The 57,123-nt window shown below is 55.3% G+C and carries 52 protein-coding genes, 1 other RNA gene and 1 pseudogene (1 of these 54 only partly in view); 30 read left to right on the top strand and 24 right to left on the bottom strand.

Annotated elements, in window-relative coordinates:
• From ACMWL8_RS10940 to ACMWL8_RS10905, 8 genes are all read right to left on the bottom strand, one after another.
• Positions 1-1,239: the 5' portion of an MFS transporter gene (locus ACMWL8_RS10940; RefSeq protein ID WP_045259898.1), read on the bottom strand. Its footprint begins 123 nt before the window's first position; 1,239 of the gene's 1,362 nt are visible here — the first part of the coding sequence; the start codon lies at positions 1,237-1,239; the stop codon falls past the left edge of the window.
• 148 nt (positions 1,240-1,387) lie between these two features.
• Complete coding sequence (gene cyoE, locus ACMWL8_RS10935) at positions 1,388-2,275, bottom strand: heme o synthase (protein ID WP_003859062.1); 888 nt, start codon at positions 2,273-2,275, stop codon at positions 1,388-1,390.
• An 11-nt stretch (positions 2,276-2,286) separates the two neighbouring features.
• Positions 2,287-2,613, bottom strand: coding sequence for a cytochrome o ubiquinol oxidase subunit IV (locus ACMWL8_RS10930; RefSeq protein ID WP_006176899.1), 327 nt, complete (start codon positions 2,611-2,613; stop codon positions 2,287-2,289).
• Positions 2,613-3,227 carry a cytochrome o ubiquinol oxidase subunit III gene (locus ACMWL8_RS10925; RefSeq protein ID WP_003859057.1) on the bottom strand — a complete coding sequence of 205 codons (615 nt, stop codon included), beginning with the start codon at positions 3,225-3,227 and terminating at the stop codon, positions 2,613-2,615. Before ACMWL8_RS10925 ends, ACMWL8_RS10930 begins: the two co-directional genes overlap by 1 nt.
• Entirely contained in the window at positions 3,217-5,208 is a 1,992-nt protein-coding gene (gene cyoB / locus ACMWL8_RS10920; protein WP_028012157.1) for a cytochrome o ubiquinol oxidase subunit I, read from the bottom strand. Before cyoB ends, ACMWL8_RS10925 begins: the two co-directional genes overlap by 11 nt.
• A 16-nt stretch (positions 5,209-5,224) precedes the next feature.
• On the bottom strand, positions 5,225-6,172 hold the full coding sequence (cyoA, locus tag ACMWL8_RS10915) for a cytochrome o ubiquinol oxidase subunit II (protein ID WP_008503322.1): 948 nt from the start codon (positions 6,170-6,172) through the stop codon (positions 5,225-5,227).
• A 477-nt stretch (positions 6,173-6,649) separates the two neighbouring features.
• Positions 6,650-8,125: a muropeptide MFS transporter AmpG gene (gene ampG / locus ACMWL8_RS10910; protein ID WP_045259899.1), complete on the bottom strand. Its 1,476-nt coding sequence runs from the start codon at positions 8,123-8,125 to the stop codon at positions 6,650-6,652.
• Between the two features lie 45 nt (positions 8,126-8,170).
• A complete protein-coding gene (locus ACMWL8_RS10905) occupies positions 8,171-8,749 on the bottom strand; it encodes a lipoprotein (protein WP_028012160.1) in 579 nt (192 codons plus the stop codon).
• A gap of 306 nt (positions 8,750-9,055) precedes the next feature.
• Between ACMWL8_RS10905 and bolA the strand changes: the two genes are divergently transcribed.
• From bolA to ACMWL8_RS10850, 11 genes are all read left to right on the top strand, one after another.
• Positions 9,056-9,373 (top strand): transcriptional regulator BolA, encoded by a 318-nt coding sequence (gene bolA / locus ACMWL8_RS10900; RefSeq protein ID WP_045259900.1) that lies wholly within the window; start codon positions 9,056-9,058, stop codon positions 9,371-9,373.
• A gap of 330 nt (positions 9,374-9,703) precedes the next feature.
• On the top strand, positions 9,704-11,002 hold the full coding sequence (gene tig / locus ACMWL8_RS10895) for a trigger factor (RefSeq protein WP_008503318.1): 1,299 nt from the start codon (positions 9,704-9,706) through the stop codon (positions 11,000-11,002).
• Positions 11,003-11,262: 260 nt separating this feature from the next.
• Positions 11,263-11,886, top strand: coding sequence for an ATP-dependent Clp endopeptidase proteolytic subunit ClpP (gene clpP, locus ACMWL8_RS10890; protein WP_014069126.1), 624 nt, complete (start codon positions 11,263-11,265; stop codon positions 11,884-11,886).
• Between the two features lie 125 nt (positions 11,887-12,011).
• Positions 12,012-13,286 carry an ATP-dependent protease ATP-binding subunit ClpX gene (clpX, locus tag ACMWL8_RS10885; RefSeq protein ID WP_028012161.1) on the top strand — a complete coding sequence of 425 codons (1,275 nt, stop codon included), beginning with the start codon at positions 12,012-12,014 and terminating at the stop codon, positions 13,284-13,286.
• A 183-nt stretch (positions 13,287-13,469) separates the two neighbouring features.
• Complete coding sequence (gene lon / locus ACMWL8_RS10880; protein ID WP_023334706.1) at positions 13,470-15,824, top strand: endopeptidase La; 2,355 nt, start codon at positions 13,470-13,472, stop codon at positions 15,822-15,824.
• A gap of 210 nt (positions 15,825-16,034) precedes the next feature.
• Complete coding sequence (gene hupB / locus ACMWL8_RS10875) at positions 16,035-16,307, top strand: nucleoid-associated protein HU-beta (protein WP_002444653.1); 273 nt, start codon at positions 16,035-16,037, stop codon at positions 16,305-16,307.
• A 212-nt stretch (positions 16,308-16,519) separates the two neighbouring features.
• Positions 16,520-18,391 (top strand): peptidylprolyl isomerase, encoded by a 1,872-nt coding sequence (ppiD, locus tag ACMWL8_RS10870; RefSeq protein WP_028012162.1) that lies wholly within the window; start codon positions 16,520-16,522, stop codon positions 18,389-18,391.
• Between the two features lie 148 nt (positions 18,392-18,539).
• Positions 18,540-18,920, top strand: coding sequence for a helix-hairpin-helix domain-containing protein (locus ACMWL8_RS10865; RefSeq protein ID WP_045259901.1), 381 nt, complete (start codon positions 18,540-18,542; stop codon positions 18,918-18,920).
• 97 nt (positions 18,921-19,017) lie between these two features.
• The gene (locus tag ACMWL8_RS10860) at positions 19,018-19,416 is read left to right on the top strand and encodes a YbgC/FadM family acyl-CoA thioesterase (protein WP_025756175.1); all 399 of its coding nucleotides are present in this window, start codon (positions 19,018-19,020) and stop codon (positions 19,414-19,416) included.
• A 47-nt stretch (positions 19,417-19,463) separates the two neighbouring features.
• Positions 19,464-19,817: a type II toxin-antitoxin system RelE/ParE family toxin gene (locus ACMWL8_RS10855; RefSeq protein ID WP_028012164.1), complete on the top strand. Its 354-nt coding sequence runs from the start codon at positions 19,464-19,466 to the stop codon at positions 19,815-19,817.
• Entirely contained in the window at positions 19,804-20,133 is a 330-nt protein-coding gene (locus ACMWL8_RS10850) for an addiction module antidote protein (RefSeq protein ID WP_028012165.1), read from the top strand. Before ACMWL8_RS10855 ends, ACMWL8_RS10850 begins: the two co-directional genes overlap by 14 nt.
• A 2-nt stretch (positions 20,134-20,135) precedes the next feature.
• On the opposite strand, the gene queC is transcribed toward ACMWL8_RS10850, so the two are convergent.
• Both queC and ACMWL8_RS10840 read right to left on the bottom strand, forming a co-directional pair.
• Complete coding sequence (gene queC, locus ACMWL8_RS10845) at positions 20,136-20,831, bottom strand: 7-cyano-7-deazaguanine synthase QueC (RefSeq protein WP_008503311.1); 696 nt, start codon at positions 20,829-20,831, stop codon at positions 20,136-20,138.
• 66 nt (positions 20,832-20,897) lie between these two features.
• Positions 20,898-22,598 carry an SgrR family transcriptional regulator gene (locus tag ACMWL8_RS10840; protein WP_045259902.1) on the bottom strand — a complete coding sequence of 567 codons (1,701 nt, stop codon included), beginning with the start codon at positions 22,596-22,598 and terminating at the stop codon, positions 20,898-20,900.
• Positions 22,599-22,699: 101 nt separating this feature from the next.
• Between ACMWL8_RS10840 and cof the strand changes: the two genes are divergently transcribed.
• Entirely contained in the window at positions 22,700-23,518 is an 819-nt protein-coding gene (cof, locus tag ACMWL8_RS10835) for an HMP-PP phosphatase (RefSeq protein WP_028012168.1), read from the top strand.
• Positions 23,519-23,559: 41 nt separating this feature from the next.
• Here cof and ACMWL8_RS10830 read toward each other — a convergent pair whose 3' ends face one another.
• Entirely contained in the window at positions 23,560-24,606 is a 1,047-nt protein-coding gene (locus ACMWL8_RS10830; RefSeq protein WP_045259903.1) for a PLP-dependent cysteine synthase family protein, read from the bottom strand.
• 115 nt (positions 24,607-24,721) lie between these two features.
• Here ACMWL8_RS10830 and ACMWL8_RS10825 point away from each other — a divergent pair, with 115 nt between their 5' ends.
• The 5 genes from ACMWL8_RS10825 to amtB all read left to right on the top strand — a co-directional run bounded on the left by ACMWL8_RS10825 (position 24,722) and on the right by amtB (position 30,638).
• A complete protein-coding gene (locus tag ACMWL8_RS10825; RefSeq protein WP_008503307.1) occupies positions 24,722-25,180 on the top strand; it encodes an Lrp/AsnC family transcriptional regulator in 459 nt (152 codons plus the stop codon).
• A 30-nt stretch (positions 25,181-25,210) separates the two neighbouring features.
• Complete coding sequence (locus tag ACMWL8_RS10820; protein WP_045259904.1) at positions 25,211-26,983, top strand: SmdA family multidrug ABC transporter permease/ATP-binding protein; 1,773 nt, start codon at positions 25,211-25,213, stop codon at positions 26,981-26,983.
• A complete protein-coding gene (locus ACMWL8_RS10815) occupies positions 26,976-28,757 on the top strand; it encodes a SmdB family multidrug efflux ABC transporter permease/ATP-binding protein (RefSeq protein WP_045259905.1) in 1,782 nt (593 codons plus the stop codon). The genes ACMWL8_RS10820 and ACMWL8_RS10815 overlap by 8 nt, the downstream gene beginning before the upstream one ends.
• A 220-nt stretch (positions 28,758-28,977) precedes the next feature.
• On the top strand, positions 28,978-29,316 hold the full coding sequence (gene glnK / locus ACMWL8_RS10810; protein WP_008503304.1) for a P-II family nitrogen regulator: 339 nt from the start codon (positions 28,978-28,980) through the stop codon (positions 29,314-29,316).
• Positions 29,317-29,351: 35 nt separating this feature from the next.
• Positions 29,352-30,638 carry an ammonium transporter AmtB gene (gene amtB, locus ACMWL8_RS10805; protein WP_045259906.1) on the top strand — a complete coding sequence of 429 codons (1,287 nt, stop codon included), beginning with the start codon at positions 29,352-29,354 and terminating at the stop codon, positions 30,636-30,638.
• Between the two features lie 94 nt (positions 30,639-30,732).
• On the opposite strand, the gene tesB is transcribed toward amtB, so the two are convergent.
• Entirely contained in the window at positions 30,733-31,593 is an 861-nt protein-coding gene (tesB, locus tag ACMWL8_RS10800; RefSeq protein ID WP_028012172.1) for an acyl-CoA thioesterase II, read from the bottom strand.
• 203 nt (positions 31,594-31,796) lie between these two features.
• Here tesB and ACMWL8_RS10795 point away from each other — a divergent pair, with 203 nt between their 5' ends.
• Positions 31,797-32,324: a YbaY family lipoprotein gene (locus tag ACMWL8_RS10795; protein WP_028012173.1), complete on the top strand. Its 528-nt coding sequence runs from the start codon at positions 31,797-31,799 to the stop codon at positions 32,322-32,324.
• A gap of 33 nt (positions 32,325-32,357) precedes the next feature.
• On the opposite strand, the pseudogene ACMWL8_RS10790 reads toward ACMWL8_RS10795, so the two are convergent.
• Positions 32,358-32,754, bottom strand: a pseudogene (locus ACMWL8_RS10790) (MGMT family protein).
• Positions 32,755-32,838: 84 nt separating this feature from the next.
• On the opposite strand from ACMWL8_RS10790, the gene ffs reads away from it, so the two are divergent.
• From ffs to ACMWL8_RS10775, 3 genes are all read left to right on the top strand, one after another.
• Positions 32,839-32,935, top strand: an RNA gene (gene ffs / locus ACMWL8_RS10785) — signal recognition particle sRNA small type.
• A 258-nt stretch (positions 32,936-33,193) separates the two neighbouring features.
• Entirely contained in the window at positions 33,194-33,445 is a 252-nt protein-coding gene (locus ACMWL8_RS10780; RefSeq protein ID WP_006176926.1) for a hypothetical protein, read from the top strand.
• Positions 33,442-33,657, top strand: coding sequence for a hypothetical protein (locus ACMWL8_RS10775; RefSeq protein ID WP_028012176.1), 216 nt, complete (start codon positions 33,442-33,444; stop codon positions 33,655-33,657). The genes ACMWL8_RS10780 and ACMWL8_RS10775 overlap by 4 nt, the downstream gene beginning before the upstream one ends.
• An 80-nt stretch (positions 33,658-33,737) precedes the next feature.
• On the opposite strand, the gene ACMWL8_RS10770 is transcribed toward ACMWL8_RS10775, so the two are convergent.
• Positions 33,738-35,159 (bottom strand): PLP-dependent aminotransferase family protein, encoded by a 1,422-nt coding sequence (locus ACMWL8_RS10770; RefSeq protein ID WP_045259908.1) that lies wholly within the window; start codon positions 35,157-35,159, stop codon positions 33,738-33,740.
• Between the two features lie 86 nt (positions 35,160-35,245).
• On the opposite strand from ACMWL8_RS10770, the gene ACMWL8_RS10765 reads away from it, so the two are divergent.
• From ACMWL8_RS10765 to ACMWL8_RS10755, 3 genes are all read left to right on the top strand, one after another.
• Positions 35,246-35,857, top strand: a complete 612-nt coding sequence (locus ACMWL8_RS10765) for a YczE/YyaS/YitT family protein (protein WP_028012178.1) — start codon at positions 35,246-35,248, stop codon at positions 35,855-35,857.
• Positions 35,858-35,933: 76 nt separating this feature from the next.
• Positions 35,934-37,004: a LacI family DNA-binding transcriptional regulator gene (locus tag ACMWL8_RS10760; RefSeq protein ID WP_028012179.1), complete on the top strand. Its 1,071-nt coding sequence runs from the start codon at positions 35,934-35,936 to the stop codon at positions 37,002-37,004.
• Between the two features lie 102 nt (positions 37,005-37,106).
• Positions 37,107-40,199, top strand: a complete 3,093-nt coding sequence (locus ACMWL8_RS10755) for a beta-galactosidase (RefSeq protein WP_414751585.1) — start codon at positions 37,107-37,109, stop codon at positions 40,197-40,199.
• Positions 40,200-40,232: 33 nt separating this feature from the next.
• On the opposite strand, the gene ACMWL8_RS10750 is transcribed toward ACMWL8_RS10755, so the two are convergent.
• The gene (locus ACMWL8_RS10750) at positions 40,233-41,057 is read right to left on the bottom strand and encodes a nickel/cobalt efflux protein RcnA (RefSeq protein WP_045259910.1); all 825 of its coding nucleotides are present in this window, start codon (positions 41,055-41,057) and stop codon (positions 40,233-40,235) included.
• Between the two features lie 133 nt (positions 41,058-41,190).
• Between ACMWL8_RS10750 and ACMWL8_RS10745 the strand changes: the two genes are divergently transcribed.
• Positions 41,191-41,463 carry a metal/formaldehyde-sensitive transcriptional repressor gene (locus ACMWL8_RS10745; protein ID WP_028012182.1) on the top strand — a complete coding sequence of 91 codons (273 nt, stop codon included), beginning with the start codon at positions 41,191-41,193 and terminating at the stop codon, positions 41,461-41,463.
• Here the strand turns inward: ACMWL8_RS10745 and ACMWL8_RS10740 are convergent.
• Entirely contained in the window at positions 41,456-43,021 is a 1,566-nt protein-coding gene (locus ACMWL8_RS10740) for an EAL domain-containing protein (protein ID WP_045259911.1), read from the bottom strand. The two genes, ACMWL8_RS10745 and ACMWL8_RS10740, sit on opposite strands and share 8 nt — an antisense overlap.
• A 219-nt stretch (positions 43,022-43,240) precedes the next feature.
• On the opposite strand from ACMWL8_RS10740, the gene ACMWL8_RS10735 reads away from it, so the two are divergent.
• The gene (locus tag ACMWL8_RS10735) at positions 43,241-43,501 is read left to right on the top strand and encodes a type B 50S ribosomal protein L31 (RefSeq protein WP_006176933.1); all 261 of its coding nucleotides are present in this window, start codon (positions 43,241-43,243) and stop codon (positions 43,499-43,501) included.
• 2 nt (positions 43,502-43,503) lie between these two features.
• Entirely contained in the window at positions 43,504-43,644 is a 141-nt protein-coding gene (ykgO, locus tag ACMWL8_RS10730; protein ID WP_003859006.1) for a type B 50S ribosomal protein L36, read from the top strand.
• On the opposite strand, the gene ACMWL8_RS10725 is transcribed toward ykgO, so the two are convergent.
• Entirely contained in the window at positions 43,641-44,351 is a 711-nt protein-coding gene (locus ACMWL8_RS10725; RefSeq protein ID WP_045259912.1) for a GNAT family N-acetyltransferase, read from the bottom strand. The two genes, ykgO and ACMWL8_RS10725, sit on opposite strands and share 4 nt — an antisense overlap.
• A 101-nt stretch (positions 44,352-44,452) precedes the next feature.
• On the opposite strand from ACMWL8_RS10725, the gene ACMWL8_RS10720 reads away from it, so the two are divergent.
• Positions 44,453-45,913, top strand: coding sequence for a PLP-dependent aminotransferase family protein (locus ACMWL8_RS10720; protein WP_045259913.1), 1,461 nt, complete (start codon positions 44,453-44,455; stop codon positions 45,911-45,913).
• On the opposite strand, the gene ACMWL8_RS10715 is transcribed toward ACMWL8_RS10720, so the two are convergent.
• From ACMWL8_RS10715 to acrA, 6 genes are all read right to left on the bottom strand, one after another.
• Positions 45,885-46,352 carry a YlaC family protein gene (locus ACMWL8_RS10715; RefSeq protein ID WP_045259914.1) on the bottom strand — a complete coding sequence of 156 codons (468 nt, stop codon included), beginning with the start codon at positions 46,350-46,352 and terminating at the stop codon, positions 45,885-45,887. The genes ACMWL8_RS10720 and ACMWL8_RS10715 overlap by 29 nt on opposite strands.
• Positions 46,353-46,468: 116 nt before the next feature.
• Positions 46,469-47,020: a maltose O-acetyltransferase gene (maa, locus tag ACMWL8_RS10710; protein WP_028012187.1), complete on the bottom strand. Its 552-nt coding sequence runs from the start codon at positions 47,018-47,020 to the stop codon at positions 46,469-46,471.
• 209 nt (positions 47,021-47,229) lie between these two features.
• Entirely contained in the window at positions 47,230-47,448 is a 219-nt protein-coding gene (locus tag ACMWL8_RS10705; protein WP_008499287.1) for an HHA domain-containing protein, read from the bottom strand.
• A 27-nt stretch (positions 47,449-47,475) separates the two neighbouring features.
• A complete protein-coding gene (tomB, locus tag ACMWL8_RS10700) occupies positions 47,476-47,850 on the bottom strand; it encodes an Hha toxicity modulator TomB (RefSeq protein WP_028012188.1) in 375 nt (124 codons plus the stop codon).
• A 509-nt stretch (positions 47,851-48,359) separates the two neighbouring features.
• Positions 48,360-51,506, bottom strand: a complete 3,147-nt coding sequence (gene acrB / locus ACMWL8_RS10695; protein ID WP_414751584.1) for a multidrug efflux RND transporter permease subunit AcrB — start codon at positions 51,504-51,506, stop codon at positions 48,360-48,362.
• A 22-nt stretch (positions 51,507-51,528) separates the two neighbouring features.
• The gene (gene acrA, locus ACMWL8_RS10690) at positions 51,529-52,722 is read right to left on the bottom strand and encodes a multidrug efflux RND transporter periplasmic adaptor subunit AcrA (RefSeq protein WP_028012190.1); all 1,194 of its coding nucleotides are present in this window, start codon (positions 52,720-52,722) and stop codon (positions 51,529-51,531) included.
• Positions 52,723-52,863: 141 nt separating this feature from the next.
• Between acrA and acrR the strand changes: the two genes are divergently transcribed.
• Positions 52,864-53,517 (top strand): multidrug efflux transporter transcriptional repressor AcrR, encoded by a 654-nt coding sequence (acrR, locus tag ACMWL8_RS10685; RefSeq protein ID WP_023310602.1) that lies wholly within the window; start codon positions 52,864-52,866, stop codon positions 53,515-53,517.
• A 112-nt stretch (positions 53,518-53,629) separates the two neighbouring features.
• Positions 53,630-56,977 (top strand): mechanosensitive channel MscK, encoded by a 3,348-nt coding sequence (mscK, locus tag ACMWL8_RS10680; protein ID WP_045259916.1) that lies wholly within the window; start codon positions 53,630-53,632, stop codon positions 56,975-56,977.
• Between the two features lie 78 nt (positions 56,978-57,055).
• Here the strand turns inward: mscK and ACMWL8_RS10675 are convergent.
• Positions 57,056-57,123, bottom strand: a 68-nt coding sequence (locus tag ACMWL8_RS10675) for a hypothetical protein (RefSeq protein WP_240516136.1), incomplete at its 5' end; no start/stop codon positions are given.

Here is a 57,123-nt window from a genome sequence, read left to right as displayed (position 1 = left end):
CTGCTTCAGCGCGTCGCTAATCTCCACGTCATCCGGGATTTCTACCCGCAGGCTGCTCACGTAGCGTGGCTCTTTCATGGTGCTGGCGACCAGCAGCCAGACTGTTGCCAGCAGCGCGCCCGCGAGAAACACGGTTTGTGAATCAAACAGGCCGTCGACCCAGCCGCCAAGCGAGCCGCCGATCGCCACGCCGAGGAACTGGCTGGTGGAGTAAATGCCCATTGCCGTGCCTTTGTAACCGGCGGGGGACTCTTTGCTGATCAGCGACGGCAGCAGCGCTTCCATCAGATTAAACGCCAGGAAGAAGAGCTGCACGCCTGCGATCAGCTCCCAGAAGTGCGGGCCGGCACCCCACAGCACGATCTCGGCAATCAGCAGTAACGCCACGCAGCCCACGAAGACGCGCTTCATTTTGCGCTTCACTTCGGCGTAGATGATGAACGGCACGACAGAGACAAACGAAATCAGCATCGTGACCAGATAAATTTTCCAGTGCTCGGCCGCCGGGAAACCTGCTGCGGCAAGCTGGCCGGGCAGGGCGACGAAGGTGGACATCAGCAGAATATGCAGGCACATAATGCCGAAGTTAAGCTTTAGCAGACGCGGCTCGGCGATGACTTTGCTAAAGCAGCCTTTAACCATCCCGGATTCACGGTTAAGGACGTGATTTTTACTGTCTGGCACAACCCACAGGGTGAGTGCGATCCCGATAGTCGCCAGCACCGCAATCATCCAGAACAGGGCGTGCAGACCCAGTTTGTGCGTAATGATGGGACCGAGCACCATCGCAATCGCAAACGTTACGCCAAAGCTCACGCCGATGAACGCCATCGCTTTGGTGCGGTTTTGCTCACGGGTTAAATCTGACAGCAGCGCCATCACCGCGGCGGCAATCGCACCGGAGCCCTGCAGGGCGCGGCCCAAAATAATGCCCCAGATGGAGTGGGAGAGGGCGGCAATAACGCTCCCGAGCACAAAGACCAGCAGCCCGCCGACAATCAGCGGCTTGCGGCCCACCCGATCAGAGAGCAGGCCAAAGGGGATCTGGAACACCGCCTGCGCCAGACCGTAAATGCCAATAGCAAGGCCAATCAGCGCTTCGCTGGCACCCTGTAACGCCATGCCGTACGTGGTCAGAACGGGCAGGACCATAAACATGCCAAGCATCCGCAGCGAGAAAACAGTCCCTAAACCCCAGGTCGCACGCAGCTCGCCCGGCGTCATTTTATAATCGTTCATTACCACCTCAATTTAAAAGCAGGCCATAGTGTAGTGCGGGGAAGGGGCGGGGTAAATAAAGGCTTATTTAACAAATATTACATGCGTAATTAATAGATTTCGTGAATAAAAAAGGGTGCCGAAGCACCCTTTTCATCATCACATAAACTTACCAGACGTAAGTCAGCAGGTTTTGCGAGTCCGGCACCATGAAGTCTACGGACATCATCACGGACAGGGAGGTGATGGCGACAATCGAGAACACAAACAGCTTGCGTGCCCAGACTTTGTCATCTTCCACCTTGTAGCCGCGCAGGGCCATGCCGAGCCACCAGACGCTCACCGCGGCCGCTACCACCAGATATTTATATCCGGCGTAACCGCCCAGAGAAAGCATCAGCGTTGCCACGGCAAAAGCGATGATGTAGAGCGTGATGTGGTTCTTGGCAACTGAAATGCCCTTCACGACCGGCAGAACCGGAATGTTCGCCGCCTGATAATCCTTGAAGCGGAAAATCGCGATGGCATAGGAGTGCGGCATCTGCCACAGGCTAAAGATAGCCAGCAGGATGAGCGCACCGCTGTCGAACTCGTTCGTGACGGCGCAGTAGCCAATCACCGGCGGCGCAGCGCCGGAGAGAGAACCAATCAGCGTGCCGTAGACGGAGTGACGCTTCATATACAGGCTGTAGACGCCTACATACACCACGAACCCCATCACCCCCAGCCAGCAGGCCAGCGGGTTAGCACCAAACCACAGCAGCATAAAGCCAGCAATACCCAGCAAGGTGGCGTACACCAGCGAGACGGAAGGGGCAATCAGGCCTTTAACCAGCACCCGATTCTTGGTCCTTTCCATCTTCTTGTCGATATCCATGTCGATGTAGTTGTTAAATACACAACCGGACGCAACCACCAGTGACACACCGACCAGCGTGTAAATAAAGAGGGTGTAATCAATGCTGCCTTTAGAGGCCAGCAGGAACCCTCCGATTACGGAGATCAGGTTGCCAAAGATGATGCCTGGTTTCGTGACTTGCAGGTATTGCTTAAACATACTCGCCGCTCTTAGTGAACCATCATGTTGTAGTTGAGGTTCCACATAATCCAGATGGAACCGACTACCAGGATAGCGATGATAATCACGGTAAAGATAAAGGCAGTCATATTCCAGCCTTCATCGGACTTGGTGTTCATGTGCAGGAAGCAAACCAGATGCACCAGAATCTGAATCACCGCGGTCACCAGGATTGCTCCCAGGATAACCGGCTTGGACGCAGAACCGCTCATCACCATCCAGAACGGGATCACCGTCAGGATGATCGACAGGATGAAACCTGTCATGTAGGTTTTTACGCTGCCGTGGGAAGCGCCATGATCGTTAGAATGACTCATTACATCGCCCCCATCAGATAGACAACAGAGAACACGCAGATCCATACCACGTCCAGGAAGTGCCAGAACAGGCTCAGGCACATGATACGGGTACGGTTAGTGCTGGTCAGGCCGCGGCGGGAGATCTGGAACATCAGTACTGCCATCCAGATCAGACCCGAGGTCACGTGCAGACCGTGGGTACCCACCAGCGCGAAGAACGCGGACAGGAAGCCACTGCGATCCGGACCGAAGCCTTCCATAATCAGGTGGTGGAATTCATAGATTTCCATCCCGATAAAGCCAGCACCAAACAGCCAGGTCAACGCCAGCCAGGAGACAACCTGGCTCTTGTTGTTTTTGTACATGGCGATAGCCGCCATGCCGTAGGTGATGGAGCTGAATAACAGCAGTGCGGTTTCAACCAGAACGAACGGCAGTTCAAAAATGTCCTTGCCGGTCGGGCCGCCCGCTGTGCCGTTCACCAGAACGGCATAGGTCGCGAACAGACAGCAGAACAGAATGCAGTCGCTCATCAGGTAGATCCAGAAACCGAAGACTTTGGTCGGTCCTGTATCATGGTGCGCATGTTCATGCGCGTGGGCAGTTGAGTGCGCCAGAGTATCAGTTGCCATTTTTCAGCCCCGCTTTAGAAATCTCGTCGAAATGCTGATTTTCCAGCTTTTCAACTTCACGGACTGGTACGTAGTAGTCCACGTCCTCGTCAAAGCTCTTCACAATCCAGCTGATTACGATGCCAGCGAAGCCAACAATCGCCATCCACCAGATGTGCCAGATCATTGCGAAACCAAATACCGTTGCGAAAGCGGCAATCACGATGCCCGCAGCGCTGTTTTTCGGCATATGGATCTCTTCGTAATGCTCAGGTTGCTTGTACGCTTCACCTTTTTCTTTCATTTCCCAGAATGCGTCACGCTCGTGAATGTGCGGCACTACGGCAAAGTTATAGAACGGTGGTGGAGAAGAGGTTGCCCACTCCAGCGTACGGCCACCCCATGGGTCACCGGTCAGGTCGCGGTTCAGGTTACGGTCGCGGATGGACACGTAGTACTGAATCAGCTGGCACAGAATACCGCAGGCAATCAGCGCTGCACCGCCCGCTGCAACCATCAGCATTGGGTGGAACTGCGGATCGATCTGCTGGCTCAGACGACGGGTCATACCCATGAAGCCCAGCACGTACAGCGGCATAAACGCCACGAAGAAGCCAATGATCCAGAACCAGAACGCGCGTTTACCCCAGGTTTCGTTCAGCGTGAAGCCAAACGCCTTAGGCCACCAGTAAGTCACACCTGCGAAGCAGCCGAAGACCACACCGCCGATGATAACGTTATGGAAGTGCGCAATCAGGAACAGGCTGTTGTGCAGAACGAAGTCAGCACCTGGCACCGCCAGCAGTACGCCGGTCATCCCACCTACGGAGAAGGTCACGATGAAGCCGATGGTCCACAGCATTGCTGAGTGGAACACGATACGGCCCTGGTACATGGTGAACAGCCAGTTGAAGATCTTCACCCCGGTAGGGATGGCGATAATCATGGTGGTGATACCGAAGAAGGCGTTTACGTTCGCGCCCGCACCCATGGTAAAGAAGTGGTGCAGCCAAACGATGAACGACAGAACGGTAATACACACGGTTGCCCACACCAGAGAGGTGTAACCAAACAGACGCTTACGCGAGAAGGTTGCCGCGATTTCGGAGAACACACCGAAAACAGGCAGAACCAGAATGTACACTTCCGGGTGACCCCAGGCCCAAATCAGGTTGATGTACATCATCATGTTGCCACCCATATCATTCGTGAAGAAATGGGTGCCCAGGTAGCGGTCCAGGGTCAGCAGCGCGATGGTGACGGTCAGAATTGGGAACGACGCGATAATCAGTACGTTGGCGCACAGAGATGCCCAGGTAAATACTGGCATCTTGAACATCGTCATACCTGGTGCACGCATCTTCAGGATGGTCACGAAGAAGTTGATACCGGTCAGGGTGGTACCGACACCGGAGAGCTGAAGCGCCCAAATCCAGTAGTCAACGCCTACACCCGGACTGTACTCAATTCCCGAAAGCGGTGGGTAAGCCAGCCAGCCGGTCTGTGCAAATTCGCCCACGCCCAGTGACAGGTTAACCAGGATAACGCCGACAACCGTGAACCAGAAGCTCAGGTTGTTCAGGAACGGGAACGCTACGTCGCGCGCGCCAATTTGCAGCGGAACGACAACGTTCATCAGACCGATTACCAGCGGCATCGCCACGAAGAAGATCATGATAACGCCGTGGGCGGTAAAGATCTGATCGTAGTGGTGCGGTGGCAGGAAGCCGGCTTCGCCCGCAGACGCGAGTGCCTGCTGGCTACGCATCATGATTGCATCCGCAAAGCCACGAATTAACATGACGATACCGACGATGCAGTACATGATACCGAGTTTTTTGTGGTCAACCGAAGTCAGCCACTCATTCCACAGGTAGCTCCACTTACCGAAGTAAGTGATCAGGCCAACTAAGGCCGCGCCACCAATGATAATTGCAGCCACCGTAACCATGATAATCGGTTCATGGTAGGGCACTGCATCCAGTGTCAATTTTCCGAACATTTTCTTCCTCGGCCCCTTAGTGAGCGGTTTCCGCGTGGCTCATGTCCATGCCTTCCATACCTTCGTGCGCGCTGTGCTCGCCTTCTGGCTGGGTCATGTCCATGCTCTTGCCGTGATCCATAAATTTGCCAATAACGTCTTTGAACAAATCTGGTTTCACGTTAGAGAAGTACTCCACCTTGTTGTATTCGCTAGGTGCAGCCACTTTTTCGAACGCCGCCATGTCAGACATGGTGTTTGGAGACTGCTTCGCTTTTTCAACCCACTGGTCGAAAGCGGCACGGTCCGGCGTCGCAATAGCTTTGAACTTCATACCTGAGAAGCCCGGGCCGCTATAGCTGGCGGAGATACCATCGTAGGTGCCTGCTTCATTCGCGATCAGATGCAGGTTCGTCTGCATACCGGCCATCGCGTAAATCTGGCTACCCAGACGCGGGATGAAGAAGGAGTTCATTACGGAGTTGGAGGTCACTTTGAACTGAACCGGAGTGTTCGCCGGGAAGGCGATTTCATTCACGGTAGCAATGCCCTGCTCTGGATAGATGAAGAACCATTTCCAGTCCATGGAGACCACTTCAATGGTAATAGGTTTTTCATCGTGAACCAGCGGCTTGCTTGGCTCAAGTGCGTGAGTGGTTTTCCAGGTCAGCACGGCAAGGAACAGGATGATCAGGATAGGTACCGTCCAGACCACAGCTTCAACTTTGTTGGAGTGTGACCAGTTCGGGCTATACTTCGCATCTTTATTGCTCGCACGATACTTCCAGGCGAAACCAACAGCCATCAAAATGGCAGGAATAACCACAATCAACATCAGGCCAAAAGCCGTCAATATCAGTGAACGTTGTTCCAGTCCAATCTGTCCTTTGGGGTCTAGTAGTGCAGAATCACAGCCACTGAGTAATACAGTACCTGCGAATAATGACAACCATCCCAAACTTTTATTGTATTTCCTGAGTCTCATTTAACGACCTCAATTCCACGGGAGTCTGGTGGCGTTTAAAGTGTGCGGGCATTTTACGGGAAGGTTACATTACTGTAAACATCATTAGGCCTGTGTCAGGAAGGTGTTACCGGGTTCTGCCGCACGTGTCACAAGTGTTGCAGATTATGTCGGTTTTTATGACCGAAGCCGCATGATATGGGCTTTATAACGAAAGGACCCCCAAGCATACCCTAAAAGGGGCAATTGGTATAACCATTGTTAAAAATATACAAAAAATTAACAATTAATTATCAATAAAAAGACATCTAAAAAACGAAAAATCAAACTTTCCAATGCTGAATCGTTTAATGAAAAATAGCGTTTTGGAATTGGCTCCAATAATTTCCAAATCCTATCCCGCACAAAACAACAAATATTTTTTTAGCGGCTGTTGGCTATTTCACCGTTATAATTTCGGTTAGTGATTACAACGGGAAATAACCTTTCACTTTTTCTTCAGGTCATCTGCGTTTTACGCAATGCCATAAAATCGAGCAGACCGCCCGTCAGGATCCCGGCGATGGCCAGCAGGGCTCCTGCGTCCAGCAGAAGAGCTTCGAGGGGGAGCGCCAGAGACGTACTGGCGTTAACGATAAGTACCACAAGCCATAGCGCCAGCGCGCCGCAGCCCGCCATTAGCAGACGTAACGCAAATCGGTAGGCGCGGTGATATTCAGTACGCGGCATAAAGTGTTCGGTCCGCTGGGTATATTCCAGCGTCTGGCGACACACCAGCAATAATAAAATCCCCGGCACGGCAGCCGCGACCGAGAAGAGATAAAACGTTGGCCAGCCGTGGGCTTCTACAAACCAGCCGGCAATCGGACCTACGTACACGCGGCCAACTGCCGAGAGCGCCGAGAGCAGCGCAAACTGCGTAGCGGAAAACGATTTATTGCACAGAGTCATCAGCAGGGCGACAAACGCCGCCGTCCCCATGCCGCCACAGAGATTTTCAAAGAACACCGCCGCGGCCATGCTGAACATATGCTTGTCAGTCACCGACAGCAGCCAGTAGCCCGCGTTAGATGCGCCCTGCAGGATGCCGAAGATCAGCAGCGCGCGGAACAGCGTCAGGCGCTGCATCAATACCCCGCCGTAAAGCGCGCCGACGATGGTCGCAAACAGCCCCAGCGTTTTATTCACCACGCCCACTTCACCGGCATCAAAACCGACGCCGCGGATCAGGAAGGTGGTGGTCAGGCTCATGGCAAAGGCATCGCCCAGCTTATAAAGGACGATGAGCAGCAGGATCAGCCAGGCATTGTTGCGGCCAAAAAAGTCACGCAGCGGTTCGGCCACGGCCTGCTCCAGCGAGCGGGGAACCGGAATGACGTCGCTCGGTTCGGGTGCAAATAGCGTAGCGATAATGCAGGGGATGAGCAGGGCAGCCATCAGCCAGTACATACCCTGCCAGCCGAGATAACGGTCGGCCAGCCACAAAGCCAGCCCGCCGGAGACCAGCATCCCGAGGCGATAGCCCAGCACGCTGATCGCCGCACCGGCACCGCGCTCTTCCGCAGGTAACACGTCCGTCTTCCAGGCGTCGAACACGATATCCTGAGAGGCGGAACAGAAGGCTATCATCACCGCAAGCGCGGCCATCCAGCGGAGCTGTGTGGTCGGCTCAAGAAAGCCCATCGCCGCAATCGCCAGCAGCAGCAGGACCTGTGTCATCACTAACCAGCCGCGACGACGCCCCAGAAACGGCGGCGTATAGCGATCCATCACCGGCGACCACAGGAACTTAAAGACATACGCCTGACCGACAAGCGAGAAGAAACCAATGGTTTTGAGATCGATGTTCTCAACCGTCATCCACGCCTGAAGCGTGCCGGAGGTGAGCGCGAGGGGTAAACCGGAGGCAAAGCCGAGGATCAGCAGAATTGCTGATTTCGGTTGCTGGAAAATGCGTAAGTAGTGACTGGACATGTTCTTATGAACTGACCCGGTGAAGCACCGGGTCAGTGAGCAGGATTAACGTGCGTTCTGCTTGATAAAGTCGTGAATGCTGGTGTCCTGCGCCATATCGGCGATGGTGTCCGTCAGCACGCTGTTAACGGCGTTAGCAATATTCTTGTTAGAGGCCTGGAACGCGCCTTCAACAGAGTAGCTGGCGCGGTAGTTTTTGGTCATCTTGTTGCCGTTCTTCGCGGTGGCAATGATGGCGATATCCGCTTTGGTCGCAATGTTGTAGCGCACGTTGCCCTGAGAGACGTCTGCGTACAGGTTGTTGACGATAATCTGCAGATCAACCGCGCCGCTTGGGCCAATCATGTAACCGCGAGCGGTCATTTGCTTCTCAAGCACTTCCTGCAGCAGGAAGCGCAGGTCGCGGGACGCGGTCAGCGTCACCTGCTGGTTGTCGCGGGTTACTTTTGCCAGCGCCTGGTCCTGACGCTGATCGGCACCGTTAATGCTCACGGTGACGCCCATCAGGCTTGGGTCCTGCTGAGGCAGGGTGATTTTTGGTGAGACATCAATAGTGGTAGGCGGAGTCGCACAGCCTGCCAGCATAAAAAGGGCTACCAACGGAAAGAAGAGTTTTTTAAACATTTTCAGGTTCTCAACGAATCGTAAGCATTAAAGAGAGAAAAATTGCCGCCATCATATCATCGACTACGGCCAGGGGAAGTGGTCAACGCATGTAAATTCATCGTCTTGTCTGAAAACTGACCAGCTCATCCTTTTTCTCCTCCCGCCAGAGACGACAGGTATGAGTCTCACAGTGAACTTCATGCATTTGAATGAGAAAATCAGACGAAAGCTAAATATTTGTTGTCAAGGTGTAATGGAAACGGTAAAAGCGGCTAACATTTAAAGGGATGGGTGACATCTTAGCGTTGTCGGAGGAGTAATTTCATGATGATACGTGAACAGATAGAAGAAAAATTAAGGGCAGCGTTCAACCCTGTGTTCCTCGAAGTCGTCGACGAAAGCTATCGTCATAACGTGCCGGCAGGTTCTGAAAGCCACTTTAAAGTGGTTCTGGTTAGCGATCGCTTCACGGGAGAACGTTTCCTGAACCGACATCGCCTGATCTACAGCACCTTGACGGAAGAACTCTCCACGACCGTGTATGCGCTGGCACTGCATACCTACACCATTAAGGAATGGGAAGGCTTGCAGGATACGGTTTTTGCGTCGCCGCCTTGTCGCGGTGCAGGCACCATCGCCTGATAAATCGGATTTGCAACGGCTGGAGTTTTTCCAGTATGTTGCTTACAGATTTCCTCAAAACGGCCTCCGGGCCGTTTTGTTTTGTCTGAGTTTTGAGCGGATGGTGCGATTTTAAGGCTAAAAATAGCCTTAAAGTGTGAAAAAAGCCGCAGCAACATGCTCCAACCGTTCTCGACTCACCTAAGTGATGCCGCTATAATGCCGCGTCTTATTGAATGTCTTCGGGATGATTCTGGCGACAGGGAATGTGAATCTGCACTAAGAGAGCATCCCGGTATAACAGACAGATTCAGAGTTGACCGAGCACTGTGATTTTTTTGAGGTAACAAGATGCAAGTTTCAGTTGAAACCACTCAAGGCCTTGGCCGCCGTGTAACGATTACTATCGCTGCTGACAGCATCGAAACTGCTGTGAAAAGCGAGCTGGTCAACGTAGCAAAAAAAGTACGTATTGACGGCTTCCGTAAGGGCAAAGTACCAATGAATGTTGTTGCTCAGCGTTATGGCGCTTCCGTGCGTCAGGATGTGCTGGGTGAACTGATGAGCCGCAACTTTATCGACGCGATCATCAAAGAAAAAATCAATCCAGCCGGCGCGCCAAACTACGTGCCAGGCGAATACAAACTGGGCGAAGACTTCACCTACTCCGTAGAGTTCGAAGTGTACCCGGAAGTTGAGCTGAAAGGCCTGGAATCTATCGAAGTTGAAAAACCGATCGTTTCCGTGACTGACGAAGACGTTGACGGCATGCTGGACACCCTGCGTAAGCAGCAGGCGAACTGGAAAGAGAAAGAAGGCGCTGTTGACGCGGAAGACCGCGTAACCATCGACTTCACCGGTTCTGTAGACGGCGAAGAGTTCGAAGGCGGCAAAGCGTCTGATTTCGTACTGGCAATGGGCCAGGGTCGTATGATCCCAGGCTTCGAAGACGGCATCAAAGGCCACAAAGCGGGCGAAGAGTTCACCATCGACGTGACCTTCCCTGAAGAGTACCACGCTGAAAACCTGAAAGGTAAAGCAGCGAAGTTCGTCATCAACCTGAAGAAAGTTGAAGAGCGCGAACTGCCAGAACTGACTGAAGAGTTCATCAAGCGTTTCGGCGTGGAAGATGGTTCTGTTGCTGGCCTGCGTACCGAAGTGCGTAAGAACATGGAGCGCGAGCTGAACGGTGCTGTGCGTAACCGCGTGAAATCTCAGGCGATTGAAGGTCTGGTAAAAGCGAACGAAATCGACGTTCCTGCTGCCCTGATCGACAGCGAAATCGATGTGCTGCGCCGTCAGGCTGCACAGCGCTTCGGTGGCAACCAGCAGCAAGCGATGGAACTGCCGCGTGAGCTGTTCGAAGAGCAAGCGAAACGCCGCGTTGTTGTTGGCCTGCTGCTGGGCGAAGTGATTCGTACCCACGAGCTGAAAGCTGACGAAGAGCGTGTGAAGGGCCTGATCGAAGAGATGGCGTCTGCATACGAAGATCCATCAGAAGTGATCGAGTTCTACGGTAAGAACAAAGAGCTGATGGACAACATGCGCAACGTCGCACTGGAAGAGCAGGCTGTTGAAGCGGTACTGGCGAAAGCGAAAGTGACCGAAAAAGCGACCTCTTTCAACGAACTGATGAACCAGCAGGCGTAATTTCGCTCTAACGGTTTAAAGTTTGAACAAAAAACCCGTTGCCTTCCGGCGACGGGTTTTTTTTATCGCTGCAGGGGTTCTGGAAGGGTGCTAAAACGCCCTTTCAGTGTTAGCGTTACAACAAAAGGTTGTTATGCTTGAAATAGGGCGTGGCGAACCCCATAAGTATGTAATCACGATGATTGAGACTGGCTGATAATCCGTCCATAAGGTTACAATCAGTACAGCAGGTGTTTTCAATTTTGAACCAGGAGACGGAAATGTCATACAGTGGCGAACGAGATAACTTTGCACCCCATATGGCGCTGGTGCCAATGGTTATTGAACAGACCTCACGCGGTGAGCGTTCTTTCGATATCTATTCCCGTCTGCTCAAGGAACGCGTTATCTTTCTGACCGGCCAGGTAGAAGACCATATGGCTAACCTGATCGTGGCGCAGATGCTGTTCCTGGAAGCGGAAAACCCGGAAAAAGACATTTACCTGTACATCAACTCGCCTGGCGGTGTGATTACGGCGGGCATGTCCATTTATGACACCATGCAGTTCATCAAGCCAGATGTCAGCACTATCTGTATGGGGCAGGCTGCATCCATGGGGGCCTTCCTGTTAACCGCAGGGGCGAAAGGTAAGCGTTTCTGCCTGCCTAACTCCCGCGTGATGATTCACCAGCCGCTGGGGGGTTACCAGGGGCAGGCGACGGATATCGAAATCCACGCCCGCGAAATTCTGAAAGTAAAAGCGCGCATGAATGAACTTATGGCGCAGCATACAGGTCAATCTCTTGAGCAGATCGAGCGCGATACCGAGCGCGATCGCTTCCTCTCTGCTCCAGAGGCAGTTGAGTACGGCTTAGTCGACTCCGTATTGACCCATCGTAATTGATGCCCGCGACGCGAGTGTGCCGCTATACTAAGGTAGGGCGGCACGCTGCTTAAAGCACACGCGTCTTAGAATGGCATTTGCGTCGTCATGTGCGGCACAAAGAACTTAAAAAGAGGTTTGGACTCATGACAGATAAACGCAAAGATGGTTCGGGCAAACTGCTGTACTGCTCTTTTTGCGGCAAAAGCCAGCATGAAGTGCGTAAACTGATTGCCGGGCCGTCCGTGTATATCTGCGACGAATGCGTCGATTTATGTAACGACATCATTCGCGAAGAGATTAAAGAAGTTGCGCCGCACCGTGAGCGTAGCGCATTGCCAACGCCGCATGAGATTCGTCATCACCTTGACGACTATGTCATCGGTCAGGAGCAGGCCAAGAAAGTGCTGGCGGTGGCGGTATACAACCACTACAAACGTCTGCGTAACGGCGACACCAGCAATGGCGTAGAACTGGGCAAAAGTAACATTCTGCTGATCGGGCCAACCGGCTCCGGTAAAACGCTGCTGGCGGAAACCCTGGCGCGCCTGCTGGATGTTCCGTTTACCATGGCGGATGCCACCACCCTGACCGAAGCCGGTTATGTGGGTGAAGACGTTGAGAACATCATTCAGAAGCTGCTGCAGAAGTGCGATTACGACGTTCAGAAAGCACAGCGCGGGATTGTTTATATTGATGAGATCGACAAGATCTCCCGTAAATCAGACAACCCGTCCATCACCCGTGACGTGTCGGGTGAAGGCGTGCAGCAGGCCCTGCTGAAGCTGATCGAAGGTACGGTTGCGGCCGTTCCGCCGCAGGGTGGACGCAAACATCCGCAGCAGGAGTTCCTGCAGGTCGATACCTCCAAGATCCTGTTCATTTGCGGCGGCGCGTTTGCTGGTCTGGATAAAGTCATTTCCCACCGTGTTGAAACCGGCTCCGGCATCGGTTTTGGCGCAACGGTGAAGGCGAAGTCCGAGAAAGCCAACGAAGGTGAACTGCTTTCGCAGGTTGAGCCCGAAGATCTGATCAAATTTGGTCTGATCCCTGAATTCATTGGCCGTCTGCCGGTAGTGGCAACGCTGAATGAGCTGAGCGAAGACGCGCTGATTCAGATCCTGAAAGAGCCGAAAAATGCGCTGACCAAGCAGTATCAGGCGCTGTTCAATCTGGAAGGCGTTGAGCTGGAATTCCGTGACGAAGCGCTGGATGCGATTGCCAAGAAAGCGATGGCGCGTAAAACCGGTGCGCGTGGTTTGCGCTCTATCGTTGAAGCGGCATTGCTCGACACCATGTACGATCTGCCGTCGATGGAAGACGTCGAAAAAGTGGTTATCGACGAGTCCGTGATCGGCGGCCAATCCAAGCCGCTGCTGATTTACGGTAAACCGGAAGCCCAGCAGGCATCTGGCGAATAATTCACCAAATCATACAAGCAGTTAATCAAAAAGGGGGGATTTTATCTCCCCTTTACTTTTTCCGTATTCATAGCGTTGAATGTGTGGGAAACATCCCCATATACTGGATACATGTTAATGGTTATGTGAAGCACTATGACATGACCAGCTTACCTGGCGGACACTAAACTAAGAGAGAGCTCTATGAATCCTGAGCGTTCTGAACGCATTGAAATCCCCGTATTGCCGTTGCGCGATGTGGTGGTTTATCCGCACATGGTCATACCCTTATTTGTAGGGCGGGAAAAATCTATCCGTTGCCTCGAAGCCGCCATGGATCATGATAAAAAAATCATGCTGGTGGCCCAGAAAGAAGCATCAACGGATGAGCCGGGTGTAAACGATCTTTTCACCGTCGGGACCGTGGCCTCTATTTTACAAATGCTGAAGCTGCCGGACGGCACCGTGAAGGTGCTGGTCGAAGGCCTGCAGCGTGCGCGTATTACCACGCTGTCAGACGATGGCGAACACTTCTCTGCCAAGGCAGAGTACCTTGATTCGCCTGAACTTGATGAGCGCGAGCAGGAAGTGCTGGTACGTACCGCGATTAGCCAGTTCGAAGGCTATATCAAGCTGAACAAGAAAATCCCACCAGAAGTGCTGACGTCGCTGAACAGCATCGACGATCCTGCGCGTCTGGCGGACACCATCGCTGCACACATGCCGCTGAAGCTGGCTGACAAACAGTCCGTGCTGGAGATGTCCGACGTTAACGAACGTCTGGAATACCTGATGGCGATGATGGAGTCTGAAATCGATCTGCTGCAGGTTGAGAAGCGCATTCGTAACCGCGTGAAAAAGCAGATGGAAAAATCTCAGCGTGAGTACTATCTGAATGAGCAAATGAAGGCCATTCAGAAAGAGCTGGGCGAGATGGACGACGCACCGGACGAAAACGAAGCGCTGAAGCGTAAAATCGACGCGGCGAAGATGCCGAAAGAGGCGAAAGAGAAAGCCGAAGCAGAACTGCAGAAGCTGAAAATGATGTCTCCGATGTCGGCTGAAGCAACCGTCGTGCGCGGCTACATTGAGTGGATGGTGCAGGTTCCGTGGAACGCCCGCAGCAAGGTCAAGAAAGACCTGCGTCAGGCCCAGGAGATCCTCGATACTGACCACTACGGCCTGGAACGCGTGAAAGACCGCATCCTTGAGTACCTCGCGGTACAAAGCCGTGTAAACAAAATTAAAGGCCCAATTCTGTGCCTGGTAGGACCGCCGGGGGTGGGTAAAACCTCTCTGGGCCAGTCCATCGCTAAAGCGACCGGACGTAAGTACATCCGTATGGCGCTGGGCGGCGTGCGTGATGAAGCGGAAATCCGCGGTCACCGCCGTACCTACATCGGTTCTATGCCGGGTAAACTGATCCAGAAAATGGCGAAAGTGGGTGTTAAAAACCCGCTATTCCTGCTTGATGAGATCGACAAAATGTCGTCGGATATGCGCGGCGACCCGGCGTCTGCTCTGCTGGAAGTGCTTGATCCAGAACAGAACGTGGCGTTCAGCGATCACTATCTGGAAGTGGACTACGACCTCAGCGATGTAATGTTCGTGGCAACGTCCAACTCCATGAACATTCCGGCCCCGCTGCTGGACCGTATGGAAGTGATCCGTCTCTCCGGTTATACCGAAGACGAAAAGCTGAACATTGCTAAACAGCACCTGCTGCCGAAGCAGATTGAGCGTAACGCGCTGAAAGCCAACGAGCTGACCGTCGAGGACAGCGCGATTATCGGCATCATTCGCTACTACACCCGTGAAGCGGGCGTGCGTAGCCTTGAGCGCGAAATATCTAAGCTGTGCCGTAAGGCGGTAAAACAGCTGCTGCTGGATAAGAGCCTGAAGCACATCGTGATTAACGGTGACAATCTGCATGCCTACCTGGGCGTTCAGCGCTTCGACTATGGCCGCGCGGATAACGAAAACCGCGTGGGTCAGGTGACCGGTCTGGCATGGACGGAAGTGGGCGGCGATCTGCTGACCATCGAAACCGCCTGTGTGCCGGGCAAAGGCAAGCTGACCTACACCGGCTCGCTGGGTGAAGTGATGCAGGAGTCCATTCAGGCTGCGCTGACCGTGGTGCGCGCGCGCGCGGAAAAACTGGGTATCAATCCGGATTTCTACGAAAAACGCGACATTCACGTTCACGTTCCTGAAGGGGCAACGCCGAAAGATGGCCCAAGCGCGGGTATTGCCATGTGTACCGCTCTGGTTTCCTGTCTGACGGGCAACCCGGTACGTGCCGATGTGGCAATGACCGGTGAAATCACCCTGCGCGGTCAGGTCCTGCCAATCGGCGGGTTAAAAGAAAAACTGCTGGCGGCACACCGCGGTGGGATCAAAACCGTATTGATCCCTTACGAAAATAAACGCGATCTGGAAGAGATTCCGGACAACGTGATTGCCGATCTGCAGATCCATCCTGTTAAGCGAATTGAGGAAGTTCTCAGTCTCGCATTGCAGAATGAACCCTCCGGAATGCAGGTTGTAACCGCAAAATAGTGACCTCGCGCAAAGAGCGTCAATAAAAACAAGGCTGGTAAGTCATTTCGCACTTGCCAGCCTTTTTTTGTATAGCTAATTTAGATTGCTGATTAGGTCAGCCATCAACAACGGGTGTTGTAAGGTCATGGCAGGCCTGATATAACTGCTGCGCGGTCGCGTTGTGAAGGACTCAGGCGCGATATAAATTATAAAGAGAGGAAGAGAACAGTGAATAAATCTCAACTGATTGACAAAATTGCTGCTGGTGCTGATATTTCTAAAGCTGCAGCTGGACGTGCGTTAGATGCATTAATTGCTTCTGTTACTGAATCTCTGCAGGCTGGGGACGACGTTGCACTGGTAGGCTTCGGTACTTTTGCTGTTAAAGAGCGTGCTGCCCGTACTGGCCGCAACCCTCAGACCGGTAAAGAGATCACCATTGCTGCTGCTAAAGTGCCGGGTTTCCGTGCAGGTAAAGCGCTGAAAGACGCAGTAAACTGATTGCTTTCCCGTTTCAGGGAAGCCGGATAGTACAAGGGCGCATCGTTTGATGTGCCTTTTTTGTTTGTCCAGACCTGATTTGTGCGAGTTTATGCGAGTTGTGGGCTGACAATCGCCCCGTTTTCTTGTCACAATACGCCTTCACGCGCGACGGGCAGGATTTTCCGTCAGCGTCAGGTAACCAGTCACCTACAGCGGAGTGTTGTTACACCATGATGGACAGCTTACGCACGGCTGCTAACAGTCTCGTGCTCAAGATTATTTTCGGTATCATTATCGTGTCGTTCATATTGACCGGCGTGAGCAGTTACCTTATTGGCGGTGGCGCGAACTATGCCGCAAAAGTGAATGGCCAGGAAATCAGCCGTGGTCAGTTCGAGAATGCTTTTGCCGGTGAGCGTAACCGTATGCAGCAACAGCTGGGCGACCAATTCTCTGAACTGGCGGCGAATGAAGGGTACATGAAAACCCTGCGCCAACAGACACTGAACCGTCTTATCGACGAAGCGCTGCTGGATCAGTATGCCAAAAAGCTGGGCCTTGGCATCAGCGACGAACAGGTCAAAAAAGCGATCTTCGCCACTCAGGCATTCCAGTCTAACGGTAAATTCGACAACGCGCGTTACAACAGTATCGTTAACCAGATGGGCATGACGGCGGATCAGTACGCGCAGGCGCTGCGTAACCAGCTGACAACCCAGCAGCTCATTAACGCTGTCGTGGGTACCGATTTCATGCTTAAAGGTGAAACCGACGAACTGGCCGCGCTGGTGGCCCAGCAGCGCGTGGTCCGTGAAGCGACCATTGATGTGAACGCCCTGGCGGCGAAACAGCAGGTGAGCGACGCAGACGTTAATGCTTACTACGAGCAGAATAAAAACGCCTTTGTTTCTCCGGAGCAGTTCCGCGTCAGCTACATCAAGCTGGATGCAGCTGCGCTGCAGGAAAGCGCGTCTGATGCCGAGATCCAGTCTTACTACGACCAGCATCAGGATCAATTCACTCAGCCGCAGCGTAACCGCTACAGCGTGATTCAGACCAAAACTGAAGCAGATGCTAAGGCGGTACTGGATGAGCTGAACAAAGGCGCTGATTTCGCCACCCTTGCGAAAGCGAAATCCACCGACATTATCTCTGCGAAAAACGGCGGTGATATGGGCTGGCTGGAAGACGCAACCACGCCCGACGAGCTGAAAAATGCCGGCCTGAAAGAGAAAGGCCAGCTGTCTGGTGTGATTAAATCATCCGTTGGTTTCCTGGTCGTGCGTCTGGACGACATCACCCCGGCGAAAACCAAGCCGCTGGCTGAAGTTCGTGATGATATTGCCGCGAAAGTGAAACAGGAAAAAGCCCTGGATGCCTACTACGCGCTGCAGCAGAAGGTGAGCGATGCTGCCAGCAACGACAACGAATCTCTGGCAGGTGCAGAGCAGGCGGCGGGTGTGAAAGCAGTTGAGACCGGCTGGTTTGGTCGCGACAACCTGCCGGAAGAGCTGAACTTCAAACCGGTTTCTGATGCCATCTTTAACGGTGGTCTGGTGGGCGAGAACGGCACGCCGGGCAGCAACTCTGACATCATTACCGTTGACGGCGATCGCGCCTTTGTTCTGCGCGTCAGCGAGCACAAGCCAGAAGCGGTCAAACCGCTGGCGGAAGTGAAGGATCAGGTCGTCGCTCAGGTTAAGCACAACAAAGCAGAACAGCAGGCTAAACTGGACGCTGAGAAGATTCTGGCCGATCTGAAAGCGGGTAAACAGGACGCGCTGAAAGCGGCAGGTCTGAGCTTCGGTGAGGCGAAAACGCTGAGCCGTACCGGTCAGGACCCAATCAGTCAGGCCGCGTTTAGCCTGACGCTGCCGGCAAAAGACAAGCCAAGCTTCGGTACCACCACCGATATGCAGGGTAACGTTGTTCTGCTGGCGCTGGACGACGTGAAAGCCGGCACTCTGCCAGAAGCGCAGAAGAAGGCGATGGTTCAGGGCATTACTCAGAACAATGCTCAGATTGCTTTCGAAGCCATGATGAGCAACCTGCGTAAAGATGCCAAAATCAAGCTGGGCGATGTCATGACTCAGCAGCAGTAATTACGTGTCTGCTCGCAGATTTTCGTAACGCTCTGCAAAAACTAAAGGCCGCTTTCGCGGCCTTTTCCATTTCTGCAATCTGCTGTTTGTGCCTGTTTTCACAGGCGGCTATCGTTGCGTGGCTGTCAACAAACAAGGAGATAACAGCATGAAATGTGGAATCAAAGCACTGTTAATTACGCTGGCTATTGCCACCACCGGGATGAGCGCGGGCGCGCAGGCGGCGGCGACCGCCGCCAAACCACAGGCTACGCAGAGCAAGTCAGACGCGGCCGCGCCGGTACAAGGGCAGACCAAAGCGGCTGACGCCGGTAAAAATGCGGATGATGACGGTACGCGGGTCAGCATTAACTCGGCCTCGGCAGAGGATCTCGCCCGCGCAATGAATGGCGTGGGCCTGAAAAAAGCGCAGGCTATCGTCAGCTATCGTGAAGAGTACGGCCCATTCAAAACGGTCGACGATCTCAAACAGGTTCCGGGCATGGGCAGCGCGCTGGTTGAGCGCAACCTCTCACACCTGACACTGTAAAAACGCAATTTCTTGCACTGTGGCAAAAGTTTGCCAGGATAAAGAGGTCATACCAGTTATGACCTCTGATCCTATAACAATGAAAGGCTATTGCGCTATGCAGACAAAAATCAAAGTACGCGGTTTCCATCTTGATGTTTATCAGCACGTCAATAACGCTCGCTATCTTGAGTTTCTTGAAGAAGCGCGCTGGGACGGGCTGGAAAACAGTGAAAGCTTTCAGTGGCTGACCGCGCACAACATCGCGTTCGTGGTCGTCAATATCAACATCAACTATCGCCGTCCGGCCGTGCTGGGCGATGTGCTCACCGTGACCAGCCAGGTACAACAGCTAAACGGCAAGAGCGGCGTGTTAAGCCAGGTGGTGACGCTCGATCCAGAAGGGCAGGTGGTGGCTGATGCACTGATCACCTTTGTCTGTATCGATCTGAAAACTCAGAAAGCGCTGCCGCTGGAAGGGGAGCTGCGGGAAAAGCTGGAGTTGATGATCGCGTAGGATTTTGTCTTTTATAAAAGACAAAAGGATTTTTCAGGGATAGAATAATGGACAGGGACTACGTTGTTGAACGTTACCGGACCCGTGACGGGAAAGTGCCGTTTGAGGAGTGGGTAGCCAGAATGAATCGAAGGGATCCGGATACGGTTTTCCGGATCCTTATGCGGATCAACCGCGCAATAAAACGTAATTTTGGCGATTACAGATACCTCAGGGAAGGTGTTTGGGAGATGCGAGTCGACAGTGGCCCCGGCTACAGAATCTATTTTGCAGTAAAGAATCGGCAGGTTTTATTGTTACTTATCGGTGGTGACAAAAAGAGCCAAAAAGCGGATATCAAACTGGCAATAGATTACTGGAAAGATCATCAAATTAAAGGACAATCGAATGAGCGCCACTGAACGAAAATATTCGAGTTCTGTTAGCCATCATGATGCTGTTGTGAAAATGCTACGAGAGAATCCTTCCTACGCTCAGCGTTATTTGCAAACAGCCCTGGAAGAAATCTATGAAGACCAGGGGATCCCTGCCTATCTCATTGCACTCCGCCAGGTTATCGAAGCACGCGGTGGCATCGGAGAAATTTCTGCTAAATCAGGCCTCTCTCGTCAGCAGCTATACCGAACCTTATCAGACAACGGCAACCCAACGCTGACAACGCTGATGAAAGTCACCCGTGCTGCCGGTGTGAAACTGTTCGACAGCACGGTTAAGTAGCCCTATTTAAGCCCGGTCTTTTTCTGCATCGCGGCCATCACGCCGGCTTTATCGGCAAGATAGTGGTTAAGCCCGTTAGCGCGCAGATTACAGGCGGCGCACTGGCCGCAACCGTCGCCTTTGATGCCGTTATAGCAGGTGAGGGTTTCGCTGCGAACCAAATCCAGCTTGCCCCAGTAGTCGGCCAGCGCCCAGGTTTCGGCTTTATCCAGCCACATGAGCGGGGTTTCAAAGCGCGTCTCTTTCGCCATCCCCAGATTGACGGCGTGGTTGAGCGCTTTGACAAACTCATCGCGGCAGTCCGGGTATCCTGAGAAGTCGGTCTCGCATACGCCCGTAATTACCGCTTCGGCTTTTACCTGATAGGCATAAATCGCCGTCAGGGTCAGGAACAGAATATTACGCCCCGGCACAAACGTGTTCGGAATGCCGCTGGCATCGGGTTCGTAGTCCGGTACAGGAATACTGTCCCGGGTGAGGCTGCTGACGGCCAGTTCATTTAACAGCGTAACGTCCAGCACCTTGTGCGCGCGTGCCCCCAGTTTAAGGGCCAGTTCACGGGCAACGTCGATTTCAGCGCGGTGACGCTGGCCATAATCGAAAGTCACACAGTGAACTTCATCATACTGATGAAGGGCCTGAACCAGGCAGGTTGTAGAGTCTTGTCCTCCGCTGAACACGACGACGGCACGTTTCATAAATCATCTCGACTGTTACGGTAAAACCGTTATGTTACCGTCTGGCTACGGCGGCGACCAGCTTCTTCACGATTTGGGGGCGGGTACCCAGGCTTCGGTAAAATCAAACCAGCCCCGGGTGTTGAGGCGTATGCCGTTGACCCCCGGCGGGGCGCTGATTTGATATTGATAGTTAAAAAGTGGCGTCAGCACCGCATTCTCCATCAGGCGGTTGAAAATGGCTTGCAGGCCGGCGTGTCGGTCCCGAGCTTCGGCCTGAGACTGCACCGCATCCAGCGTGGCTTGCAGATGGGCGTAGGCCGGTGCGCTTAACACGTGCGGCCACAGGGCATCGCAGCGCAGCCACTGCTCAAGCGTATACGCTGGCGCTTCGCCAATCAGCCTGTCCCCCATCATGATGTCTGCATCGGCAAGCTGCTGGCATCCGTCCCACGTCTTGGCGTCGTGGAAGATGACGGTCAGGTCACAACCCTGTTGCGCCAGGTACGCCTTTAACTGGCTGGCCATGGTGTGAAGCTCAACGGGAAGATGGTAAACCAGCGTCAGCGCCTCAGGCAGGGCAACGTCCGTTAAGTCAGGCCATTCGGGGATTGTCCAGCCGGGAAGCAGTTCCCCGGTGGGCGTAATGAGTCCTTCGTTGAGCGGAAGCGTGTGCAGAAGCCTGGAGAGATGGATGATATTGATAAGCCGCTTCGCCTGGATCTCACTCAGACGCGCGCTCTGTTTCAGCGTGAGGTAACAGAAGCCCAGGCTGGTGCTGGTGCTGACCAGCCTCAGGGTTTCAAGCTCATCGGCCTCGCCAATCGCGATTTGCACCGGGTGACGACAGCTGGTGCCCAGCCTGTAATCAAACAGCTGGGGGGTGATCCAGTATTCGATGGCTTTGAGCAGCGGATGGCTCAGGTGGTATTGCTCATGGCTTTCCAGACGAACCAGGTCGGGCTCAAAGGCGGCCAGCCGGAAAGGGCCGCAGCCAAGTTCAGGATAATCGGGATGCGCCAGACGGCTGCAGTAGGTTGCCAGCCTGTGCGCCAGCCAATAGTCCGGTTGATGCAGCATAAATGTCAGACACTGTGGATGCGATGTTTCGATACGTAAAACGCTCCTGAACAGGGTGCGCAGGGCGGGAAGCGTCAACAGTGCCGTCAGGCTTCGCTGGAGCTGCGCCGTTTCTATTTTATCGCCGTTATGCCAGTGCAGGGTGGAGCGAATGTAGAAATGCCAGCGCAGCCCGTCAGCAGAGACCTCCCAGTGATGCGCGAGATCGCCCGTGGGTTCACTGCTGTTACCGTTAAAACGCGTCAAGCCTGAAAATACCTGTCCCGCCAGATGCTGCTCCGCCCGGCCAGGTAAAAAGCCCGGCTGAAGCGGCTCCAGCGAGCGATAGTAGGGGATGCGCAGCGTCGGCGTGTCGTTTTGCCACTGCCCGCCTAAAAATGGATGCAACAACGATCTCAGCGCTTCAGGAGCAAGCTGGGCCAGCTCCAGCGCGTTATGCTGCTGCCCGCTCTTCAGCGCCTCTTCCATCATCGCATTGCGCAGTGACTCCGGGCTGGCATGGAACGTCAGCTCACCGCGCTTGCCGCGACCAGACCGCGCGTGCCAGCTGAGCCAGCCCGCCTCCTGAGCCTGACGCAGCAGGGTGCGGACATGTCGCTCGCTACAAAAACAGCGGCTGGCAAGCTCACTTATGGTGACCTGCTGTGGAGCGCCAGCGGAAGGTTGCCACAGGCGTTGATACTGGTTAAGGCGGTTAAGCTGGCGCATAAGAAACCCGGAACAATAATTTTCATCTATTCACTATTACTTCCGTATATATCACACGATACTGATGCACAAGTTAATCGCATCACATTTCAGGAGTAATCATGGCCCGCCTCGCTGCATTTGATATGGACGGTACGTTGTTAATGCCGGATCACCGTCTGGGGGAGAAAACGCTGAGTACCCTGAAGCGTCTGCGCGAGCGTGATGTCACCCTGACGTTTGCCACTGGCCGCCACGTGCTGGAGATGCGTCATCTGCTGGGCACGTTTTCCCTGGATGCGTTTTTAATCACGGGTAACGGAACGCGCATTCACACCGTTGAAGGAGAGGTGCTGCACCGCCAGGATCTCAACCCGGAAGTGGCGGATATTGTTCTGCACAGCACGTGGGACACGCAGGCCAGTATCCACGTATTCAACGATCAAGGCTGGTTTACCGGAAGCGAAATCCCCGAATTGTTGCACGCGCATGTTTATAGCGGCTTCAAATACCAGCTTATCGATCTGCGCCGGATCCCCGCCCACGCGGTGACCAAGATTTGCTTCTGTGGCGATCACGACGATCTTTGCCGCTTACGCATTCAGTTAAATGAGGCGCTGGGCGACCGGGCGCACCTGACCTTCTCGGCGGTGGATTGTCTTGAAGTCCTGCCGGTGGGCTGTAACAAAGGTTCAGCCCTGGCGGTGCTCAGCGACCACCTGGGCTTAACGCTGCAGGAGTGTATGGCGTTTGGCGACGCCATGAATGACCGCGAAATGCTGGGCAGCGTGGGGCGCGGTCTGATTATGGGGAATGCGATGCCGCAGCTGATCGCAGAGCTTCCTCATCTGCCGGTTATCGGACACTGCGGCAACGAAGCGGTGTCCCATTTTTTGACGCATTGGCTGGACAACAACAACCTCCCATATTCCCCCGAATAGTGAGACCCTTCCAGCAAGCCAGACTTCGGTCTGGCTTTTTTTTATTTCAGCAGCTGCGCAATCTGCGCTTTCCACGGGGTGATGTCGCCGATGTTGGCCTGTACCCACTCCGCATTGTAGTAGGTCTCAAGGTAGCGCTCGCCGCTGTCGCACAGCAGCGTGACGATGGAGCCGGTACGGCCTTCCTCGCGCATGCGTGCCGCAAGCTGCAGTGCGCCCCACATGTTGGTGCCCGTTGATGCGCCCACCTTGCGGCCGAGCTGCGTCTCCAGCCAGTGCGCGGTGGCGACGCTGGCGGCGTCCGGCACGCGGAGCATTTCGTCGACAACGTCAGGAATGAACGACGGTTCCACGCGCGGGCGGCCAATTCCTTCAATTTTACTGCCCACCGGGCTGCGCAGGCCGGCATCGCGGCTTTCCCAGTAGTCGAGGAACACGGAGTTCTGGGGGTCAACCACCATCAGTTGGGTATCGTAGCCCTGACAGCGAATGTAGCGTCCGATAGTGGCTGACGTGCCGCCCGTACCGGCGCTCATCACAATGTACGACGGAACCGGATGCGGTTCGTGGGTCATCTGGCGGAAAATACTGTCGGCAATGTTGTTATTGCCGCGCCAGTCCGTTGCGCGCTCGGCAAAGGTGAACTGGTCCATATAGTGGCCGTTTAGCTCGCGGGCGAGCATTTCAGAGGCGGCGTAGATTTCGCAGGCGCTTTCCACAAAATGGCAGCGTCCGCCGTAAAATTCGATCTGCTCGATTTTGCGTTTTGCGGTGCAGGAGGGCATCACGGCGATAAACGGCAGGCCCAGCAGACGAGCGAAATAGGCTTCAGACACCGCCGTTGAACCGGATGAGGATTCAATAATGGTCGTGCCTTCTTTGATCCAGCCGTTGCACAAACCGTATAAAAACAGAGAGCGCGCCAGGCGATGCTTCAGGCTACCGGTTGGATGGGTACTTTCATCTTTCAGGTAGAGCTGAATACCGTCAAATCCCGGCAGGGGGAGGCGAATCAGGTGGGTATCCGCCGAGCGCTGGTAGTCGGCATTGATTTCGCTGATGGCATGTTTAACCCAGGTGCTATTCATCGTAGTTATCCGTTTGTCATTTTGTGCCCAGCATAGCGAAAAGCACAGAAAAAATTGTTGCTATCTGGCCTTTAAAATAGAATGAAGGGAGAAAAATTTTCTCTATGAGGTGGGTATGCTAGATAAAATTGACCGCAAGCTCCTTTCATTGCTGCAAAGTGACTGTACCCTCTCTTTGCAGGCGCTGGCAGATGCCGTTAATCTGACCACCACACCGTGCTGGAAGCGCCTAAAAAAGCTGGAAGATGACGGCATTCTTCTGGGGCGCGTCGCATTACTCGATCCCGAAAAACTGGGGCTTGGGCTGACGGCATTTGTGCTGATAAAAACCCAACACCACAGCAGCGAGTGGTATTGCCGCTTCGTCACTCAGGTGTCTGAGATGCCCGAGGTGCTCGGCTTCTGGCGTATGGCCGGCGAGTACGATTACCTGATGCGCGTCCAGGTGGCTGACATGAAGCGCTATGATGATTTCTACAAGCGGCTGGTGAACAGCGTCCCGGGCTTGTCGGACGTCACCTCAAGCTTCGCCATGGAACAGATTAAGTACACCACAGCCTTACCCATTGAATAACTTCGTAAAATACCTTCAGGAACAAACCGCGTGCGATTATTTGCCCAATTAAGCTGGTACTTTCGTCGGGAGTGGCAACGCTACCTCGGTGCAGTCGCCCTGCTTATTATCATTGCCATTTTGCAGCTGATCCCGCCGAAGGTGGTGGGCTACGTCGTGGATGGCGTCACTGAACAGCATTACACCACCGCACGGGTGTTGATGTGGGTCGGCACGCTGGTGCTGACGGCGGTCATTGTTTATCTCCTGCGCTACGTCTGGCGCGTGCTGCTGTTTGGTGCGTCCTATCAGCTGGCCGTTGAGCTGCGTGAAGATTTTTACCGCCAGCTGAGCCGACAGCATCCCGAATTTTATCTGCGTCATCGCACCGGGGATCTCATTGCCCGCGCGACGAACGACGTCGATCGCGTGGTCTTTGCCGCCGGGGAAGGGGTGCTGACGCTGGTGGATTCGCTGGTGATGGGCTGTGCGGTGCTGATCGTCATGTCCACGCAGATCAGCTGGCAATTGACCCTGCTCGCCCTGCTGCCGATGCCGATCATGGCGCTGGCGATCAATCGCTACGGCGAACAGCTGCACGAGCGCTTCAAGCTGGCGCAGGCGGCGTTTTCTTCTCTGAACGATCGCACCCAGGAGAGCATGACCAGCATCCGCATGATCAAAGCGTTTGGCCTGGAAGATAGGCAGTCCGCGCTGTTTGCGGCCGATGCGGCAGACACGGGGGCGAAAAACATGCGCGTCGCGCGTATTGATGCGCGATTTGATCCAACGATTTATGTCGCAATCGGCATGGCAAACCTGCTTGCCATTGGTGGCGGGAGCTGGATGGTGGTGCAGGGCACATTGACCCTGGGGCAATTGACCAGCTTTGCGATGTATCTGGGGCTGATGATCTGGCCGATGCTGGCGCTGGCCTGGATGTTTAACATCGTAGAGCGCGGCAGCGCCGCCTACAGCCGCATCCGCGCCATGCTGGCCGAAGCGCCGGTGGTCAATGACGGCAGCGAAGCGGTGCCGGAAGGGCGCGGCGTTATGAACGTCGACGTTCGCAAATTTGTCTATCCGCAAACGGAACATCCGGTGCTGGAGAACGTTAGCTTTACGCTGCGGCCGGGCCAGATGCTGGGCATCTGCGGCCCGACGGGGTCCGGAAAAAGTACCGTGCTCTCTCTGCTTCAGCGCCACTTTGACGTCACCGAGGGCGATATCCGTTTCCATGATATCCCCCTGGCAAACCTGCTGCTGGACGAGTGGCGTGGCCGTCTGGCGGTAGTCAGCCAGACGCCGTTTTTATTTTCGGACACCGTGGCGAATAACATTGCGCTTGGTCACCCATCGGCGACGCAGGAAGAGATCGAACACGTGGCGCGCTTAGCCAGCGTACATGACGATATTTTGCGTCTGCCGCAGGGCTACGAAACGGAAGTCGGGGAACGTGGCGTCATGCTATCCGGCGGGCAGAAACAGCGAATCTCGATTGCCCGCGCGCTGCTGCTGAATGCTGAAATCCTCATTCTGGATGATGCGCTCTCCGCCGTGGATGGTCGTACCGAGCATCAGATTCTGCATAACCTGCGCCAGTGGGGCGACGGACGCACGGTGATTATCAGCGCCCACCGTTTGTCAGCGCTCACTGAGGCCAGCGAAATTCTGGTCTTACAGCACGGACACATTGCCCAGCGCGGGCAGCATGAAACGCTTGCCGAGCAGCCGGGCTGGTATCGCGATATGTACCGCTATCAACAGCTTGAGGCGGCGCTGGACGATGCGCCGGAACAGGATCAGGAGGCCACCAATGCGTAAGCTCGGAACGATGTGGCCGACGCTCAAACGTCTGCTGGCCTACGGCTCGCCGTGGCGCAAACCGCTCTCCGTGGCCGTGCTTTTACTCTGGATAGCGGCGATTGCTGAGGTGAGCGGGCCGCTGCTTATCAGCTACTTCATCGACAATATGGTCGCCAAAAGCTACCTGCCGCTGGGGCTGGTGGCGGGCTTAGGCGTGGCCTACGTTGGGTTGCAGCTGGCGGCGGCAGGGCTGCACTATGCGCAGTCGCTGCTGTTTAACCGTGCCGCCGTGGGCGTGGTTCAGCAGCTGCGCACGGATGTAATGGACGCGGCGCTTCGCCAGCCGCTCAGCGAGTTTGATATCCAGCCGGTCGGGCAGGTGATTTCGCGCGTGACCAACGATACCGAAGTGATCCGCGACCTGTACGTCACCGTGGTCGCGACGGTGTTACGCAGCGCGGCGCTGATCGGCGCGATGCTGGTGGCGATGTTCAGCCTCGACTGGCGCATGGCGCTGGTGGCGATTACCATCTTCCCGGCGGTGCTGATCGTGATGATCATCTACCAGCGCTACAGCACGCCAATCGTGCGTCGGGTGCGCGCCTATCTGGCCGACATTAACGATGGCTTCAACGAAGTGATTAACGGCATGAGCGTCATCCAGCAGTTCCGCCAGCAGGCGCGCTTTGGCGAGCGGATGGGCGAAGCCAGCCGATCGCACTACATGGCGCGTATGCAGACGCTGCGCCTCGACGGCTTCCTGCTGCGTCCGCTGCTCAGCCTTTTCTCTGCGCTGGTGCTTTGCGGTTTACTGATGCTCTTTGGCCTGAGCTCAAGCGGTACGATTGAAGTGGGCGTGCTGTACGCCTTTATTAGCTATCTGGGTCGCCTTAACGAGCCGCTGATCGAGCTCACGACCCAGCAATCGATGCTGCAGCAGGCGGTCGTCGCCGGCGAGCGCGTGTTTGAGCTGATGGACAGGCCGCGTCAGGCCTACGGTCGTGACGAGCGACCTCTGCAAAGCGGCGCCATTGCCTTTGATAACGTCTCGTTTGCCTATCGCGAAGACCGGCTGGTGTTGCAGGACATTACGCTGGATGTTCCGTCGCGCGGTTTCGTGGCGCTGGTGGGACATACGGGCAGCGGCAAGAGCACGCTCGCCAGCCTGTTGATGGGCTACTACCCGGTCACGCAAGGCGAAATCCGCCTCGACGGACGCCCGCTCGCGTCTCTCAGCCACAACGTGTTGCGTAAAGGCGTCGCGATGGTGCAGCAGGATCCGGTCGTCCTGGCCGATACCTTCTACGCCAACGTGACCCTGGGGCGAGACTACTCTCAGGAGCAGGTATGGGAGGTGCTGGAAAAAGTGCAGCTGGCAGACCTGGCGCGCGGGTTTAGCGACGGGATTAATACCCGGCTGGGCGAGCAGGGGAACAACCTCTCCGTTGGGCAAAAGCAGCTCCTCGCGCTGGCGCGGGTGCTGATTGAAACCCCGCAGGTGCTGATTCTGGATGAAGCGACGGCCAGCATTGACTCCGGCACCGAGCAGGCTATCCAGCAGGCGCTGGCCGCGGTACGCGACCATACGACGCTGGTGGTGATTGCCCATCGCCTTTCCACCATTGTCGATGCCGATACCATTCTGGTGCTGCATCGCGGACAAGCCGTGGAGCGCGGGACGCACCGTGAACTGCTGGAAGCCAAAGGGCGCTACTGGCAGATGTATCAGCTTCAGCTGGCGGGCGATGAGCTCGCGGCCAGCGTGCGCGAGGAAGAGTCGCTCAGCGCCTGATGCACCAAAACAAAGCAACGCGCTAACAGTCATTCCTGTTGGTGCAATACTGAAACGCACCGTGCACCGACATGGTGCGTTTTTTTTCGCCGGTTCATTAAGGAAGACGGCATAACGCTCGTCGCACCGCTTTTCTCCCTCGTTTTCATTTCTGGCACACCCCTTGCAATACCTTCTGCGTGAGCTGCGGCCATTACCGAATTCTGACTGGAGGGGATCTATGAAGCTGGTTACGGTGGTAATCAAACCATTCAAACTGGAAGACGTGCGTGAAGCATTGTCCTCAATGGGTATTCAGGGACTGACTGTCACCGAAGTGAAAGGCTTTGGTCGTCAGAAGGGGCATGCCGAGCTTTATCGCGGGGCGGAATACAGCGTTAACTTTCTGCCAAAAGTAAAAATTGATGTCGCGATTGCTGACGATCAGCTTGATGAAGTGATTGATGTGATTAGCAAAGCGGCCTACACCGGCAAAATTGGCGACGGCAAAATTTTCGTTGCCGAACTGCAGCGCGTCATTCGCATTCGTACCGGCGAATCTGACGAAGCGGCACTGTAAATAACGCCTGGCACACAGTGATAGGGATCGAGAAAATGAAGATAGCAACACTTAAAACGGGTCTGGGTTCGCTGGCACTGCTGCCGGGCCTGGCGCTGGCTGCTCCTGCCGTGGCAGACAAAGCCGATAACGCCTTTATGATGATCAGCACCGCGCTGGTGCTGTTCATGTCTATCCCGGGCATTGCGCTGTTCTACGGCGGCCTGATCCGCGGCAAAAACGTTCTCTCCATGCTGACGCAGGTTGCCGTGACGTTCGCGCTGGTCTGCGTGCTGTGGGTGGTTTACGGTTACTCGCTGGCCTTCGGTACCGGCAACGCCTTCTTTGGTAACTTCGACTGGGTAATGCTGAAAAATATTGAGCTGACCGCGCTGATGGGCAGCTTCTACCAGTACATCCACGTCGCGTTCCAGGGCTCGTTCGCCTGCATTACCGTCGGGCTGATTGTGGGTGCGCTGGCGGAGCGCATCCGTTTCTCTGCCGTTCTGATCTTCGTGGTGGTCTGGCTGACCTTCTCCTATGTGCCGATTGCGCACATGGTCTGGGGCGGTGGTCTGCTGGCAACGCACGGCGCGCTGGACTTTGCGGGCGGTACCGTTGTACATATCAACGCCGCGGTAGCGGGCCTGGTGGGCGCATACCTGATTGGCAAACGCGTGGGCTTCGGTAAAGAGGCGTTCAAACCGCATAACCTGCCGATGGTGTTTACCGGTACGGCTATCCTCTACTTTGGCTGGTTCGGCTTCAACGCCGGCTCCGCAAGTGCCGCGAACGAAATCGCCGCGCTGGCCTTCGTAAACACCGTTGTGGCGACGGCGGGTGCAATTCTCTCCTGGGTATTCGGCGAGTGGGCGGTACGCGGTAAACCTTCCCTGCTGGGTGCCTGTTCGGGGGCGATTGCCGGTCTGGTTGGTATCACCCCGGCGTGTGGCTATGTGGGTGTCGGTGGTGCGCTGCTGGTGGGACTGGTCGCGGGCCTGGCAGGTCTGTGGGGCGTCACCGCACTGAAACGCGTGCTGCGCGTGGATGACCCTTGCGATGTGTTCGGCGTCCACGGCGTGTGCGGCATCGTCGGCTGTATCATGACCGGCATCTTCGCCGCGAAATCACTGGGTGGCGTGGGCTACGCAGAAGGTGTCACCATGGTTCATCAGGTGCTGGTGCAGCTGGAAAGTATCGCTATCACCGTGGTGTGGTCTGCCGTTGTCGCCTTCATTGGCTATAAGCTGGCGGATATGACCGTTGGGCTGCGCGTACCGGAAGAGCAGGAGCGCGAAGGTCTGGACGTCAACAGCCACGGCGAGAATGCGTATAACGCCTAATAAAAAGCAAAACGGCAACTTCGGTTGCCGTTTTTAATGTGTATTCCCTCTCCCATGCGAGAGGGTCAGGGTGAGGGCATCAGGCCGCACACCATTACCCGCGATTACGCATTACCCCTTCCTGCACCGTAGAAGCGACCAGCACGCCGTCCTGGGTATAAAACTCTCCACGCACAAACCCGCGAGCGCTCGACGCTGACGTACTCTCCACGCTGTAAAGCAGCCACTCATTCATATTGAACGGACGGTGGAACCACATGGAGTGATCGATGGTTGCGACCTGCATCCCTTTTTCAAGGAAACCAACGCCGTGCGGCTGTAGCGCAACCGGCAGAAAGTTAAAGTCTGACGCGTAGCCCAGCAGATACTGATGCACGCGGAAATCTTCCGGCACGGTGCCATTGGCGCGGATCCAGACCTGACGCTTCGGCTCGGCGGTGTGGCCTTTCATGGGGTTGTGGAACTCAACCGGGCGGATCTCCAGCGGTTTATCGCAGAGAAACTTCTCTTTGACCTGCGGCGGAAGCAGATGTGCCAGCGCGCGGGCGATATCGGTCTCTGATTTGAGTTCGTCCGGCGACGGTGCTGGCGGCATCACTTTCTGATGTTCATACCCCGGTTCCGGCGCCTGGAAAGAGGCGGTCATATAAAAGATAGGCTTACCGTTCTGAACGGCCGCCACGCGGCGTGCGCTGAAGCTGTTGCCGTCTCTCAGGACTTCAACGTCATACACGATCGGTTTTGCGCTGTCGCCAGGGCGTAAGAAATAGCTGTGGAATGAGTGCACCAGGCGGTCTGCAGGGACGGTCTCCTTTGCAGCGTAGAGCGCTTGTCCAACGACCTGGCCGCCGAAAACCTGACGTAAGCCGAGGTCTTCGCTCTGCCCGCGATAGAGTCCTTCCTCAATTTTTTCCAGATTCAGTAATGTCAGCAGATTGTTCAGTGCCTGACTCATAATTGTCCTCAATAAACGCCGTAGCGAAAGATAGGCAGAGTATAACGCAGAAATGAAAGTGGTCCGATGGGTAGAATAATCTGAATGTCGGCACGTTTTTAGGCATTAATCGGTGATCTGTGCCACACTTAAAAACGTTATGTGATTGAAACGACATCGGATGGGATCGATCCCGCTGGTGCATTGATGATAAGGAGACTTCAATGAAACTCGTGCCCATGCTAAGTGGTGTAGCTATTGCGGTGGCGTTGTCCGCCTGTGCCGGTAAGAGCGCCCAGGTGCCGGTACCAGCTGCAGATCCGAACGGGATTAATACCCTTTCACAGCAATCCATTCAGCAGCCTAACGTTTCCGGTACAATCTGGATTAAACAGAGAGTCGCTCTGCCGCCGGATGCGGTATTAACGGTCACGCTGTCTGATGCTTCCCTGGCGGACGCGCCGTCGAAGGTGCTGGCTCAGCGCGCGGTCCGTACTGAAGGTAAGCAGGCTCCGTTTAGCTTCGTGTTGCCGTATAACCCGTCAGACGTGCAGCCGAATGCCCGTATTCTGCTGAGCGCAGCAGTAACCATTAACGGCAAGCTGGTCTTTATCACCGATACAGTCCAGGAAGCGATTAACCACGGTGGAACCAAAATCGACCTGAATCTGGTGCCGGTGCAGCAAACCGAAGTCCCGGTTGCTCCACAGACCAATCAGCCGTCCCTGCCAACCCCACCGACCCAGATGTAACTGTTGCTCTTACCCTCTCCTTCGGGGGAGGGTTTAGTACACCCAGCGGTATTTCTGCAAATCAATCTGTCCTGCGCCCGACACCTGCACACCCTCTGAAAGCAATGCCTGACGCTGACGCTGGAGATCCGGCCCGGTCAGCGAGATAGCGCCATGACGGTTCACCACCCGATGCCAGGGCAGCGTACTTCCCTCCGGCAGCCGCTTCAGGACGCCACCGACCTGTCGCGCCGCGCGTGGAGAGCCTGCCAGCCTTGCCACATCACCGTAGGTGGTGACATAGCCTTCCGGAATCGAGGCCACGATTTGCCATACGCGCTGGGGAAAGGAGTCGTTTTCGTCCATACCTTCACCTGTGGGGATGTTTGGACCGTCATGGTAAACGAAGATCGTTCTGATTGCTGCGCCTGTTTGCGCAAGAAACCAGCATCCGGTTCCTGGTCGCTTGCAATTGGCTCTTCGCACAGGGATAATGCGCCAGCGCGTTGGTTATCAACGCTCTCAATGGGGGCTCTGTTGGTTCTCCCGCAACGCTACTCTGTTCACCAGGTCAGGTCCGGAAGGAAGCAGCCAGGGCAGACGACGTGGGTGCCGGGATGTAGCTGGCAGGGCCCCCACCCATTTGTGGCCTCATCCATCTTTCCTGTTTCCATCTCTTTTTAGCCGTTATTCCACAATAATATAATGCCTATACCGTGTAATATATATTTCATCGCCCTGAAATATTACTGTCATAAACCTGTAATAGTAGACTGGCATTTTATAATTGGACGTCTATTTTCGTCAAAATTCAAAAAAATATAGATCTGGATAACAGTGATAACTTCGTGTATTAAATAAAGTACTTATTCCGAAGGGAAGTGACAAACATGGCTACTGCAGTTTTAAATGTTAAAATTGACGAAGCGCTAAAAGAAAGACTCCGCCACTATGCGGAAGTAAATAACGAAAATTTAAGCGTGACCACAGAGAAACTGCTGCTGCTGGCGTTTGAAGCAGTAGAAGAGGCGGGAGTATCGGAAGAGGATATTGATAATCAGCATACGGAAGAAGAGAGTGTTTCTCCTTTTACTCCTAAAGAAATCAAGGCTCTACGTAAACTTCTGAAGAAGAGAAAATGAAACAACAACTGTCAACTGCCAGTGACTACAACGAGGCCTGCGCTCTGTTGCGTTCAGGCTACGTGAAGCATGTACGTCTTGGCTGGAATGTTGGAAGCGATGAGTTCTTTCGTATTGCGTCTGACTGGTGTGATACCGGTGCAAAAATAAAGAAAGACGGTGATAATTTCGTTATTTCCCTGAAAGGTTTCCCCATTCCTCCTCAGCACTAAATCCTGACCAGTGAAAACTGCTGACTGCATATATTACAGTCAGCAGTTTTTATTTTATGATCCAGTTCAAAATTTTAATATTAAACCAGGCGGCGTTTGACTGCTGGCGTATTTGAATTTAGCGCGAGCCATAACGGTTTAATCCGCAGCAATGCCGCTTCCAGCTCCGCTGGCTCCAGCGAAAAGGGCATACGTAAAAAGCGGTCAAACGCCCCCGATAAGCCAAACCGCGTCCCGGTTCCCAGGTTAATCCCGATGATTTCTGCCCGTGCGGCAAGCTGTGTCGCCAGCATGCCAGGAAGTTCGATCCAGTAAGAGAGCCCACCCTCCGCCTCATGAAACGTCCACTCCGGGAAATGTTCTCGCAGCAGGTTACTGCATCGATCGCGCCGTTCCGCCAGCATCTTGCGGCGAGCGGGCAGAAAACGCTCGCTGTTGTCGATAAGCCACAGCGTCGCCAGCTGCTCAAGCAGCGGCGAGCCTAAATCCAGCGTATCGCGCGTCTGGGCGAGCGTGGCGATAGTCCGCGAGGAGGCGCGGATCCAGCCGAGACGCAGCCCGCCCCAGAAGCTTTTTCCGGCAGAGCCTAGCGTAATCACGCTGGCCTGCGGGTTAAACGATGCCAGCGGTGGCGGCGGTGGCGAATCAAACCAGAGATCGACCATCGTTTCATCCACGACCAGCGCCGTGCGGGTCTGGGCTGCTATATCAGCGATTGCCTGACGGGTGGCGATATCCATGCATCGACCGGTTGGGTTGTGAAAATCTGGCATCAGGTAGGCCAGGCGCGGCGCGGTCTGGGCAAGCGTAGCCGCAAACCCATCCGTATCCCAGCCCGTTTCCGGCAACGACACTCCTACTGGCCGACACTGTGCTCCCTGAATAGCGGCAATCGCCAGCGGATAGGTGGGGTGATCGACCACGACGCGATCCCCCGGTCCGGCCATCATCCGCAGCACCAGCGCGAACCCGCTGACGGCACCGTTGACCACCATCACCTCGTCTGCCCGGGTGGGAAGACCTCGCGCGGTATAGCGCGCAGCGATGGCCTCCCGTAGCACCGGCAGCCCAAGCTGCTCGTAGCCCGTCAGCGAGAGGTGTTGAGTAATAGCCGTAAGTGCATGGGTGTAAGCCTGGTGGATCTCCGGCCCGGCGCTGAGGGCGGCAGTGGAAAGATCCAGGGCGACGCTCGCTGCGGAAAGGGTGGGAACGGCGCGTGCATCCGGGAGGATGACGCGCGACCCGCTGCCGTGGCGGCTTTCAAGATAACCCTCTTCACGCAGGTGGGCGAGGGCGCTGCTGACGGTGGTTCGGCTCACGTTCAGCGCCGTCGCCAGCTCACGCTCACCCGGCAGGCGCGTATGCAGTGCCAGCCGGCCATCAAGGATTAATAAGCGCAGCGCGTCGGCCAGCTGGCGCCAGAGCGGAGTGCGGGATGAAGTTTGCTGCCAGTGCCCTAAAAGGCGTACCACAGACTGGCTTCCGAAGCGGCGTGATGACATAAGCAGTCCACTATTTAAAAACTGGACATTAATCTTAGTGCCATTTTAGGTCAGGATGAAAGTCGGGTTCACTGGAGAAGATAAAAATGGTACGTCGTCTGCTACAACTTTATGTCGGTTTAGGGCTGTATGGGCTTTCCACCGCGATGTTTATTCGTGCGGATCTGGGGGTCGATCCGTGGGATGTGTTTCACCTTGGCGTGGGAATACAGCTGGGGATGAGCATTGGGACGGTGATCATTTTGACCGGGGCTGCGGTGCTCTTACTGTGGATCCCACTGCGTCAGATGCCCGGTCTTGGCACGATAAGCAACGTGATTTGTATCGGTCTGGCGGCGGATGCCAGCATGGCGCTTATCCCCGAGCTGAGTTCGTTATCCGTGCGCATCGCTTTCCTGGTGTCGGGCATCGTGATGAACGCGATCGCCACCAGCATGTACATCGGGGCCGGTTTCGGGCCTGGTCCGCGCGACGGCCTGATGACCGGCATTCACGCCCGGCTGGGGTGGTCCATTCGCAGCGTGCGTACCTCCATCGAAGTGTCCGTCCTGCTGATTGGGTGCGTGCTGGGTGGCTCGTTTGGGGTGGGAACTGTGGCGTATGCTCTGACCATTGGTCCGCTTATTCAGCTCTGTTTGCCCTGGTTCCGCCAGAAGCCGCGCGGTGAGAAAATGACGCAGCCGGAGCGGGTTGTTTAATTTGCGAAGCGCTCACATGTTTTAACGGCGTCGCTGTGCCAGAATAGACGCTTCGAAAATCGCGATGCCAGAACGCATGAAAGCAATCACTCTTTATGATGTCGCCCTCCTTGCGGGGGTTTCTTATCAGACCGTTTCCCGCGTGATTAACGACGCGGAGCACGTCTCTGCCCGCACGCGGGAAAAGGTGCAGCAGGCAATGGCGGAGCTGCATTACGTTCCCAACCTGCGGGCGCAGCAGCTGGCGGGGAAACGCACCCGTACGCTGGGGCTCATCACCACCGATCTGGCGCTGCACGCGCCCTCGCAAATTGTCTCGGCGGTAAAATCCCGGGCTGCAGGGCAGGGGGCGAGCGTCCTGATTTCCATGGTGGAGCAGCCGCAGCAGTGTCAGGCGGCGCTTCAGGCGCTGCTGGCGCAGCGGGTAGACGCGCTGCTGGTAAATGTGCCGCTTGACGATCCGCACGCCGAAGCGCTCAGGTCGCTGGCGACGCCCGTCCCGGTGCTGTTCCTCGACGTGTCACCGTCAGCGCAGGTAAATAGCCTCGTGTTTAACGCCGAAGAGGGGGCACGCCTGGGCGTTGAGCATCTGCTTTCGCTGGGGCATCAGCATATTGCCCTGCTGAGCGGGCCGGAAAGCTCGGTCTCTGCGCGCGCGCGTCTGGCGGGTTGGAAAGCGACGCTGGCGCAGGCGGGTCTCGACGCGGCTGCGGTGGCCTACGGCGACTGGAGCGCGGCCAGCGGCTATGAGAAGGGACATGTGCTGCTCTCGGGGGCGGTACTGCCGGATGCCATTCTGGTGGCGAACGATCAGATGGCGCTTGGGGTAATGCGCGCCTGTGCGGAAAAAGGGATAGCTGTTCCTGGCCAGATATCGGTGGTCGGGTTTGACGATACGGCCGACAGCGCCTGGTTTTCTCCGCCGCTGACGACCATTCGTCAGGCGTTTCGCGAGGCGGGCGAGCGCAGCGTGGAGTGGCTTCTGTCCCCCAGCGGGGGGGAGGAATGCTGGCAGGTTCAGCTGCCGGTCACGCTGGTGACCCGCCATTCCAGCGCGCGCCGCACCCCGCAGCAGGCCGAACGCGAGGATCTGGCGCAGCAGCTCAGAAGCCTGGCCCTCCTTGCCGGGCAGCTTGCCCGCAAATAAAACTTTGTGATCGGACTCGCTACCCCGCGATTGCGTGCTTTACCGTCGCCGGGTGCCAGGGCATGTTAACCAAAATTGTGAGCGCTTCGCAAAGAGGTTACTATGCCCAATACTTTATCGCTGACTCTCAGCGCCATTCTGGCCCGACGGGACTGGGAAAACCCGGGTGTCACCCAGTGGAACCGTCTGGAGGCCCATGCGCCGTTACACAGCTGGCGTCTTGAACAGCCTGCCCTGGATGATGCTGCATCCGCCAGCAGACGCTCCCTCAATGGGGTGTGGCGATTTAACTACTTTCCTGCACCCGAGCAAATCCCGGAGGCGTGGGTAACCGAAGACTGTGCGGACGCTGTTGCGATGCCCGTGCCGTCGAACTGGCAGATGCAGGGGTTTGACACGCCCATCTACACCAACGTCACCTATCCTATCCCCGTTAATCCGCCTTTTGTGCCGCAGGAAAACCCAACCGGCTGTTACTCGCTCACATTTGATGTGGATGACGCTTGGCTTCAGAGCGGGCAGACCCGCATTATCTTTGACGGCGTGAACTCTGCGTTTCATCTGTGGTGCAACGGGCGGTGGATGGGCTATTCCCAGGACAGCAGGCTGCCTGCCGAATTCGATCTCTCGACGGTCCTGCGGCCCGGTGAGAACCGCCTGGCGGTCATGGTGTTGCGCTGGTGCGACGGTAGCTATCTGGAAGATCAGGACATGTGGCGCATGAGCGGTATTTTCCGCGATGTGACGCTACTGCATAAACCCGAAACGCAGATTGCCGATTATCGCGTGGTGACGGACCTGAATGCGGAGCTGGACCGCGCAGTGCTTAAGGCAGATGTCGCGCTGGCAGGGGCGGGCTTTGCAGACTGCGAGGTGGTCTTTACCCTGTGGCGCAAGGGTGAAAAATGCGCCAGCGTTTCCCGGCGTCCGGGGTCTGCCGTTGTGGACGAGCGCGGCAGCTGGGACGAACGCTTAACGGTGGAGATCCCCATTGACCGTCCCGCGCTCTGGAGTGCTGAAACGCCGGAACTGTATCGCCTGACGATGGCGCTTCTCGGCCCGCAGAGTGAGGTACTGGAGGTTGAGGCGTGCGATGTGGGCTTCCGCCGCGTTGACATCAGTAACGGCCTGCTGAAGCTTAACGGTAAGCCGCTGCTGATCCGCGGGGTTAACCGACACGAGCATCACCCGGAAAACGGTCAGGTGATGGACGAGGCGACCATGCGTCGCGACATCGAGATCATGAAGCAGCATAACTTTAACGCCGTGCGCTGTTCGCACTACCCGAACCATCCGCTGTGGTACAGCCTTTGCGATCGCTACGGGCTGTACGTTGTTGACGAAGCCAATATTGAAACCCACGGCATGGTGCCGATGAGCCGCCTCGCTGACGATCCGCGCTGGCTGCCCGCCATGAGCGAGCGCGTAACCCGCATGGTGCAGCGCGATCGCAATCATCCCTCAATTATCATCTGGTCGCTGGGTAACGAGTCCGGCCACGGCGCGAATCATGATGCGCTGTACCGCTGGCTGAAAACCACCGATCCCACGCGCCCGGTGCAGTACGAAGGCGGCGGGGCGAATACGGCGGCGACCGATATTGTTTGTCCGATGTACGCCCGGGTCGATTGGGATCAGCCTTTCCCGGCGGTGCCTAAATGGTCAATCAAGAAATGGATCGGCATGCCCGACGAAACGCGTCCGCTGATCCTCTGTGAATACGCCCACGCGATGGGAAACAGCTTCGGCGGGTTTGCGAAATACTGGCAGGCGTTTCGCAGCCATCCTCGCCTGCAGGGTGGGTTTGTCTGTGACTGGGTCGATCAGGCGTTGACGAAGAAAGACGAAAAGGGCAACGCGTTCTGGGCCTACGGCGGGGACTTTGGCGATACGCCGAACGATCGGCAGTTCTGCCTCAATGGCCTGGTCTTCCCCGATCGCACGCCGCACCCGGCGCTGTACGAGGCGCAGCGCGCCCAGCAGTTCTTTACCTTTACGCTGGTCAGTACCTCTCCGCTGGTGATTGAGGTGCAAAGCGGCTACCTGTTCCGCTCTACCGATAACGAAGTGCTGAGCTGGACGGTTGCCCGGGATGGGAAGGTACTGGCTTCGGGCGAGGTGACGCTGGCGATAGCCCCTGAAGGCGTTCAGCGTCTGGAGATCGCTCTGCCGGAATTGAAAGCCGAGCCGGGGGAAGTCTGGCTGAATGTTGAAGTGCGCCAGCCGCGGGCAACGCCGTGGTCACCGGCAGGCCATCGCTGCGCGTGGGAGCAGTGGCCGCTTCCCGCTCCACTCTTTATTGCACCGCCAGCCTCTACGGGCGAGCCGCCAGTTTTAACGCAAAACGATCGCATCCTGGAGGTCACGCATCGTCAACAGCGATGGCAGTTCGATCGCGCATCCGGATACCTGACTCAATGGTGGCGAAATGGCGTTGAAACGCTGCTTTCACCCGTGACGGATAACGTCAGCCGCGCGCCGCTGGACAACGACATTGGGGTGAGCGAAGCGACGCGCATCGATCCAAACGCGTGGGTTGAACGCTGGAAAGCGGCGGGCATGTACGATCTCACCTCGCGCATGCTGCACTGTGAGGCAGAGCAGCATGCGCGTGAGGTGGTGGTTACCACGCTTAATGTCCTGGAGCATCGCGGCAGGGCGCTGTTCCTGAGCCGTAAAATCTGGCGGGTGGACGAGCAGGGGGTTCTGTATGGCGACATTCAGGTCGATATTGCGTCTGATATCCCGGAGCCCGCGCGCATTGGCCTGAGCGTTCATCTCGCTGAAACGCCAGAAAAGGTTGACTGGCTGGGGCTGGGGCCGCATGAAAACTACCCGGACAGAAAGCTGGCGGCGCAGCAGGGGCGCTGGACACTGCCCCTGGCAGACATGCACACGCCGTATATCTTCCCGACGGAAAATGGTTTGCGCTGCGATACCCGCAAACTTGTGCTGGGTGCGCATCAGCTGAATGGCGTGTTCCATTTCTCAGTGGGCCGCTATAGCCAGCAGCAGCTGCGTGAGACAACCCATCATCATCTGCTGCGGGAAGAGCCGGGGTGCTGGCTCAACCTCGATGCGTTTCATATGGGGGTGGGCGGCGATGACTCCTGGAGCCCCAGCGTTTCGCCGGAATTTATCCTGCAGACGCGCCAGCTTCGTTATACCTTTAGCTGGCAGCAGACTCTTATCTGACCAGAGAGGCGGCCACCGGGCGTGGCCGCCTGCTTACGCCAGAATGCCGCTCAGGCCATGCAGGCTCATGTAAATCCCTACCACGATAATCAGCGCGGCGGAGATCCACGGCGCTTTGCGGGAAAGTTCGCTGAATCCGGGCCAGCGTTTTGTCGCGTGCTTGAGGCTTAAGGCGGCAATCGCGCCGGAAGCGACCAGCGTTAACGCCAGACCGATGCTGAAGCTGAATACCAGCGTCGCGCCGAGCGCAAAATGCTTCAGCTGCAGGCAGATCAGCAGAACGGTGATGGACGCCGGGCAAGGGATAAGCCCGCCGGTCAGGCCAAACATCGCGATCTGTCCTGTCGTCACGTTTTGTCCGTTAAAGCGCCGGTTGATATCCTGCGCGTGCGCGCGCTGGTGGGCGTCCTGCCACTCCTCTTCAACCAGCGGGTGTTCGTGGTGATGGTGATGATCATGGTGGTGGTCATGGTCATGGTCATGATGGTGGTGGCAATCGTGATGATGATCGTGTGGCCGGCTCTCTTTCCAGGTTCGCCACGCCATCCACAGGGCGATTGCAACGATCAACACCCCGGAGATCAGCTGGAACCAGGGTTCAGACGTATGTGCGTCCCAGCCGCGGCCAAACCATAGTCCTGCCATGGCAATAAACCAGACTACCGCCGTATGGGAAAGCGTAGCCGCCAGACCGAGCAACACCGCCTGCTTCAGCGTGCCGCGGATAGCCACTATAAAGGCAGCCATCATTGTTTTTGAGTGGCCCGGCTCCAGGCCATGCAGCGCACCGAGCAGGATAGCGCTGGGAACAAACAGCCAGGCATTACCCTGCTGCAGGAGTGAAGCAAAATCGTTCATTGAAATTTCCAGTATGGAAAGCGTGCGCAAATAGTACTCCCCCCCAGTAGCATAATACTACCCCCCAGTAGAAAAATACTCAGGGGGAGTAGAGCGTGATATGCTTTAAAAGCCAAAACTGAGGGAGACAGAGATGTCACATACCGTTCGCGATAAGAAGATGTTATTGACTCGCCTGAAGAAAATTCAGGGGCAGAGCACCGCGCTGGAGAAAATGCTCAACAGCGATCACGAATGTGCTGAGGTGTTACAGCAGCTGGCGGCGATCCGTGGCGCGGTCAATGGCATGATGATGCAGGTGATTGAAGGGCATCTTACCGATCATGTCGTGAAAGAGCCCGAAGAGGCGCAGCGTGAAGCCGATCTTGGCGTCGTGCTGCAGGTGATCAAATCCTATCTTAAGTAGAGCGCGTGGCGAGGTTGTTCTCTGCCCAAAGGATAAATTCCGTCTTGGGCAGCGCCTTACTGTAGAACCACCCCTGCCCATACTGCACGCCGTGGCGGTGCAGCCAGGTAAGCTGCCCTTCGGTCTCCACGCCTTCCGCCACCATTGCCAGCTGCAGCGACTTCGCCATTTCGATAATGTGCGGCGTTACGTTTTTGTACTCCAGTGCATCCACGAACGATTTGTCAATTTTTAGCGTGTCGACATCAAGATGCTGCAGATAGCTGAGGCTGGAATAGCCCGTGCCAAAATCATCAATGTAGACAGGGTGGCCCGAACGGCGAAACGCGGCGATAGCCGGCGCGCTGATTTTGGGGTCGGCAAAGCCACGCTCGGTTAACTCAAGGGCGATTTGTCGGGGATGAATCTGCCACTTATTCAGGAGTTGACTCAGTAAAGGCGGCAGATTACCGGAGGTCAAATCGGCCGGGGCGAGGTTGATGGAGATATGCTGATCGGGGTGGAGCTGCAGCCAGTGGCCCATATCTTCAAACACTTTTTCCATAACTAACTGCGTCAGTTGCGAGATGAGGCCGGTTTGCTCGGCAAGCGGCACAAATATATCAGGCGAGAGACTGCTTCCGTCTGGCTGGGGCCAGCGCGCAAGCGCTTCCGCACCCACGATTTTTCCACTGCACAGCGCCACGATGGGCTGATAGTGAACCACAAAATCGCGGCTGTTAATGGCGTCCAGCAGGCGATTGCGCGGCGACTGGATTCGTCGCAGGATCCGCAGGACAAACAGTGCCGCCAGCAGGCTTATCAGGACGCCAAACGGCAGCCAGAAAAGCAGCTGTCGGTGCCAGCTTTCAGCCAGGGGGGTGAGCGCTGCCCACGTGACGACAGTAAATCCAAGCTCAGGGACTGGCTTCATGACGTACATGGAGCCCTTGTACTGAACGCTGGAGACGCCTCGATCGTTGATCCGATCGCGGATATGCGGATCAAGCGTATTACTGCTGGCGAAAATAAGATGCGTTGCGCTTCCCACCAGAGCGGCATCAATGGCAATCGCCCCGAAAGGGATCACATCCACAAGCGAGGCAGGATCGACCAGAACAAGGTAATGGCCCTTCCCGAGCACGGCCATATAGCGGTGAAAGCCAAGATCGTTCTGTGCGGTAAGCCATGCGCTGTAGCCATCTTCGGTGATACGCATGGGGGGAGGATAAGCGGCGGATTTACTCGCCTGCTCAAGCGAAGAGCAGAGGGGTTTAAGGTTGTCGATATAGATCACCTCCTGGATATAGCGCCACGAGAACGCGACCCGACGTATTTCCCTCAAATGCAGCGGACTACAGGGAACGCCCTTAAATCCCTGCAGGTGATTTAACGCTTCTTTAGCCTGATCCACGACCCTGTCGGTGCGCATCAGCACCCGAGAAGCATAGCTATCCAGCGCATCAACAAATTTCTCTTCTGCCTGGCGATGGGCAAGCCAGATGCTGAGGCAAATGGGAACCAGCACGGAAAAGATAAGTACGCCAGTCACCAGACTGACCAGATGTCGGGTTTTCATGCTGTCGTTTCCTTTCTCATATGCCCGAATCCGGACGCTGAGTTTCCTGCCTGAAGAGAAAGATTTTACCGCGAAATGAAATAGTTATAGCACGTGGGGGCAGGGTTTTCATGTTATCTAAAGCAAATTAGAAAATATCCTCAGGAGAGAGAGGGTTGTTTTTTCAACCTTGCCTGGATATTATTTTGTTATGTTATAACAAAACACAAAGGGTTTATGATGAAACCAAACATCCATCCAGCGTATCGCACCGTGGTATTCCACGACACCAGTGCCAATGAATACTTTAAAGTGGGTTCAACCATTAAAACCGACCGCGAAATTGAGCTCGACGGTGAAACGTATCCGTACATCACTATCGAGGTTTCTTCAAAATCGCATCCGTTTTATACCGGTAAGCAAAAAACGTTTTCCACGGATGGTAGCGCAGCGCGTTTCCGCAAGCGTTTTGGCGGTTTTCTTAATGCGAAGCGGGGCTAACCATGCAGGTGCTTAACTCATTGCGCAGCGCAAAACAGCGTCACCCGGATTGCCAGATAGTCAAACGCAAGGGACGCTTATACGTGATTTGCAAATCCAATCCGCGCTTTAAGGCGGTGCAGGGACGTAAAAAAAGACGCTAGACGCGCGTTTCTCGCCAGCTTTCCAGGGATCTTTTCTGTTTGCCATCGGCAGTAAAATTGTCGGTGGCAAGCCAGCCTTCAAAGGCGCTCGCCAGCGCCGGCCACTCTTTGTCGAGAATCGAAAACCAGTCGGTATCCCGGTTACGGCCTTTTATGACCAGCGCCTGGCGAAAACGGCCTTCAAACTGAAAGCCCAGACGCAGTGCCGCTTTGCGTGATGGTTCGTTCAGGCTGTTGCACTTCCATTCATATCGCCGGTAGCCCAGGGTATCGAACGCGTACCGCATCAGCAGATATTGCGCTTCTGTTGACATGGGCGTGCGGCTTAACAGCACGGAGAAGTGAACGTGTCCCACTTCCACAACGCCGTTTTTAGGATCGATCCGCATCAGGGCCAGCGTCCCGACCGGGGCCTGGGTCTGATTATCTATAACGGTAAAGTGCATCGGGTCAGATAACTCACACACGCTTGCCACCCATTCGGCAAACTCAGCGGCCGTGGCATCGGGTTCACGCAGTAGCCACGTCCAGCTCCGGGTATCTCCGGCCAGAGCATAGGCGGAGAACAGTGCCCCGGCATGCTCCACGCGCAGCGGTTCAAGCCGACAATAATGCCCCTGCAGTACCACCCGGGACGGATGAGGGCGAGGCTGCCAGTCGGTAAGGGCTTCGCCCACAGGTTGTCCAAACTCATTGAATGTCTTCATCTTTATTTCCGTGACGTTGAGAAGAGTTCCAGATTAGAAAATTACTGGTTCCTTAAAAAGAACCACTCGGCTATGTTTTGGTGGTACCACAAGGAGATGAGATGAACATACCGGGCGATGAACTTTATACCTTGCTCCATGCTGCGCTTAAAACGCGTGGGGAAGAGACGCTCCAGCGCGCGCTCTATCTCGCTTTGCGGGAGGCCATACTGGGCGGAAGGCTTCGGTCCGGCAGCCAGCTGTCCGGCTCGCGAACGCTGGCGCAGCAGCTTTCCGTTTCACGGAACACCGTCAATGCGGCGCTGGACCAGCTCACGCTCGAAGGCTATTTGCTGCGTAACCGCCAGGGGACGCGGGTGGCGCAATTCGCCCATCGTGCCAGCCCGCGGGTTCTGACCGATCCTGAGGTCAGTCTGGCAAAACGTGTCGTCCGGCTGCCTGCGCCTGTGCCGCGCGACACCCCGGTGATGGCCTTTACGCCGGGAACGCCCGCCATCAACTATTTCCCCTTGCCGCTGTGGCGGCGATTGTACGATCGCGTCCTGCGGGAGGAGGGGAGCGCTCTGCTGGGCTATGGCGAACCGGCCGGTGAGCCGTCGCTGCGGGCAGCCATCGCCCGTCACCTTGCGCTTTCTCGCGGCATTGACTGCGACGCCAGCCAGATTGTGATAACCGAAGGGGCGCTGGAGGGCGTCAATCTGTGCACGATGCTGTTAAGCGAGCCAGGGGATGTCGCCTGGGTGGAAAATCCCGGCTACAGCGGGGCCAAAAGCGCCTTCGTCAAAACCGGCCTTGCGATGATCGGCATACCGGTGGATGACGAGGGAATGTGCTGGGAAGGGCTGCATGCGCCTTCACCTGCGCTCGTTTTCACTTCGCCGTCGCATCAGTTTCCTTACGGGAGCGTGCTCAGCGCGCGGCGGCGTCTGGCGCTGCTGGAACTGGCCCGCCAGCACAAGGCGTGGATCATTGAGGACGATTATGACAGCGAGTTCCGCTATGTCGGCGAGCCCGTACCGGCGATGCTGGGCATGGTTAACAATGCGCCCGTTGTGTATCTGGGGACGTTCAGTAAAACGCTGTTTCCGTCGCTCCGAATGGGGTTCATGGTGTTACCGCCAGCGCTGGCGAAAGCAGCGCGTCCGGCCATCGGCTCGCTGCTGCGCGGCGGGCATCGCGCAGAACAGCGCACCCTGGCGCTGTTTATCGAGGAGGGGCACTATGCCCGTCATCTTGCCGCCATGCGTCGGCTGTATCGTAAGCGTTACCGCCAGCTGCGGGAGGTGCTGAGCGCAGAGCTTCATACTCCGCACCGTGTTCTTGCCGGTGAAGGGGGAATGCACCTGGCATTGGCGATTGACGGTATCGACGACCAGCGGCTGGTGGAGAAAGCGAGGGCATTTCAGCTGGCACCCGCTGCGCTGAGCGGCTATTACCTGGAGACGAAGCAGGGGCAAACCGGCCTGGTTTTAGGTTACGGCAACACCTCTGCTTCGCAGTTTGCGCCGGGTATCCGACGCCTGCAGGCGTTAATTACGCAGCAGCAGGGCGGGAAAGGGTAAAAACATCATAAAAAGAGAGCTGGCCTTTCGTTGCGACCATTTTCTGCAGCTTCTCTTTGTGCCCGGCTTCGACAGCCGGAGAGTGCAGGATGCTGTCGATAAGCTCATTCGGCACAAAACGCGTGTTGTACCATTCGCCGTTGTAGCAGACCCGGAAATCGAGGACGTCGATATCTTCGTAACGGTAGCGGGGATTCACGTCGAAAAAGAAAAAGGCGTTAAACACGACAAACAGCACCACCAGCAGCCAGACGGAGTCCACCAGCGTTTCGGACTTCAGCATGACAATCAGCGTCGCCAGCCAGGCGGCATACATGGCAACAAACAGCCCGGGATGTTTGCGGATAAAGCTAATGCTAAAGCGCGGGCGATTGTCTCGCTTTTCGCGGTGGTTAAGATCGTCGATGGTAGCGGTAAGCAGGCGCTGTATCTCGGTCATTTTTGGCCTTTTGAGAGTTGACAATACAGGGTATCTGCCAATTTTAGGGGAGCCATCCGGCTGAAAAAAGTAACAGTCGGGCGCTAAAAGACCATAACAGTTGGCTCCCCGGATCGTTACAGCGTTTTGATGATTTTCGCCGGGTTGCCGCCTACGACGACGTTAGCCGGCACGTCTTTCGTCACGACGGCACCGGAAGCCACAACCACATTATCCCCGATGGTGACGCCTGGGTTAATGACCGCACGTCCACCAATCCAGACATTATTGCCAATGGTGACGGGCTTACCAAACTCCACTCCGCTGTTACGTTCTTGCGCATCCAGCGGATGTGTGGCCGTATAAATATGAACGCCCGGCGCGAGCATGCAGTTGTCGCCAATATGTACAGGGCAGACATCCAGCATTACGCAATCGAAGTTGGCGTAAAAGTCTTTGCCCAGATAAATGTTATATCCATAGTCACAGCGGAAGCTCGGCTCAATATACGCCCCTTCGCTTTGTCCCAGCAGTTCCGCCAGAATGTTCTGGCGTTCTGTTTTTTCGTCAGGCGCGGTGTGGTTATAGCGGTGAAGCAGATGGCGCGCCCGAAGCCGGTCGGCGCGTAACGTCTCATCACCAGGGCGGTAATGTTCACCTGAAATCATCTTCTGTTTTTCTATGCTCATCGGAAACCTCTCTGGATGTTATTCCTGAAGGGTAATCGCAACAGGCGTTAAGGGGAACGTTCCCGGAAGGCCGATGTGACCACAGTCACAACATTGTTGCTGATGAGCGCGTTTAACACGGAGACCTGGCTTTCGCGCAGGGAGCATAACGGGACAGGTGAATACAGCTTATAACGTGGCGTAGAACCTCTACAGACACACTTCAAAGATTAACGGACAAATTTCCATACAGAAGTAGGGATTTTGTCATACAGCTTATTCATCGTTAGCTCTGCAAGGCGATGGTCAGCGGCTGAATAAAATACCGCCAGTTCATTATCAGAAAGCTCGTATTTATTCTTTTCAATGACGCGTTCAAGGGTGTCAATTGACTGACAACGTCGTAAGCGCATCAAATAATCGATTTTTGTGAGTGGTTTATCAGACATAAATTCACCTTAGTAATTGTAATAATTTTAACAGGAAAGACTAACCGGGTTAGCTCTGCTCACGTTGACGAAACAGCGGAATAGCCGGTTTCCCGATTTACGCCATTTTTGCAAATCCTGAGTGTTAATGCCGTAACTGCTGAACAACATAAAGGTGTCGTCCAGGTATTCATCAATTTGCTCAATGAGCTTATTATCTTCATTGTACTTAATTTTATAATTAAGTGCGAAGGTAGCGATATGCTCTATCAGCTCATTCAACTGTAAATTGATGGCAGACGTTGGGTCATTTACCCAGCCATGGTTGCTTTCATCAAGATTGGCAAGGCAGTCATGGTACAAGGATTCGCAGAGAAATTTCAACTGCGCGATATCATGCCTTTTTGGCGAGTACTCGTCCATAGCGCATCCCCTTCTGAGTGATTTCTTACTCACCGAACATCATTGTCGGGATGGATACATCTGACTTAGCTACATGAGCGCTGTGTTCCTGATAACCTAACTATAAGCCACTCCTTCCTGGATTTCACCGCGCTATTACGAAAAATTACAAATAAAACCGCAGGCTGCGAGCGTCTACGCAAATGTTCATCCGAAACTGAACTTTTTTATCAGGATTAACGATAGTTTTTTCGCTTCCTTACGTTTCATTGGCTTAGCTTACAGCCATAAGAAAAGTTCACATCCGGAGTTCCGTTTGTCTTAACTTTTAATTAGGAATATTCCTAACAACTTAAGCAGGGAAATAGATTTAAAAAAATCCTGAGTTCACCTATTAAGTTATCAGTTAATTATGATATGTCTGTTTAAGATGGCAGAAAATAAATAGGACCTCAATAAGCTTATTTTATGATTTTTTCTGAAAATGAAAAAGGCCGCAAATGCGGCCTTTTTATTATATGAAACCGGTATCAGTGAGGTTCTACCGAATGACTGTGCTCAACATCTTCATTCTTCCGGCTGAAGCGGCGGCGCACCACCACGAAGAACACCGGGACGAAGAAGATAGCCAGTACGGTCGCGGTGATCATACCGCCCATTACACCTGTACCGACCGCGTTCTGCGCACCGGAGCCTGCACCGGAGCTAATAACCAGCGGCATTACGCCGAGGATGAACGCCAGAGAGGTCATCAGGATTGGACGCAGACGCATACGCACCGCTTCCAGCGTCGCCTCAATAAGGCCTTTACCCTCTTTCTCCATCAGATCTTTGGCGAATTCAACGATAAGTATCGCGTTCTTCGCCGACAAGCCAATGGTTGTCAGCAGGCCTACCTGGAAGTACACGTCGTTGGTCAATCCACGGAACGTTGCCGCAAGCAGCGCACCAATAACCCCGAGTGGAACCACCAGCATAACGGAGAACGGAATTGACCAGCTCTCGTACAGCGCCGCCAGACACAGGAAGACCACAATCAGTGAAATGGCGTACAGGGCAGGGGCCTGGTTACCGGACAGACGTTCCTGATAGGACATACCGGTCCAGTCATAGCCGATACCCGCAGGCAGTTTTCTGGCCAGCTCTTCCATCAGGTTCATGGCTTCACCGGTGCTTCGGCCCGGTGCGGCCTGACCCAGGATTTCCATCGACGGCAGACCGTTGTAACGTTCCAGACGCGGAGAGCCGTATTCCCAGTGTGACGTTGAGAAGGATGAGAACGGCACCATCTGACCGTTGCTGCCGCGAACGTACCAGTTGTTAATATCGTTCGGCAACATACGGTACTGCGCTTCGGACATGACGTACACTTTCTTCACGCGACCACGGTCGACGAAGTCGTTGACGTAGCTACCGCCCCATGCCGCGCCCAGCGTGGTATTGATGTCGCTGATGGACACGCCCAGCGCCTGCGCTTTTTCCTGATCGATGTTGATCTTATACTGCGGCGTATCTTCCAGTCCGTTTGGACGTACGCCGACCAGCAGGTCAGGGTGTTTAGCCACTTCGCCGAACAACTGGTTACGCGCCTGCGTCAGTTTCTCGTGACCCAGACCGCCCTGGTCGATCAGCTGGAAGTCGAAGCCGGTCGCCGTACCCAGTTCAACAATCGCTGGCAGGTTAAAGGCGAAGACCATCGCATCTTTAATCTGCGAGAAGGTGCCCATGGCACGGCCCGTGATCGCTTCAACTTTATTCTCATCGCCCGGACGATCCGCCCAGTCTTTCAGAGAAACGAAGGCGATACCGGTGTTCTGACCACGACCCGCAAAGCCAAAGCCGTTAACCGCAAACACGGATTCAACGTTCGCTTTCTCTTTGGTGAGATAGTAGTCCGTCACTTCGTCCAGCACCTTCTGGGTACGCTCTTGCGACGCCCCTGCCGGAAGCTGTGCCATCGTCAGGAACACGCCCTGGTCTTCATCTGGCAGGAACGAGCTTGGCAGACGAACGAACAGGAACGCCATCCCCACTACGATGATGATATAGAGCAGCAGATAACGACCGGTGCTGCGCAGGATATTACCCACGCTGTCGGTGTAGTGGTGCGCGCTCTTATCAAACATGCGGTTAAACCAGCCGAAGAACCCTTTATGCTCGCCGTGACCGCCTTTCTGAACCGGCTTCAGCATGGTGGCACACAGCGCTGGCGTCAGGATTAACGCTACCAGTACCGACAGCGCCATCGCGGAGACGATGGTAATGGAGAACTGGCGGTAAATCGCACCCGTAGAGCCCCCGAAGAAGGCCATCGGGATAAATACCGCGGACAGCACCATCGCAATACCGACCAGCGCGCCCTGGATCTGGCCCATAGATTTACGGGTGGCTTCCTTCGGCGGCAAACCTTCTTCCGCCATCACGCGCTCGACGTTCTCTACCACCACGATGGCGTCATCCACCAGCAGGCCGATGGCGAGCACCATCCCGAACATCGTCAGGGTGTTTATCGAGAACCCAAAGGCTGCAAGGATGGCAAAGGTCCCCAGCAGAACGACCGGCACGGCGATGGTTGGGATCAGCGTCGCGCGGAAGTTTTGCAGGAACAGATACATCACCAGGAACACCAGGATGATCGCTTCTACCAGCGTTTTAACCACTTCGTGAATCGAAATTTTAACGAACGGCGTAGTGTCATACGGATAAACGATTTTCAGGCCTGACGGGAAGAACGGTTCCATCTTCTTCAGTTCCGCACGGATCGCCGTCGCGGTGTCCAGGGCGTTCGCGCCTGTCGCCAGTTTGATACCCAGACCGGACGCCGGTTTACCGTTAAACTTCGCGATGATGTCGTAGTTCTCACCACCCAGCTCAACCCTGGCCACGTCGCGCAGACGAACCTGCGAACCGTCCTGGTTCACCTTCAGCAGAATTTTGCTGAACTCATCGGCGGAGGTCAGACGGGTTTGCGCGATAATGGACGCGTTAAGCTGCTGGCCTTTCACCGGCGGCGTACCGCCTAACTGACCGGCTGCCACCTGGGCGTTCTGCGCTTTAATCGCGTTAATCACGTCAACCGGCGTCAGCTGGAAGTTGTTCAGTTTGTTCGGATCCATCCAGATACGCATCGCGTACTGGGAACCGAACAGCTGAACGTCACCCACACCGGACGTACGGCTGATGGCGTCCTTCATGTTGGCGCCCACGTAGTCGGAAATATCCTCCTGCGTCATGGTGCCGTTGGTGTTAATAACGCCGACAACCATCAGGAAGCTGCTGGACGATTTCTCGACGCTCACACCCTGCTGTTGCACTTCCTGCGGCAGAAGAGGCATTGCCAGCTGCAGTTTGTTCTGCACCTGAACCTGCGCAATGTCCGCATCCGTACCGGATTCAAAGGTCAGGGTGATCTGAACCGTACCGGTGGAGTCACTGTTTGAGGACATGTACATCAGGTTATCGATACCGTTCATGTTCTGTTCGATAACCTGAGTCACGGTATCCTGCACCGTTTTCGCATCAGCCCCCGGGTAGGTTGCGGAGATCGTTACCGCCGGTGGCGCAATCGTTGGATATTGCGCAACAGGCAGCTTCAGGATCGCAAGTCCCCCGGCCAGCATGATGATAATGGCGATCACCCACGCAAATATGGGGCGATCGATAAAGAAATTAGGCATGTCTTAACGGCTCCTGTTTAAGTTAAGACTTGGTTTGTTCTGACTGGCCTGCGGCCGAAGCTTGTTGTTTATCGTCAGATGTCACTTCCTGTGCTTTTACCTGCGCGCCAGGACGTACTTTTTGCAAACCAGTAACAATCACGCGATCGCCATCTTTCAGACCTTCCGTCACCAGCCATTTATCGCCAATCGCCTGCGTGGCGGTGATATTGCGCGTTTCGACTTTGTTATCTGCCCCAACAACCAGTGCGCTCGCATCGCCGCGTGGCGTACGGGTCACACCCTGCTGCGGAACAAGAAGTGCGGTTGGATTCGTTCCTTCTTCCAGACGCGCGCGAACGAACATACCTGGCAGCAGATTTTTGTCAGGGTTCGGGAAAATCGCACGTAAGGTGATGGAACCGGTGGTCTGGTCGACCGTCACATCAGAGAATTCCAGAGTACCTTCCTGCGGGAACTTGATACCGTCGTTGGTAACCAGCTCCACTTTGGCTTTGCCGTTTTCCTGTTTCAGGGTGCCGTTAGCCAGCTCCTGTTTCAGGCGCAGGAAATCGTTGCTGGACTGCGTCACGTCAACGTAGATCGGATCAAGCTGCTGCACGGTAGCCAGCGCAGTGGTCTGCCCGTTCTGCACCAGCGCCCCTTCCGTCACGGCAGATTTACCAATACGACCGCTGATAGGGGAGGTCACTTTGGTATAGGCCAGGTTAATGCGTGCAGTTTCGACAGCCGCTTTGGCTGCTACCACGGCCGCGTTAGCCTGCTGGGCATCTGCCAGCGCGGTATCGTAATCCTGTTGACTGATGTACTTCGTGCCGAGCAGTTTCTGATAGCGGTTCAGCGTCAGCTGAGCGATTTTTGCCGCCGCTTGTGCTTTAGCCAGGTCACCTTTCGCGCTTTCATAAGAAGCCTGATAGGTCGCGGGATCAATCTGATACAGAGACTCACCGGCCTTCACATCGCCGCCTTCGGTAAAGTTACGTTTCAGGATAATGCCGCTAACCTGAGGACGCACTTCCGCAATGCGGTAAGCGTTTGTACGGCCTGGTAATTCTGTGGTGATCTGCAGAGGTTCAGATTTGAGTGTCACAACGCCGACTTCTGGCGCCTGCTGAGCTCCTTGTTGAGCCGGTTTGTCGTCACATCCTGTAAGCGCTAAGCTGCCTGAGAGCATCAGAACGACCGCCAGAGGCGTTAACCCTCTGTTTTTGTTCATATGTAAACCTCGAGTGTCCGATTTCAAATTGATCAAGGGTCCTGAGTCTAAAAACCCATTGCTGCGTTTATATTATCGTCATGCTATGGTACATACATTCACAAATGTATGTAAATCTGACTCCTGTAAATTCACCCACCTATGGCACGAAAAACTAAACAACAAGCGCTGGAAACCCGACAACACATTCTGGATGTGGCAATACGTTTGTTCTCTCAGCAGGGTGTTTCTTCTACCTCGCTGGCGCAAATTGCTCAGGCTGCCGGTGTGACGCGGGGAGCGATTTACTGGCATTTTAAAGACAAGTCAGATCTGTTCAGTGAAATCTGGGAGCTTTCAGAGTCCAGCATTAGCGATCTCGAGAGTGAGTATCGGGCAAAATTCCCTGACGATCCACTCTCAGTATTAAGAGAAATATTAGTATATATCCTTGAAGCAACGGTAGTTGAAGAGCGTCGCAGATTAATGATGGAAATTATCTTTCATAAATGTGAGTTCGTGGGCGAGATGGCGGTGGTGCAACAAGCGCAGCGCAGCCTCAGCCTCGAGAGCTACGATCGTATCGAACAGAACCTGAACCTGTGTATGCAGGCAAAGCTGTTACCGGCCAATTTACTCACCCGCCGGGCGGCCATCCTGATGCGCAGCTACATTTCAGGTCTGATGGAAAACTGGCTTTTTGCGCCGCAATCCTTTGACCTCAAAGAGGAAGCCCGCAGCTACGTGGCGATTTTACTGGAAATGCTACAGCTCTGCCCGACGCTGCGCAGCGACGCGCCTTCGCTCACGGCCTGAGCCCTTCCAGGATTTATCTCAGAGGCTTACGTTCTCGCTATTCTGCTTCCGACGAGCGTGATATTCTTCACGCCGGACTATTTTCGGTCATCTGCTGACATCATTCACAACTATGCTGCCCATCAATCGCTCGCAACATCCTGTATTTGCATTGCTCTTTGCTATGCTGTTTTTCTTCTCCACCGCGCCGCTTTCCTGGGCCCGCGCAGACAACAGCACTGATATTCCCTCGCGCAGTGAAATTCAGTCGCAGCTCGACACCCTGAACAAACAAAAAGAGCTCTCTCCTCAGGAGAAACTCACCCAGCAGGATCTGACGGAAACGCTGGAAAACATTGATAAGATTGAGCGCGTTAAAGCTGAAACCACCCAGCTTCGTCAGAAGGTGGCGCAGGCGCCGGAGAACATGCGTAAGGCCACGGAAGCGCTAAGCGCACTAAGCGACGTCGATAACGACGATGAAACGCGCAAAACGCTCTCCACGCTCTCCTTACGCCAGCTGGAATCGCGCGTCGCGCAATTGCTCGACGATCTGCAAACCGCACAGTCTGACCTCGCGACCTACAACAGTCAGCTCGTCTCCCTGCAAACCCAGCCCGAGCGCGTGCAAAACGCGATGTACGCCGCGTCTCAGCAGCTGCAGCAGATCCGCAACCGCCTGAACGGCACGACGGTAGGGGAGGGCACGCTGCGCCCGACCCAGCAAACCCTGCTGCTGGTTCAGCAGTCGCTGCTCAATGCGCAAATTGAACAGCAGCGTAAAAGCCTGGAAGGGAATACGGTGCTGCAGGACACGCTCCAGAAGCAGCGTGATTACGTGACGGCGAATATTAATCGTCTGGAGCATCAGCTTCAGCTGTTGCAAGAGGCGGTAAACAGCAAACGCCTGACCCTGACGGAAAAAACCGCTCAGGAAGCCGTCTCGCCGGACGAAACTGCCCGCATTCAGGCCAACCCGCTGGTGAAACAGGAGCTTGAAGCTAACCACCAGCTCAGCCAGCGCCTGATACTGGCGACGGAAAGCGGCAACTCGCTGGTTCAGCAAAATATCAAAGTGAAGAACTGGCTGGATCGCGCGCTGCAGGCGGAACGCAACATTAAAGAGCAGATCGCGGTTCTGAAGGGCAGCCTCCTGCTGTCGCGTATTCTCTACCAGCAGCAGCAGACGCTGCCGTCTGCCGACGAGCTGGAGGACATGACCAACCGCATTGCGGATTTACGTCTGGAGCAGTTTGACGTCAACCAGCAGCGCGATGCCCTTTTCCAGAGTGATGCCTTCGTCGCCAAAATTGAAGAGGGGCACTCCAGTGACGTAAACCCGGAAGTACATGACGCGCTGCTCCAGGTGGTGGATATGCGCCGTGAATTGCTGGACCAGCTCAATAAACAGCTGGGCAACCAGCTGATGATGGCAATTAACCTGCAGATCAACCAGCAGCAGCTGGTCAGCGTGTCAAAAAGCCTGCAGGAGATTTTGACGCAGCAGATTTTCTGGGTGAACAGCAATAAGCCGATGGACTGGGACTGGATTAAGTCCTTCCCGGAGACGCTGAAAACGCAGATTAAGAGCATGAAAATCACCGTGAACTGGGAGAAAGCCTGGCCTGCGGTAATGATTGCTTTCCTGGCGGGCTTACCGCTGCTGCTGATTGCCGGTCTGATCCGCTGGCGTTTGAAATGGCTGAAACAGTACCAGGCGAAGCTGGCCTCGGAAGTGGGGCAACTGCGTAACGACAGCCAGCTCCATACGCCAAAAGCGATTCTGATCGATCTCATTCGCGCGCTGCCGGTGTGCCTGATTATTCTGGCCGTGGGCCTGATCCTGCTCACGATGCAGCTTAACGTCAGCGATCTGCTCTGGGCGTTCAGTAAAAAACTGGCGCTGTTCTGGCTGGTATTTGGCGTGTGCTGGAAGGTGCTCGAAAAAGACGGCGTGGCGGTGCGTCACTTCAACATGCCGGCTCAGCTGACCAGCCACTGGCGTCGCCAGATTGTGCGCGTCAGCCTGGCGCTCCTGCCGCTGCACTTCTGGTCGGTAGTCTCCGAGCTTTCCCCGCTGCATCTGATGGATGATGTGCTGGGTCAACTGGTCATTCTGCTCAACCTGCTGCTGATTGCGATCCTGATGTGGCCGATGTGCCGCGACAGCTGGCGCGATAAGGAGTCCCACAATATCCGTCTGGCCACCGTGACGGTGCTGGCGATCATTCCGCTGGCGCTGATGGTGCTTACGGCAACGGGCTACTTCTACACCACGCTGCGCCTGTCCGGGCGCTGGATCGAGACGGTCTATCTGGTGATCGTCTGGAACCTGCTCTATCAGACCGTGCTGCGCGGCTTAAGCGTCGCGGCCCGCCGCATTGCTTACCGTCGTGCCATTGCGCGTCGTCAGCATCAGGTGAAAGAGGGGGCCGAAGGCGCGGAGCCGCAGGAAGAGCCGACCATCGCGCTGGAGCAGGTTAACCAGCAGACGCTGCGTATCACCATGCTGGTGATGATCGCGCTGTTTGCGGTGATGTTCTGGGCGATCTGGTCTGATTTAATTACCGTCTTCGCCTATCTCGACAGCATTACCCTCTGGCAGTACAACGGTACCGAAGCCGGCGCGGCGGTGATGAAAAGCGTCACCATGGGCAGCCTGCTGTTTGCGCTGGTGTCGTCGGTGGTGGCCTGGGCGCTGATTCGTAACCTGCCGGGTCTGCTGGAAGTGCTGGTGCTCTCAAGGCTGAACCTGCGCCAGGGGGCGTCTTACGCCATCACCACCATCCTGAATTACGTCATCATTATCGTCGGGGCGATGACGGTATTCGGCTCGCTGGGCGTCTCGTGGGATAAACTGCAGTGGCTGGCGGCGGCCCTCTCGGTCGGTCTTGGTTTTGGCCTGCAGGAGATCTTCGGTAACTTTGTCTCCGGCCTGATTATCCTCTTCGAACGTCCGGTGCGTATCGGCGATACCGTCACCATCGGCACGTTCTCCGGGACCGTCAGCAAGATCCGAATTCGTGCGACCACCATCACCGACTTCGATCGCAAAGAGGTGATCATCCCGAACAAAGCGTTCGTGACCGAGCGTCTGATCAACTGGTCGCTCTCGGATACGGTGACGCGCGTGGTGATCCGCCTGGGCGTAGCCTATGGATCGGATCTGGATAAGGTGAAAGAGGTGCTGCTGAAGGCGGCGTCTGAGCATCCGAAAGTGATGCACGATCCTGCCCCGGCTGTGTTCTTCACCACCTTTGGGCCGAGTACGCTGGATCACGAGCTGCGTTTATACGTGCGCGAGCTGCGCGACCGCAGCTACACGGTGGATGAGCTTAACCGCTCTATCGATCGCCTGTGCCGTGAAAACGATATTAATATCGCCTTCAACCAGCTTGAGGTTCACCTGCGTAACGAGAAAGGTGATGAGCATACGGAAGTGAAGCGCGACATTAAGGGCGACGACCCGACTCCGGCTTAATCTATTTTCCCTCTCCCACGGGGAGTGTACAGTCCGGGGACATGGTAGACAGGTGTTCGGGGACATGGTGAACACTTTTTAACATCCTTTACCCATGGTGATCGACTTTTTCTTCAGGTCGATCACCCCCACTTTCGTGCTGTACC

Origin of the sequence: Enterobacter sp. 04-C-12-SI-ECC, from assembly GCF_047530715.1 — a bacterium.
Lineage (GTDB): Bacteria > Pseudomonadota > Gammaproteobacteria > Enterobacterales > Enterobacteriaceae > Enterobacter > Enterobacter bugandensis.
This window is presented reverse-complemented; position numbering and strand designations above follow the sequence as displayed.

Bases quoted from the DNA above. Each gene is read 5' to 3' on its own strand.
- cyoE (WP_003859062.1), bottom strand. From the start codon at position 2,275: ATGTTTAAGCAATACCTGCAAGTCACGAAACCAGGCATCATCTTTGGC.
- ACMWL8_RS10930 (WP_006176899.1), bottom strand. From the start codon at position 2,613: ATGAGTCATTCTAACGATCATGGCGCTTCCCACGGCAGCGTAAAAACC.
- ACMWL8_RS10925 (WP_003859057.1), bottom strand. From the start codon at position 3,227: ATGGCAACTGATACTCTGGCGCACTCAACTGCCCACGCGCATGAACAT.
- cyoB (WP_028012157.1), bottom strand. From the start codon at position 5,208: ATGTTCGGAAAATTGACACTGGATGCAGTGCCCTACCATGAACCGATT.
- cyoA (WP_008503322.1), bottom strand. From the start codon at position 6,172: ATGAGACTCAGGAAATACAATAAAAGTTTGGGATGGTTGTCATTATTC.
- ampG (WP_045259899.1), bottom strand. From the start codon at position 8,125: ATGTCCAGTCACTACTTACGCATTTTCCAGCAACCGAAATCAGCAATT.
- ACMWL8_RS10905 (WP_028012160.1), bottom strand. From the start codon at position 8,749: ATGTTTAAAAAACTCTTCTTTCCGTTGGTAGCCCTTTTTATGCTGGCA.
- bolA (WP_045259900.1), top strand. From the start codon at position 9,056: ATGATGATACGTGAACAGATAGAAGAAAAATTAAGGGCAGCGTTCAAC.
- tig (WP_008503318.1), top strand. From the start codon at position 9,704: ATGCAAGTTTCAGTTGAAACCACTCAAGGCCTTGGCCGCCGTGTAACG.
- clpP (WP_014069126.1), top strand. From the start codon at position 11,263: ATGTCATACAGTGGCGAACGAGATAACTTTGCACCCCATATGGCGCTG.
- clpX (WP_028012161.1), top strand. From the start codon at position 12,012: ATGACAGATAAACGCAAAGATGGTTCGGGCAAACTGCTGTACTGCTCT.
- lon (WP_023334706.1), top strand. From the start codon at position 13,470: ATGAATCCTGAGCGTTCTGAACGCATTGAAATCCCCGTATTGCCGTTG.
- ppiD (WP_028012162.1), top strand. From the start codon at position 16,520: ATGATGGACAGCTTACGCACGGCTGCTAACAGTCTCGTGCTCAAGATT.
- ACMWL8_RS10865 (WP_045259901.1), top strand. From the start codon at position 18,540: ATGAAATGTGGAATCAAAGCACTGTTAATTACGCTGGCTATTGCCACC.
- ACMWL8_RS10860 (WP_025756175.1), top strand. From the start codon at position 19,018: ATGCAGACAAAAATCAAAGTACGCGGTTTCCATCTTGATGTTTATCAG.
- ACMWL8_RS10855 (WP_028012164.1), top strand. From the start codon at position 19,464: ATGGACAGGGACTACGTTGTTGAACGTTACCGGACCCGTGACGGGAAA.
- ACMWL8_RS10850 (WP_028012165.1), top strand. From the start codon at position 19,804: ATGAGCGCCACTGAACGAAAATATTCGAGTTCTGTTAGCCATCATGAT.
- queC (WP_008503311.1), bottom strand. From the start codon at position 20,831: ATGAAACGTGCCGTCGTCGTGTTCAGCGGAGGACAAGACTCTACAACC.
- ACMWL8_RS10840 (WP_045259902.1), bottom strand. From the start codon at position 22,598: ATGCGCCAGCTTAACCGCCTTAACCAGTATCAACGCCTGTGGCAACCT.
- cof (WP_028012168.1), top strand. From the start codon at position 22,700: ATGGCCCGCCTCGCTGCATTTGATATGGACGGTACGTTGTTAATGCCG.
- ACMWL8_RS10830 (WP_045259903.1), bottom strand. From the start codon at position 24,606: ATGAATAGCACCTGGGTTAAACATGCCATCAGCGAAATCAATGCCGAC.
- ACMWL8_RS10825 (WP_008503307.1), top strand. From the start codon at position 24,722: ATGCTAGATAAAATTGACCGCAAGCTCCTTTCATTGCTGCAAAGTGAC.
- ACMWL8_RS10815 (WP_045259905.1), top strand. From the start codon at position 26,976: ATGCGTAAGCTCGGAACGATGTGGCCGACGCTCAAACGTCTGCTGGCC.
- glnK (WP_008503304.1), top strand. From the start codon at position 28,978: ATGAAGCTGGTTACGGTGGTAATCAAACCATTCAAACTGGAAGACGTG.
- amtB (WP_045259906.1), top strand. From the start codon at position 29,352: ATGAAGATAGCAACACTTAAAACGGGTCTGGGTTCGCTGGCACTGCTG.
- tesB (WP_028012172.1), bottom strand. From the start codon at position 31,593: ATGAGTCAGGCACTGAACAATCTGCTGACATTACTGAATCTGGAAAAA.
- ACMWL8_RS10795 (WP_028012173.1), top strand. From the start codon at position 31,797: ATGAAACTCGTGCCCATGCTAAGTGGTGTAGCTATTGCGGTGGCGTTG.
- ACMWL8_RS10780 (WP_006176926.1), top strand. From the start codon at position 33,194: ATGGCTACTGCAGTTTTAAATGTTAAAATTGACGAAGCGCTAAAAGAA.
- ACMWL8_RS10775 (WP_028012176.1), top strand. From the start codon at position 33,442: ATGAAACAACAACTGTCAACTGCCAGTGACTACAACGAGGCCTGCGCT.
- ACMWL8_RS10770 (WP_045259908.1), bottom strand. From the start codon at position 35,159: ATGTCATCACGCCGCTTCGGAAGCCAGTCTGTGGTACGCCTTTTAGGG.
- ACMWL8_RS10765 (WP_028012178.1), top strand. From the start codon at position 35,246: ATGGTACGTCGTCTGCTACAACTTTATGTCGGTTTAGGGCTGTATGGG.
- ACMWL8_RS10760 (WP_028012179.1), top strand. From the start codon at position 35,934: ATGAAAGCAATCACTCTTTATGATGTCGCCCTCCTTGCGGGGGTTTCT.
- ACMWL8_RS10755 (WP_414751585.1), top strand. From the start codon at position 37,107: ATGCCCAATACTTTATCGCTGACTCTCAGCGCCATTCTGGCCCGACGG.
- ACMWL8_RS10750 (WP_045259910.1), bottom strand. From the start codon at position 41,057: ATGAACGATTTTGCTTCACTCCTGCAGCAGGGTAATGCCTGGCTGTTT.
- ACMWL8_RS10745 (WP_028012182.1), top strand. From the start codon at position 41,191: ATGTCACATACCGTTCGCGATAAGAAGATGTTATTGACTCGCCTGAAG.
- ACMWL8_RS10740 (WP_045259911.1), bottom strand. From the start codon at position 43,021: ATGAAAACCCGACATCTGGTCAGTCTGGTGACTGGCGTACTTATCTTT.
- ACMWL8_RS10735 (WP_006176933.1), top strand. From the start codon at position 43,241: ATGAAACCAAACATCCATCCAGCGTATCGCACCGTGGTATTCCACGAC.
- ykgO (WP_003859006.1), top strand. From the start codon at position 43,504: ATGCAGGTGCTTAACTCATTGCGCAGCGCAAAACAGCGTCACCCGGAT.
- ACMWL8_RS10725 (WP_045259912.1), bottom strand. From the start codon at position 44,351: ATGAAGACATTCAATGAGTTTGGACAACCTGTGGGCGAAGCCCTTACC.
- ACMWL8_RS10720 (WP_045259913.1), top strand. From the start codon at position 44,453: ATGAACATACCGGGCGATGAACTTTATACCTTGCTCCATGCTGCGCTT.
- ACMWL8_RS10715 (WP_045259914.1), bottom strand. From the start codon at position 46,352: ATGACCGAGATACAGCGCCTGCTTACCGCTACCATCGACGATCTTAAC.
- maa (WP_028012187.1), bottom strand. From the start codon at position 47,020: ATGAGCATAGAAAAACAGAAGATGATTTCAGGTGAACATTACCGCCCT.
- ACMWL8_RS10705 (WP_008499287.1), bottom strand. From the start codon at position 47,448: ATGTCTGATAAACCACTCACAAAAATCGATTATTTGATGCGCTTACGA.
- tomB (WP_028012188.1), bottom strand. From the start codon at position 47,850: ATGGACGAGTACTCGCCAAAAAGGCATGATATCGCGCAGTTGAAATTT.
- acrB (WP_414751584.1), bottom strand. From the start codon at position 51,506: ATGCCTAATTTCTTTATCGATCGCCCCATATTTGCGTGGGTGATCGCC.
- acrA (WP_028012190.1), bottom strand. From the start codon at position 52,722: ATGAACAAAAACAGAGGGTTAACGCCTCTGGCGGTCGTTCTGATGCTC.
- acrR (WP_023310602.1), top strand. From the start codon at position 52,864: ATGGCACGAAAAACTAAACAACAAGCGCTGGAAACCCGACAACACATT.
- mscK (WP_045259916.1), top strand. From the start codon at position 53,630: ATGCTGCCCATCAATCGCTCGCAACATCCTGTATTTGCATTGCTCTTT.